Origin of the sequence: Pumilibacter intestinalis, from assembly GCF_943193005.1 — a bacterium.
Taxonomy (GTDB): Bacteria; Bacillota; Clostridia; order Christensenellales; family Pumilibacteraceae; genus Pumilibacter; species Pumilibacter intestinalis.
On sequence record NZ_CALPCH010000016.1, the window covers coordinates 1 to 55,016 of the forward strand.

The 55,016-nt window shown below is 46.7% G+C and carries 65 protein-coding genes and 1 tRNA gene; 64 read left to right on the forward strand and 2 right to left on the reverse strand.

Features of this window, described 5'->3' with window-relative positions:
- From NFR55_RS07965 to NFR55_RS07995, 7 genes are all read left to right on the forward strand, one after another.
- Positions 1-212: hypothetical protein (locus NFR55_RS07965; protein WP_251548070.1), on the forward strand; the 212-nt coding region annotated here is incomplete at its 5' end.
- Positions 213-254: 42 nt separating this feature from the next.
- Positions 255-1,088 (forward strand): UDP-N-acetylmuramate dehydrogenase, encoded by an 834-nt coding sequence (gene murB / locus NFR55_RS07970; protein WP_251548072.1) that lies wholly within the window; start codon positions 255-257, stop codon positions 1,086-1,088.
- Between the two features lie 11 nt (positions 1,089-1,099).
- A complete protein-coding gene (locus NFR55_RS07975; RefSeq protein WP_251548074.1) occupies positions 1,100-1,855 on the forward strand; it encodes a PHP domain-containing protein in 756 nt (251 codons plus the stop codon).
- A complete protein-coding gene (whiA, locus tag NFR55_RS07980; protein WP_251548076.1) occupies positions 1,852-2,757 on the forward strand; it encodes a DNA-binding protein WhiA in 906 nt (301 codons plus the stop codon). Before NFR55_RS07975 ends, whiA begins: the two co-directional genes overlap by 4 nt.
- Before the next feature lie 14 nt (positions 2,758-2,771).
- Complete coding sequence (locus NFR55_RS07985) at positions 2,772-3,020, forward strand: HPr family phosphocarrier protein (protein ID WP_251548078.1); 249 nt, start codon at positions 2,772-2,774, stop codon at positions 3,018-3,020.
- 260 nt (positions 3,021-3,280) lie between these two features.
- On the forward strand, positions 3,281-6,904 hold the full coding sequence (locus NFR55_RS07990) for a DNA polymerase III subunit alpha (RefSeq protein WP_251548080.1): 3,624 nt from the start codon (positions 3,281-3,283) through the stop codon (positions 6,902-6,904).
- Between the two features lie 262 nt (positions 6,905-7,166).
- Positions 7,167-7,580, forward strand: a complete 414-nt coding sequence (locus NFR55_RS07995) for a DUF3788 domain-containing protein (protein ID WP_251548082.1) — start codon at positions 7,167-7,169, stop codon at positions 7,578-7,580.
- Between the two features lie 167 nt (positions 7,581-7,747).
- Here the strand turns inward: NFR55_RS07995 and NFR55_RS08000 are convergent, their stop codons facing one another.
- Both NFR55_RS08000 and NFR55_RS08005 read right to left on the reverse strand, forming a co-directional pair.
- The gene (locus NFR55_RS08000) at positions 7,748-8,095 is read right to left on the reverse strand and encodes a hypothetical protein (protein ID WP_251548084.1); all 348 of its coding nucleotides are present in this window, start codon (positions 8,093-8,095) and stop codon (positions 7,748-7,750) included.
- A gap of 112 nt (positions 8,096-8,207) precedes the next feature.
- On the reverse strand, positions 8,208-8,555 hold the full coding sequence (locus tag NFR55_RS08005) for a hypothetical protein (RefSeq protein WP_251548086.1): 348 nt from the start codon (positions 8,553-8,555) through the stop codon (positions 8,208-8,210).
- Between the two features lie 150 nt (positions 8,556-8,705).
- Here NFR55_RS08005 and NFR55_RS08010 point away from each other — a divergent pair, with 150 nt between their 5' ends.
- The 57 genes from NFR55_RS08010 (at position 8,706) to NFR55_RS08280 (ending at position 54,673) form a co-directional block, all read left to right on the forward strand.
- Positions 8,706-9,224, forward strand: coding sequence for a peptidylprolyl isomerase (locus tag NFR55_RS08010; RefSeq protein WP_251548088.1), 519 nt, complete (start codon positions 8,706-8,708; stop codon positions 9,222-9,224).
- On the forward strand, positions 9,224-9,718 hold the full coding sequence (locus tag NFR55_RS08015) for a flavin reductase (protein ID WP_251548090.1): 495 nt from the start codon (positions 9,224-9,226) through the stop codon (positions 9,716-9,718). Before NFR55_RS08010 ends, NFR55_RS08015 begins: the two co-directional genes overlap by 1 nt.
- A gap of 41 nt (positions 9,719-9,759) precedes the next feature.
- Positions 9,760-9,848: transfer RNA gene (locus NFR55_RS08020), tRNA-Ser, on the forward strand.
- An 801-nt stretch (positions 9,849-10,649) separates the two neighbouring features.
- On the forward strand, positions 10,650-12,569 hold the full coding sequence (gene tet(32) / locus NFR55_RS08025; protein ID WP_251548093.1) for a tetracycline resistance ribosomal protection protein Tet(32): 1,920 nt from the start codon (positions 10,650-10,652) through the stop codon (positions 12,567-12,569).
- A 106-nt stretch (positions 12,570-12,675) separates the two neighbouring features.
- Positions 12,676-12,876 carry a hypothetical protein gene (locus NFR55_RS08030; protein ID WP_251548095.1) on the forward strand — a complete coding sequence of 67 codons (201 nt, stop codon included), beginning with the start codon at positions 12,676-12,678 and terminating at the stop codon, positions 12,874-12,876.
- Positions 12,877-13,010: 134 nt separating this feature from the next.
- On the forward strand, positions 13,011-13,367 hold the full coding sequence (locus NFR55_RS08035) for a nuclear transport factor 2 family protein (protein ID WP_251548097.1): 357 nt from the start codon (positions 13,011-13,013) through the stop codon (positions 13,365-13,367).
- 21 nt (positions 13,368-13,388) lie between these two features.
- The gene (locus tag NFR55_RS08040) at positions 13,389-14,252 is read left to right on the forward strand and encodes a GNAT family N-acetyltransferase (protein ID WP_251548099.1); all 864 of its coding nucleotides are present in this window, start codon (positions 13,389-13,391) and stop codon (positions 14,250-14,252) included.
- Positions 14,253-14,308: 56 nt separating this feature from the next.
- On the forward strand, positions 14,309-14,854 hold the full coding sequence (locus NFR55_RS08045) for a GNAT family N-acetyltransferase (protein ID WP_251548101.1): 546 nt from the start codon (positions 14,309-14,311) through the stop codon (positions 14,852-14,854).
- Between the two features lie 774 nt (positions 14,855-15,628).
- The gene (locus tag NFR55_RS08050; RefSeq protein WP_251548193.1) at positions 15,629-15,922 is read left to right on the forward strand and encodes an HTH domain-containing protein; all 294 of its coding nucleotides are present in this window, start codon (positions 15,629-15,631) and stop codon (positions 15,920-15,922) included.
- Positions 15,919-17,544, forward strand: a complete 1,626-nt coding sequence (locus NFR55_RS08055; RefSeq protein ID WP_251548103.1) for a DEAD/DEAH box helicase — start codon at positions 15,919-15,921, stop codon at positions 17,542-17,544. Before NFR55_RS08050 ends, NFR55_RS08055 begins: the two co-directional genes overlap by 4 nt.
- The gene (locus NFR55_RS08060; protein ID WP_251548105.1) at positions 17,537-18,094 is read left to right on the forward strand and encodes a gp33 family protein; all 558 of its coding nucleotides are present in this window, start codon (positions 17,537-17,539) and stop codon (positions 18,092-18,094) included. Before NFR55_RS08055 ends, NFR55_RS08060 begins: the two co-directional genes overlap by 8 nt.
- Before the next feature lie 19 nt (positions 18,095-18,113).
- Positions 18,114-18,812: a hypothetical protein gene (locus NFR55_RS08065; protein ID WP_251548107.1), complete on the forward strand. Its 699-nt coding sequence runs from the start codon at positions 18,114-18,116 to the stop codon at positions 18,810-18,812.
- Positions 18,813-18,871: 59 nt separating this feature from the next.
- Positions 18,872-19,201 carry a DUF7768 domain-containing protein gene (locus NFR55_RS08070; protein WP_251548109.1) on the forward strand — a complete coding sequence of 110 codons (330 nt, stop codon included), beginning with the start codon at positions 18,872-18,874 and terminating at the stop codon, positions 19,199-19,201.
- A complete protein-coding gene (locus NFR55_RS08075) occupies positions 19,198-21,153 on the forward strand; it encodes an AAA family ATPase (protein ID WP_251548111.1) in 1,956 nt (651 codons plus the stop codon). Before NFR55_RS08070 ends, NFR55_RS08075 begins: the two co-directional genes overlap by 4 nt.
- Before the next feature lie 272 nt (positions 21,154-21,425).
- Positions 21,426-21,713: a VRR-NUC domain-containing protein gene (locus NFR55_RS08080; protein WP_251548113.1), complete on the forward strand. Its 288-nt coding sequence runs from the start codon at positions 21,426-21,428 to the stop codon at positions 21,711-21,713.
- A gap of 8 nt (positions 21,714-21,721) precedes the next feature.
- Entirely contained in the window at positions 21,722-22,288 is a 567-nt protein-coding gene (locus tag NFR55_RS08085; protein WP_251548116.1) for a hypothetical protein, read from the forward strand.
- A gap of 153 nt (positions 22,289-22,441) precedes the next feature.
- On the forward strand, positions 22,442-22,603 hold the full coding sequence (locus NFR55_RS08090; RefSeq protein ID WP_251548117.1) for a hypothetical protein: 162 nt from the start codon (positions 22,442-22,444) through the stop codon (positions 22,601-22,603).
- Between the two features lie 18 nt (positions 22,604-22,621).
- On the forward strand, positions 22,622-22,993 hold the full coding sequence (locus tag NFR55_RS08095) for an HNH endonuclease (RefSeq protein WP_251548119.1): 372 nt from the start codon (positions 22,622-22,624) through the stop codon (positions 22,991-22,993).
- A gap of 110 nt (positions 22,994-23,103) precedes the next feature.
- Positions 23,104-23,370 carry a hypothetical protein gene (locus tag NFR55_RS08100; protein WP_251548121.1) on the forward strand — a complete coding sequence of 89 codons (267 nt, stop codon included), beginning with the start codon at positions 23,104-23,106 and terminating at the stop codon, positions 23,368-23,370.
- 266 nt (positions 23,371-23,636) lie between these two features.
- Entirely contained in the window at positions 23,637-24,134 is a 498-nt protein-coding gene (locus NFR55_RS08105; protein ID WP_251548123.1) for a P27 family phage terminase small subunit, read from the forward strand.
- Positions 24,134-25,990, forward strand: a complete 1,857-nt coding sequence (gene dcm, locus NFR55_RS08110; RefSeq protein ID WP_251548125.1) for a DNA (cytosine-5-)-methyltransferase — start codon at positions 24,134-24,136, stop codon at positions 25,988-25,990. The genes NFR55_RS08105 and dcm overlap by 1 nt, the downstream gene beginning before the upstream one ends.
- Before the next feature lie 12 nt (positions 25,991-26,002).
- A complete protein-coding gene (gene metK / locus NFR55_RS10570) occupies positions 26,003-27,877 on the forward strand; it encodes a methionine adenosyltransferase (protein ID WP_338052323.1) in 1,875 nt (624 codons plus the stop codon).
- 74 nt (positions 27,878-27,951) lie between these two features.
- Positions 27,952-28,311: a hypothetical protein gene (locus NFR55_RS08120; RefSeq protein ID WP_251548127.1), complete on the forward strand. Its 360-nt coding sequence runs from the start codon at positions 27,952-27,954 to the stop codon at positions 28,309-28,311.
- Positions 28,312-28,391: 80 nt separating this feature from the next.
- Positions 28,392-28,544: a hypothetical protein gene (locus NFR55_RS08125; RefSeq protein ID WP_251548129.1), complete on the forward strand. Its 153-nt coding sequence runs from the start codon at positions 28,392-28,394 to the stop codon at positions 28,542-28,544.
- Positions 28,545-28,666: 122 nt separating this feature from the next.
- Positions 28,667-29,548, forward strand: a complete 882-nt coding sequence (locus NFR55_RS08130) for an amidoligase family protein (RefSeq protein WP_251548131.1) — start codon at positions 28,667-28,669, stop codon at positions 29,546-29,548.
- 31 nt (positions 29,549-29,579) lie between these two features.
- Positions 29,580-30,014 carry a gamma-glutamylcyclotransferase family protein gene (locus tag NFR55_RS08135; RefSeq protein WP_251548133.1) on the forward strand — a complete coding sequence of 145 codons (435 nt, stop codon included), beginning with the start codon at positions 29,580-29,582 and terminating at the stop codon, positions 30,012-30,014.
- A gap of 71 nt (positions 30,015-30,085) precedes the next feature.
- Positions 30,086-31,636 carry a terminase large subunit gene (locus NFR55_RS08140; protein WP_251548135.1) on the forward strand — a complete coding sequence of 517 codons (1,551 nt, stop codon included), beginning with the start codon at positions 30,086-30,088 and terminating at the stop codon, positions 31,634-31,636.
- A 10-nt stretch (positions 31,637-31,646) separates the two neighbouring features.
- Positions 31,647-32,984, forward strand: a complete 1,338-nt coding sequence (locus NFR55_RS08145) for a site-specific DNA-methyltransferase (RefSeq protein WP_251548137.1) — start codon at positions 31,647-31,649, stop codon at positions 32,982-32,984.
- Between the two features lie 71 nt (positions 32,985-33,055).
- The gene (locus tag NFR55_RS08150) at positions 33,056-33,325 is read left to right on the forward strand and encodes a DUF6809 family protein (RefSeq protein WP_251548139.1); all 270 of its coding nucleotides are present in this window, start codon (positions 33,056-33,058) and stop codon (positions 33,323-33,325) included.
- 85 nt (positions 33,326-33,410) lie between these two features.
- The gene (locus NFR55_RS08155) at positions 33,411-33,899 is read left to right on the forward strand and encodes a hypothetical protein (RefSeq protein WP_251548141.1); all 489 of its coding nucleotides are present in this window, start codon (positions 33,411-33,413) and stop codon (positions 33,897-33,899) included.
- Between the two features lie 15 nt (positions 33,900-33,914).
- On the forward strand, positions 33,915-34,319 hold the full coding sequence (locus tag NFR55_RS08160) for a recombinase family protein (RefSeq protein WP_251548143.1): 405 nt from the start codon (positions 33,915-33,917) through the stop codon (positions 34,317-34,319).
- A gap of 162 nt (positions 34,320-34,481) precedes the next feature.
- Positions 34,482-34,733, forward strand: coding sequence for a DUF7678 domain-containing protein (locus tag NFR55_RS08165; RefSeq protein ID WP_251548145.1), 252 nt, complete (start codon positions 34,482-34,484; stop codon positions 34,731-34,733).
- A gap of 58 nt (positions 34,734-34,791) precedes the next feature.
- The gene (locus NFR55_RS08170) at positions 34,792-36,093 is read left to right on the forward strand and encodes a phage portal protein (RefSeq protein ID WP_251548147.1); all 1,302 of its coding nucleotides are present in this window, start codon (positions 34,792-34,794) and stop codon (positions 36,091-36,093) included.
- Complete coding sequence (locus NFR55_RS08175) at positions 36,029-36,658, forward strand: HK97 family phage prohead protease (RefSeq protein ID WP_251548149.1); 630 nt, start codon at positions 36,029-36,031, stop codon at positions 36,656-36,658. Before NFR55_RS08170 ends, NFR55_RS08175 begins: the two co-directional genes overlap by 65 nt.
- Before the next feature lie 18 nt (positions 36,659-36,676).
- Positions 36,677-37,966 (forward strand): phage major capsid protein, encoded by a 1,290-nt coding sequence (locus NFR55_RS08180; RefSeq protein WP_251548152.1) that lies wholly within the window; start codon positions 36,677-36,679, stop codon positions 37,964-37,966.
- 21 nt (positions 37,967-37,987) lie between these two features.
- The gene (locus NFR55_RS08185) at positions 37,988-38,278 is read left to right on the forward strand and encodes a head-tail connector protein (protein WP_251548154.1); all 291 of its coding nucleotides are present in this window, start codon (positions 37,988-37,990) and stop codon (positions 38,276-38,278) included.
- Positions 38,278-38,727, forward strand: a complete 450-nt coding sequence (locus NFR55_RS08190) for a phage head closure protein (RefSeq protein WP_251548156.1) — start codon at positions 38,278-38,280, stop codon at positions 38,725-38,727. The genes NFR55_RS08185 and NFR55_RS08190 overlap by 1 nt, the downstream gene beginning before the upstream one ends.
- A complete protein-coding gene (locus tag NFR55_RS08195) occupies positions 38,699-38,998 on the forward strand; it encodes an HK97-gp10 family putative phage morphogenesis protein (RefSeq protein ID WP_251548158.1) in 300 nt (99 codons plus the stop codon). Before NFR55_RS08190 ends, NFR55_RS08195 begins: the two co-directional genes overlap by 29 nt.
- Positions 38,995-39,405: a tail completion protein gp17 gene (gp17, locus tag NFR55_RS10600; protein WP_420851545.1), complete on the forward strand. Its 411-nt coding sequence runs from the start codon at positions 38,995-38,997 to the stop codon at positions 39,403-39,405. Before NFR55_RS08195 ends, gp17 begins: the two co-directional genes overlap by 4 nt.
- Positions 39,406-39,414: 9 nt before the next feature.
- A complete protein-coding gene (locus NFR55_RS08200) occupies positions 39,415-39,816 on the forward strand; it encodes a phage tail tube protein (RefSeq protein ID WP_251548160.1) in 402 nt (133 codons plus the stop codon).
- An 11-nt stretch (positions 39,817-39,827) separates the two neighbouring features.
- Positions 39,828-40,139 carry a hypothetical protein gene (locus NFR55_RS08205; RefSeq protein WP_251548162.1) on the forward strand — a complete coding sequence of 104 codons (312 nt, stop codon included), beginning with the start codon at positions 39,828-39,830 and terminating at the stop codon, positions 40,137-40,139.
- Between the two features lie 44 nt (positions 40,140-40,183).
- Positions 40,184-40,453, forward strand: a complete 270-nt coding sequence (locus NFR55_RS08210) for a hypothetical protein (protein ID WP_251548164.1) — start codon at positions 40,184-40,186, stop codon at positions 40,451-40,453.
- 12 nt (positions 40,454-40,465) lie between these two features.
- Positions 40,466-43,156: a phage tail tape measure protein gene (locus NFR55_RS08215; protein ID WP_251548166.1), complete on the forward strand. Its 2,691-nt coding sequence runs from the start codon at positions 40,466-40,468 to the stop codon at positions 43,154-43,156.
- 1 nt (position 43,157) lies between these two features.
- On the forward strand, positions 43,158-43,514 hold the full coding sequence (locus NFR55_RS08220) for a DUF6711 family protein (RefSeq protein ID WP_251548168.1): 357 nt from the start codon (positions 43,158-43,160) through the stop codon (positions 43,512-43,514).
- Between the two features lie 3 nt (positions 43,515-43,517).
- On the forward strand, positions 43,518-45,293 hold the full coding sequence (locus tag NFR55_RS08225; protein ID WP_251548170.1) for a hypothetical protein: 1,776 nt from the start codon (positions 43,518-43,520) through the stop codon (positions 45,291-45,293).
- A 10-nt stretch (positions 45,294-45,303) separates the two neighbouring features.
- A complete protein-coding gene (locus NFR55_RS08230; protein ID WP_251548172.1) occupies positions 45,304-46,647 on the forward strand; it encodes a hypothetical protein in 1,344 nt (447 codons plus the stop codon).
- A gap of 11 nt (positions 46,648-46,658) precedes the next feature.
- Complete coding sequence (locus NFR55_RS08235; RefSeq protein ID WP_251548174.1) at positions 46,659-46,994, forward strand: hypothetical protein; 336 nt, start codon at positions 46,659-46,661, stop codon at positions 46,992-46,994.
- Positions 46,991-47,341 carry a hypothetical protein gene (locus NFR55_RS08240; RefSeq protein ID WP_251548176.1) on the forward strand — a complete coding sequence of 117 codons (351 nt, stop codon included), beginning with the start codon at positions 46,991-46,993 and terminating at the stop codon, positions 47,339-47,341. Before NFR55_RS08235 ends, NFR55_RS08240 begins: the two co-directional genes overlap by 4 nt.
- A complete protein-coding gene (locus NFR55_RS08245; RefSeq protein ID WP_251548177.1) occupies positions 47,331-48,386 on the forward strand; it encodes a hyaluronate lyase N-terminal domain-containing protein in 1,056 nt (351 codons plus the stop codon). Before NFR55_RS08240 ends, NFR55_RS08245 begins: the two co-directional genes overlap by 11 nt.
- Positions 48,387-48,398: 12 nt before the next feature.
- Complete coding sequence (locus tag NFR55_RS08250; protein ID WP_251548179.1) at positions 48,399-48,731, forward strand: hyaluronate lyase N-terminal domain-containing protein; 333 nt, start codon at positions 48,399-48,401, stop codon at positions 48,729-48,731.
- Between the two features lie 9 nt (positions 48,732-48,740).
- Positions 48,741-49,037, forward strand: coding sequence for a hypothetical protein (locus tag NFR55_RS08255; RefSeq protein WP_251548181.1), 297 nt, complete (start codon positions 48,741-48,743; stop codon positions 49,035-49,037).
- Positions 49,038-49,049: 12 nt separating this feature from the next.
- A complete protein-coding gene (locus NFR55_RS08260; protein WP_251548183.1) occupies positions 49,050-49,349 on the forward strand; it encodes a phage holin family protein in 300 nt (99 codons plus the stop codon).
- The gene (locus NFR55_RS10550) at positions 49,336-49,467 is read left to right on the forward strand and encodes a hypothetical protein (protein ID WP_275556921.1); all 132 of its coding nucleotides are present in this window, start codon (positions 49,336-49,338) and stop codon (positions 49,465-49,467) included. The genes NFR55_RS08260 and NFR55_RS10550 overlap by 14 nt, the downstream gene beginning before the upstream one ends.
- Positions 49,468-49,611: 144 nt before the next feature.
- A complete protein-coding gene (locus NFR55_RS08265; protein ID WP_251548185.1) occupies positions 49,612-51,102 on the forward strand; it encodes a recombinase family protein in 1,491 nt (496 codons plus the stop codon).
- Complete coding sequence (locus NFR55_RS08270) at positions 51,095-52,711, forward strand: recombinase family protein (RefSeq protein ID WP_251548187.1); 1,617 nt, start codon at positions 51,095-51,097, stop codon at positions 52,709-52,711. Before NFR55_RS08265 ends, NFR55_RS08270 begins: the two co-directional genes overlap by 8 nt.
- Before the next feature lie 123 nt (positions 52,712-52,834).
- Positions 52,835-53,893: a TIR domain-containing protein gene (locus NFR55_RS08275; protein WP_251548189.1), complete on the forward strand. Its 1,059-nt coding sequence runs from the start codon at positions 52,835-52,837 to the stop codon at positions 53,891-53,893.
- Between the two features lie 42 nt (positions 53,894-53,935).
- Complete coding sequence (locus NFR55_RS08280) at positions 53,936-54,673, forward strand: HNH endonuclease (RefSeq protein ID WP_251548191.1); 738 nt, start codon at positions 53,936-53,938, stop codon at positions 54,671-54,673.
- The last annotated feature ends 343 nt before the right edge of the window (positions 54,674-55,016 follow it).

The window sequence follows — 55,016 nt, forward strand, 5'->3', positions numbered from 1 at the left end:
GTGCTTGTGCCCACGTGGTCACGTACCTCAAAGTACGCTCCCGTGCGGGCACTGCGCCTGTTGTGCGCATCTGCACCACTCTACGCCCGCCGCGGCTGGTTGGGGTTTCCCGTCATTGCGAGCGTAGCGAAGCAATCCCATACATAAGAAAACAAAAAAACTCCGCACACTTTGATTTTTTTCGGCATAATAAAGAATTGCGTAAAGAATAAGCAAAAGACTTGAAAAAAATCGGGATTTGGAGTAAAATATATATGATACGTTATCTTTCCGACGCGCCGCTCGGCAGATGTTGCACTTTTCTTACGGGCGGCAGAGCCAAGCGGTTGGCTTTCGCGTATAATGCGGACGAACTTGCGGAAGCGGCGGACTCGGGCGCGTTGGTGCTCGGGAGGGGCAGCAACGTGCTTATAGGCGACTGCGGATACGCGGGCGACGCGGTAATAAACCGCACAAACGAACGGGTGTTCGAAGGCGGCGTATGCGTTTGCGACAGCGGCGTGCTTATTTCTTCGCTTGCGAGGGAGTATATGGAGCGCGGGCTGTCGGGTCTTGAATGGGCGTACGGACTTCCCGGCACTGTAGGCGGCGCAACCGTGGGCAACGCGGGCGCGTTCGGCGGCTGTATGGCGGATAGCGTGATTTCGGCAGAGGTGCTCGCGGGCGGCAAAATCCGCACGTTGAGCGCGGACGAATGCGTTTTTGCCTACCGTTCGAGCGGCATATGCGGCACGGTAATAAGAGTTACGCTCAAAGCCGAAAGCGGAAACAAAGACTTAATCCGCGCCGAAAGCGAAAACAATCTCAAAACGCGGCGCGACAAGCAACCGCTCGGCGCGAGCGCGGGAAGCGTGTTCAAGGCGGCGGACGGAGTGCCCGCGGGCAAGCTGATAGAAGAGGCGGGATTAAAAGGTCTTACTTTCGGCGGCGCGGAAATATCCGAAAAACACGCAAATTTCATCATCAACCGCGGCGGAGCGGACAGCGGCGACGTTCTCGCTCTCGTAAACGTGGCTCGCGCGGCGGTGTACGATAAGTTCGGAATAAAACTCGAGCGAGAGATAAAACTTTACGGAGATTTTTTTTAAGGGAGAGGCGCATGGCGTTTTTGGGCGATTACCACACACACACCGTTTACAGTCACGGCAAAGGGCTTATAGAGCACAACGTGCTGTTTGCGGTGCGCCGCGCCCTTAAAGAGGTTGCGATTGCCGACCACGGGTTCTCGCATATGGCGTTCGGCGTAAAGAGGAGAAAACTGCCGCAAATGCGCCGCGAAATAGAGCTTCTCGAAATAAAATATCCGCAAGTGCGCGTTTATCTCGGAGTGGAAGCGAACATAATTTCCCGCAAGGGCAAAACGGACGTAAAGAGCGAGGACAAGCCCAAGCTGGATATAACGGTGTGCGGCTATCATAAATTCGTTGCGGGAATGAGTCCCGCGTTTGCCTGGAGCAACAACCTCGGATTTTCGGGCGCGAAAACCGTTGCCCGCAACACCGAAGCGTATGTAAACGCAATCGAGCGCAACGAAATAGATATCCTTTCGCACCCCGGCAACTTTTGCAAGTGCGACGTGCGCGAGGTTGCTCGGGCGTGCAAACATTTCGGCACGTATTTCGAACTCAACGGCAAGCGCATATTTTTGTCCGACGACGAACTTGCGGCGGCGGCGCAGGAGGGTTGCGAGTTTATTTGCAACTCCGACGCGCACACCCCCAAAGCCGTGGGAATGTTCGCCGTTCCGCTCGAGCGCATAGAGCGCGTGGGCATACCGTTTTCTCAAATAGCCAACTACGACAGGTTGCCGTCGTTTAGGAGCTCGACGCGAAAAGAGGGCGGAAAAGAAAAATGAACGACAGCGAAAACGCAAAGATAGGCAAGGCGAGCAAAGAGGAAATTGCCGAAAAGCCGCTCGCGGGCGCAAACGAAAAGTTGGCTTTCATGTCCGCGCTAATCATTTCGTCGGGCTCGCTCATAATCCACGGCGACTCGGTTGCGGTCACGGTATCCACCGAAAACGAACGACTCGAGCGCACCGTTCGCGCCATTGCTTCCGAGCTTGCGGGCGGCGAGTGCCGAGTTACCCGCAAGGGTAAGCGTAGCGAGATAGTTATGGAAAACGCCCTCGAAATGCTGTGCGCCTGCAAAATTCTCGACTCGTCGAACGGATTGAGCGTATGCGAGCGCATAGCCGACGAGTTCAAGAACGAGCGCGGAGCGGTGGCGTATATCCGCGGCGCGTATTTGGGGGCGGGAAGCCTGAGCGCGGGCAAGTACCATCTCGAATTTTCGTTCGGGCGCAGGAGCATAGCCGAGGACTTTGCCGAACTGCTCTCGCGCTACGGCATTGCCGCAAAGATAGCCGTGCGCGGCACTCGGGCGGTGGTGTATCTTAAAGAAAGCGAGGCGATTAGCGACTGTTTGGCTCTCATGGGTGCGGCAAAAGCGGTGCTTTCGCTCAATTCCATTATGGCGCAAAGGCAGATGAGCGAGCACATCAACCGCCAGCAAAACTGCGATATGCACAATATAGACAAGCAAATAAACACGGGAATAAGCCAGTGCGCGTATTTGCGGGAACTCGATATGAACGCGCTTTCGGGCACGCTCGAAGAAACGGCACGGGCGCGGCTCGAGCACCCCGACTACAGCTACGAACAACTCGGAGCGTTGCTCGGAGTGAGCAAGAGCGGACTCAAAAACAGGTTGCGCCGTCTTAAAGAAATTTACGACGACGCTCGCAATATAAGATAAGGAGAACAAAGAAAATGGTTTTCAAAGAAACTGCGGTGGGCAAAATGTTCGGTCATGCCGAAGCTCAAAAATTCGTGGGGCGTTGCATGCGTTTCGACAGCGACATAACGCTCGAAATGGGCACAAAAAAGGTTAACGCCAAAAGTCTAATGGGCGTGGTGAGCCTTGCCCTCAAGCGCGGCAACATTATAACGGTAATCACCAAAGGCGACGACCAAGAAGAGGCGCTCGAGGCGGTGGTGAAAATTTTGTCCGCCCAGTAGCGTTACGGCGGCGTATAAGGGCGCGTCTTGTCACTGCGTTGTGCGCGCCCACTTGGGGCAGTATTAGATATACAGCCCCGCGCGGGCACGCCCACAGCCGTGCCAATCCGCAATCCTTCTCCGCCGCCTTTCGGTTTATCAGTCATTGCGAGCGGCGTAGCCGCGCGGCAATCCCCTGTGGGTAACCATGTCATTGCGAGGCATGAAATGCCGAAGCAATCTCCTGCATGAGAAACAAAAATTACTTTCAAGGATAAAAAATGCAACAATTCGTACATTTGCACGTTCATACCGAATATAGCTTGCTCGACGGAGCAACCCGCATAAACAAACTCTTTTCCGCTTGCGACGAAATGAATATGCCGGCGGTGGCTATCACCGACCACGGCAACATGTACGGCGTTTTGGAGTTTGTGAAAGCCGCCGTTCGTCATACCGACCCCAAGGCGGATTTTTACGAGTTTATGGCGGAGAAACGCCCGTATAAAGTTAAGCCCATAATAGGTTGCGAACTGTACATGTGCAACGATATGTACGATAAAACGAGTCGCGGCGGCAAAATGCCCAAGTACAACCACCTCGTGCTTTTGGCAAAGAACGAAACGGGATACAAAAACCTCGTTAAGCTCGTTTCAATCGCCTACACCGAGGGACTTTATTACAAGCCGCGCATAGATATGGAGCACTTAAAGCCGTACACCGAAGGGCTTATTTGTCTTTCGGCGTGTATCGCGGGCGTAATTCCGCAGGCGATACTCGCGGGCGATATTCCCAAAGCGGACGGGTACGTAAAAGAATTCAAAAGTTTGTTCGGCGACGATTTCTACATAGAAATACAGGACCACAACATAAAGGAACAAAAAATCGTGTTGCCGCATCTGTTACGGCTCGCCCGCGACAACGGCGTAAAGGTTGTGGCAACCAACGACTGCCATTACCTAAAGAAAGAAGATGCCACGATGCAAAAGGTGTTGCAGTGCATTTCTTTCCGCACCACAATGGTGTATAACGAAGACGAGGTGCGCCAAAACGCGGTGGGCGACGGCGTAGCCGACGAGAGCATCAACGACGACGGCTACTTTCCCACCAAGGAGTTTTACTTTAAGAGTTACGACGAAATGTTGTCGCTCTTTCCCTCCGTGCCCGAAAGCCTCGAGAACACGCTCGAGATAGCCGAAAAGTGCGACGGCTGTTACTATTTCCGCAAAGAGCCGCTAATGCCCTCGTACAAGCCCGAGGACGGAAGCGAGCCTTTCGACTTTTTGCACAAGCTCACGTTCGACGGTCTTGCCGGCAAGTACGGAACGATAACCGAGGTGATAGAGAAACGCGCCGAGTACGAGCTGGGAGTAATAAACAAGCTCGGCTTTGTGGACTATTTCCTAATAGTTTGGGATTTCATTCACTGGTCGGAAACGCACGACGTTCCCGTAGGACCGGGGCGCGGCAGCGGCGCGGGCAGTATAGTGGCGTACGCTATAGGCATAACAAAGATTGACCCGCTCAAGTATCAACTCATATTCGAACGCTTTCTCAACGCCGAGCGCGTGTCGAACCCCGATTTCGATATAGACTTTTGCGTGGACAAGCGCGAACTCGTAATTCAGTACGTAACCGAAAAGTACGGCGCGCCCAACGTGTCGCAGATTGTCACGTTCGGCACGATGGCGGCGAAAGCGGCGGTAAAAGACGTGGGGCGGGTATACAACTATCCGTACTCCGAGGTGGAAAAGATAACCAAACTGATACCCGCAATGATGGGCAAAAAGCACCTGCCGCACATACTCGGGCTTCAAAAATGGAAGGATAACGAGCCCAGTCCGGTTATAGGCGAGCTTGCGGAAATGTACGAGAATAACGAAATGGCGCGGGTTATTCTCGATATGGCGATGAAGATTGAGGGTATGCCGCGGCAAACGGGCATGCACGCCGCGGGCGTAATAATCTGTCGCGACCCCATATCCGACCACGTTCCCATGGCAAAAACGGGCGACGGCAACATAACCACCGAGTTCAACATGATAGAGTGCGAGGAACTCGGGCTTCTCAAAATGGACTTTTTGGGACTTCGCACGCTCACCGATATCAAAAAAGCCCTCGATATAATCAAGGTAACGCAGGGCAAAGAAATAGACTTTTACCACATGGAATACGACGACGAGGGCGTGTACAAACTCATAGGCGAGGGCGACACCCACGCGGTGTTCCAGCTCGAAGGCGGCGGCATAAGAAAGTTCATGCGCGACCTAAAGCCGACCACGCTCGAAGATATAATAGCGGGCATTTCGCTTTACCGCCCCGGTCCTATGGACAAGATAGGCGAATACGTATTCAACAAGAAAAATCCCGATAAGATAAAGTACGACCACCCGCTCACCAAGCCCATACTCGAGGTAAGCTACGGCATAATGGTGTATCAAGAGCAGGTTATGCAAATGGTGCAGGCGCTCGGCGGCTACACGCTCGGCAGGGCGGACAACGTGCGCCGAATGATGAGCAAGAAGAAAGTGGACGCCATGGAAAAGGAACGCGAGGTGTTCCTCAACGGCACTGTGGACCACGGCACGGTTATACCCGGTTGCATCAAAAACGGCGTGCCCGAAAGCGTGGGCAACAAGATATACGACGATATGATAGCGTTTGCATCTTACGCCTTCAATAAGAGCCACGCGGCGGCTTATGCGTATTTAACCTATCAAACGGCGTACCTAAAGTGCTACTATCCCGTGGAATTCATAACCGCGGTGCTCAACAACCGCATAACGAGCATAGACGAAATTCGCAACTATCTCAGCTACTTGAAAGACCGCGGAGTTACGGTGCTTCCGCCCTCCATAAACAAATCCGTAGCCGAGTTCAGCGTGGAAAACGGCGCGGTGCGCACGGGACTCGCCGCGATTAAAAACGTGGGCATGGGCGTAATAGAAGAGCTCATTCGCGAGCGCGAAAAGGGCGGCGAATTCACCGATTTCGTGCAGTTCGTAAAGCGCACCGAAAATCTCAACAAGCGCATGCTCGAAAGCCTTATTTACGCGGGCGCGTTCGACTGCTTCGGCAAAACGCGCAGTCAGTATATCGCAGTTTACGAGAGCGTTATAGACCGCGTGAACAAAGACAAAGCCGCACGCCTCAAAGGGCAGTTTTCGTTCTTCGATATGAGCGAGGAGTGCGCCGAACTCGACGCGTTCGAGTATCCCGAAATGCGCGAGTACCCGCTCGGCGTAAAGCTCGCCAAAGAGAAAGAGGTTGCGGGCGTTTACCTTACCGGTCACCCGCTCGAGGAATTTACCGGTCATCTCAAAAAATTCGAATACAATTCGGTCAATATCCGCCCGTCGGAGTCGCAAGAAGACGGCGAGGGCGAGGAAAGCGGTCTTAAAGACGACACCGTGGTAAAATTGGGAGGCATGCTCGTAGAGGCGGAAAAGAAAATTACAAAGTCGGGCAAAGAGATAGCGGTGGGCAAACTCGAAGACCTGTACGGCACGGTGGACTTAATGCTTCCCGGATTTGTTTACAAGCGGCTCAGGAACGTGTTCGTAAAAGACACCATGGTAACGCTTACGGGCAAAATAAAGAACAGGGAAGACTCGGTGTCGGTATGGGTGGAGAGCATCGAGCCGTGGAAAGATATCAAACCCGAAACCCCGCCCAAGATGATATGCTTTTATCTCTCTTTTAACAACAGCGACCCCTCGGTTATGGACAACCTGCAAGAAATACTTTCGGCATATCCGGGGCGCGACGAAACCTACTGCAAAAATCTCGACGACGGCAAACTTTATCCGCTCGGCATAAACGTAGGCGTGGGCGAGAGTCTTATAAACGAAACGAAGGGCTTGCTCGGCGCCGACAACGTAAAAGTCGCCACTCGTCAATCCTGATAAAAAGTAAAAGCGCGCGCAATTATCGCAGTTTCCATAGGGAGTATTCGGTAAGCCGCAGGTTGTAGAGATTAAAGCGTGGCGTGGAGCCACGCTTTTTTGATATTTATATTGCGTGGACAAACGAGGCTACTTGTAGCCAAGTGAGATATAGATATGTTTTATATTTCCCGCAAAATTCAATCGGTTGTGTTCTTCCATTTTTCGTGATATAATGATTGTACGATAAACAGTAATTTAGCAGAGAAATCGGAGGTTTAATATGCTCAATTCGATACCCGATGCAGAAGAAATGACGGGTTTGGTCGGTAAACCATTATACGAAGTATGGAATGGTTTGTGCGCCTTAATAGACGATAATTACGATATGGAACGGTCGTGGAATCAAGGCGGTAAAGCGTGGAAGTACGAGTACAAATATCGTCGGGGCGGTAAAACGCTTTGTGCCTTGTATGCAAGACAAAATTGCATAGGATTTATGGTTGTCTTGGGTAAAGACGAACGGTTAAAGTTTGAAGCCGACAAAGAAAACTACGCAAAATCAGTTCAAGAGATATATGACAATACGCATACTTACCACGATGGGAAATGGATAATGTTTGAGCCGACGGACACTTCATTATTTAATGATTTTATTAGGCTATTGAGCATCAAAAGAAAGCCGAACAGAAAGTAGAAATAAATTTCAATTTATCTTTCTAATAAAGTTTAGCTAAAAGCACTCGAATAAAATGTTCGAGCGCTTTTTTCATAATTTGAAAGCGTATCAATAAAATATTTGGGGGGGGGTCAATTCCCTATGGAAGTGCGCAATTTCTCGCGCGCTTTTTCTTAAGTTGTCGGTCAAACAATATTTTCACCCAAAATTATTTTAGGCATTGTTGTTAAACATCTGTTCCAACGCTTATAAAATTTTTCCACACCGAGTTTGGATACTCTTGCATGCGCTTCTTCGTTCTCTAATACCCAATATAATACGTATGTAACTTTGCCTACGTTTTGTGTAAGACGAACGGGTAATTCTCCTTTTTTAACTGCATTAAAATCTTTTTGTCGGTGAGTGCGTTTTATGTAATGTACGTCAACAACTCCTTCTTGTTTCAAATAGAATTCCGCTACTTCCTTCATTAGTTCTTCGATTTCGTTAAGTTTGGTTAGTTTCGCCTCATATATACATATTTCATTAAACATATTACGTCTCCGCAACTTAATATTTTGTGTTTTGATTATATCATAAAAGGCAAGTAATTTTCAACTTAATTACTTGCCCTTCTTATTAGTGGCTACTTGTGCCGAGTCGTTTTTATATCAATAGAGCCGCGCCGACCGAAACGGGGAGTACGCCGGGGAAGAATATGAATATCACGGCGGCGGCTACGAGCACTGCGTATATTATGAATACCACAAAGCCGTGCTTGAGCGCGAACTCCAATCCCGCCAATACCACAACGAGCAAAATTGCTATTTCGCGCACGCTTTCGAGCACGCGGGTTACGTCGGCGGGCAAAAAGCCCGTGCCGTCGGCGGATTTATACGCCACAATGCGGTTTATGTACATAAACACAATGAGCGCAACGGTGAGAAACGCGAGTATCTCGCCGAGCAGGTCCACTGCTTTTTCCATTTTGCCGCCTAAAGAAAGAGGTTTCATTTTCGTTTTTTCTCCTTTTGTGTTTTATGGCATAATAATAGCACGCGAATTATAGATTATATTAAGAAAAAGATTAAAAACGCATTAAGTTATTTGCGCTAATCGAAAAATCGTGTTATACTGAATAAAAACGAAAAGGGGTGCGTGAAAATGCAAAACACCGTGAAAGTAAAAATTACAATGCAAGACGGCGGAGAAATGAACCTCGACTTATATCCGGACGTTGCGCCTATATCGGTGCAAAACTTTGCGTCGCTGGCTAAGAGCGGATTTTTCGACGGCTTGTGCTTCCACAGAGTTATAGAAAATTTTATGATACAGGGCGGGGGATTTACTCACTCGGGCAACGTGCTTGCGCCCAAGAACGGCGCGAAAACAATCAAGGGCGAATTTGCGTCCAACGGAGTAAATAACGCGCTCAAGCACACGGCGGGCACTATATCCATGGCTCGCACCAACGTGAAAGACTCCGCTTCGAGTCAGTTCTTCATCTGCGTGGCAGACACCCCGTTTTTGGACGGCGAGTATGCCGCGTTCGGGCGTTGCAGCGACCGCGCGAGCATAGACAAGGCGATTGCCATAAGCAAAGTGCTTACGCACAGCGTGGGTTATTACGACGACGTTCCCGTTCAGCCGGTGGTTATCAAGAGCGTGACGGTGACCGAATAATGTTTTTGTCTACGGACAGGCGAATAAAACTCAACACCGCCTTGCGCGACAGCGGGCTTTTCATTTCGTGCGGCAAAAATCCGCCCAACCTTATGTCTACCCACTGGGGTGCGCTCGGCAATATTTGGAACAGGCAAATATTTATACTGCCCGTGCGCAACGGCAAGCTCAGTCACGAAATAATCGAGAGGGATAAGAGCTTCGCCGTGTCCGTCCCCGTAACCGACATGAGCCGCGAAGTCATGCTTTGCGACCACATGAGCGGCTACGACGTGAACAAATTCGAAGAGCTTCATTTTCATCCCAAGCGGGCAAAAAAGATACCCACTTACGTGCTTGCCGACTGCGGGTTGATTCTCGAATGCAAAGTTTTATTTTCCGCGCCCGCCGACTGCGGCTACTTAGACGAAACTCTCAAGCAAGAGATGTACGGCAAAAAAGATTTTCACTCCATCTATTTCGGCGAGGTAATCGACTGCTACGAGTTTAATTGATTTGACATTTGCCGTGTTGTAATATATAATATCTAAGCTACGGAGGCGTATCGAAGCGGTCATAACGAGGCGGTCTTGAAAACCGTTTGCCTTAACGGGCACGGGGGTTCGAATCCCTCCGCCTCCGCCATATCGAAACTCTAATTTGTCTTAAACGAAAACAGCCAAAATAATGACTTTTTGGGGCAAAATAGGGGCGATAACCAAAAAAAAATAAGCACTTACAATCCATAACGGATGGTAGGTGCTTATTTTTTATAAATGCAAGAATTAAGACATTTTATATTTTTATGCTCGGCAAAAGACTACGAATAACAATGGTTTGCGGAAACATAGCATTTAGATATTTAGCAAATCAATCTACGAAAACAACACCGTGGTCGGTCTATTTTGTAATTTTTATTTATAAATAGATTGAGAGCAAGCTCAATTTGTGGTATAATGTTTTAGCTCAAATAGATCGACAAACAGTAATTTAGCTTATTCTGATTTATTCAACTGTTTATCTATTCTGAATGCCAAAAAGTCGGTACGATTGTTATATATAAGAGAAGGAAAAATTTATTTTAAGTACTTGCTTTTTTAAGGTTGATATGATATAATAGTTTCATTCCCGAAAAGGAGTAAAAAATATGCGGCAAGGTATTCTTAAATAAAACTATAATCAAATAGTGGGAACAAAGAATTATGATAGTCCCTTTCGTGGGGGGCTTAGTTTTTGTACCCAATTTAAGAATACTTTTGCCTTATCAATTTTGACATATCCAAAAAACAGCAATCATAAATAGGTGCATGCTGTAAGCGAAAATGTTTGCGCCCATAGTTTTTGCTTTTTTATGTGTATGTCCGCAAATTATAATCCCCAGTGGTAAAAGTATTTTACTGCCGGGGATTTTTATGCCCTTTAGGGCTGTAAAATGAGGACAATCACATGAAAATAATTAATATTGGCATTCTTGCCCATGTAGACGCAGGAAAAACAACATTGACGGAAAGCCTGCTATACACCAGTGGAGCGATTGCGGAACAAGGAAACGTGGATAAAGGAACTACAAGAACAGACACTATGATTTTGGAACGGCAACGGGGAATCACCATTCAGACAGCGGTTACTTCTTTTTGCTGGAATGGTTATAAAATCAATATCGTGGACACTCCCGGTCATATGGATTTTTTAACCGAAGCATACCGCTCTTTATCTGTCCTTGACGGAGCTGTTTTAGTCATTTCGGCAAAAGACGGCGTACAGGCACAGACCCGTATATTATTCCATGCACTTCAGAAGATGAACATCCCGACAATTATCTTCGTAAATAAGATAGACCAAAATGGAATCGACCTGCGGCGTGTTTACCAAAGCATCAAAGATAAACTTACCAGTGATATGATTGTCATGCAGGAGGTTGCCTTGTCGCCAAAGATAACCATAACCGATATTTCTGATTTGGACAAATGGGATATTATTATTTCAGGAAACGATGAACTATTAGAACGATATGTTGCAGAGGATTCTTTGGATATACAGGAATTACAATATGAAAAGTGCAAAAGAACCAGATGCTGCTCTTTGTTTCCTGTTTATCATGGGAGTGCAAAAGACAATTTAGGAACAGAAAAACTGATTGAAGCGATTACAGAAACTTTCATTACAGAAACAGACGATATTCAGTCTGAATTATGTGGATATGTTTTTAAGGTTGAGTATACAGAGCGGAAAAAACGGCTTTCTTATTTACGCCTGTATCATGGGACGCTCCATTTACGGGATACACTGCTGCTGTCAAAAAAGAAAAAAATAAAGATTACAGAAATGTGTATTCCGTCAAATGGTGAAATCGTCCCGGCTGACCATGCCTGTCCGGGAGAAATTGTTATTTTAGCTGATGATACTTTGAAACTGAACGACATTGTGGGAAATGAAAAACTCCTGCCTCACAAAACACGGATTGATAATCCCATGCCATTACTTCGTACAACTGTAGAGCCGCAAAAGCCAGAGCAAAGGGAAGCCCTGTTAAATGCCCTCGCAGAGATTGCTGATACAGACCCTCTTTTGCATTTTGACATTGATACGGTTACACATGAGATTATTTTATCTTTTTTGGGAAAATTACAGTTAGAAGTTATTTGTTCGCTATTAGAAGAAAAATATCATGTGAGCGTGGATATGAAAGAGCCTTCGATTATTTATATGGAAAGACCACAAAGAAAAGCAAGCCATACAATCCATATTGAAGTGCCGCCAAATCCATTTTGGGCATCTATTGGTTTGACTGTAACACCTCTTTCTGTCGGAAGCGGAACACAATATAAAAGCGAGGTATCTCTCGGCTATTTAAACCAAAGTTTTCAAAATGCCGTCATGGAGGGTGTGCGTTATGGAATGGAACAGGGCTTATATGGCTGGAGCGTGACAGATTGCCAAATTTGCTTTGATTATGGAGTTTATTACAGCCCTGTCAGTACACCCGCTGATTTTCGTTTTCTTGCACCTATTGTATTGGAGCAAGTATTGAAAAAAGCAGGAACACAGTTGTTGGAACCATATCTTTCTTTTACAATTTTTACACCGCAGGAATATCTTTCGCGGGCTTATAATGACGCACGAAAGTATTGCGCAATAATTGAATCAACCAGACTTGAAAAAGATGAAGTTATTTTTAAGGGGGAAATCCCTGCCCGTTGTATTGACGAATATAGGAATGATTTGAATTTTTATACAAATGGAAGAAGTGTTTGTATTACAGAATTAAAAGGGTATCAGGAAACTTCTGGCGAGCCTGTATTTCAGCCACGCCGCCCGAACAGCCGTTTAGATAAGGTTCGCCATATGTTTCAAAAGATAATGTAATGTTTTTCGCAATGCAAGCGTTCATTAATAAAAGCCTATACCATTTGGGAAAGAAAAGACAAATAGCAGTCAAGACGACAACAATCAGAAGTTATGGAGGGTAATAATGGAATATACTAAGGAAGATTTAATGGAAGCAAAAAGGCAAATTGATTCAACATTGCATAAATTACGGGAAACAATAATAACCTTTGAAGCAAAAGAAAATTCAGAGAGATATAAGTCACAAATCACTTTGGCGAAAAGACGAATAAAGGCTTTTGAAATAGCAAATTACTTTATAGGAAACGAAATTGAAAACAGTTAGTAAATTCAAAACTCTGGTTTCGCAGCAAGTGAAATCGTTAGGCAGTATAAATTAAATTTGCAAAGACAGCAGTGATAGTTAATAGCAAGATGAAAACCAATGGCATTTCTAATCAAAAAGGAGGATAACAATATATGCCAAGTCCGAAAGAAGTAGTAAATAAATGGGTAGACGCTTTTAATGTCGGTGATGTGGACATGATTATTAGTCTGTATGATAATAATGCAACAAACCATCAAGTTGCAAATGAACCTGTTGTAGGAGTTGTGGCTATTAGAGAAATGTTTGCAAATGAGTTTGCAACTGCAAAAATGGTTTGTATTGTGGAAAATATTTTTGAGGATGGGCAATGGGCAATCTTGGAATGGCGTGATCCATTGGGGTTACGGGGGTGTGGTTTTTTTCAGGTAGTGAATGGGAAAATTTTATTCCAACGAGGCTATTGGGATAAGCTTTCATTTTTGAAACAGCACAATCTTCCAATAGAGTAAATATAGCATTTAGGAGAAAATATGGAATATCGGACATTGGAAAATACAGATTCCGTTTGTATATACGAAGCGTTTACACAGGCATTTTCTGATTATCAGGTTTCAGTTGATATGTCTTTTAAGTCTTTTGAAACAATGCTGAAAAGAAATGGATTTATGCCTGCGGTTTCAGTTGGAGCCTTTGCAGATAGAACGCTTGTCGGTTTTATCTTGAATGGAGTGAGAGATTGGGATAACGAAAAGACAGTCTATGACCTCGGAACAGGAGTTATCCCCGATTTTCGGAGAACAGGAATTATGGGGGAATTATTGAATCTGGTTAGCACTATATGTATAAAAAATAAAATCAGTGTGTATCAACTGGAAGTGATTCAAGATAATGAGAAGGCGCTCACTTTATATAAAAAACAGGGATTTCGAATTAACAGAATATTGAATTGTTACCAACTGACGGGCAAGATAAAAGAACCGGGCGTACATAAAGTATGGAAACTGGAACATCCGGAAAAATTACAAGATGATCAATGGACAGCGGTCAAAGATTTTTGGACTTATCCACCTTCATGGCAAAACGCAAAAGATGCTGTTTGTGCAATCGCTGAATCCTTTTCTTATACGATTGTTAAATTTGATGGAAACTTGATTGGATATGGTATTGTGGACAAAATAAAAGGAGATATTGCGCAGTTAGCGGTACATCCCCAATATCGCAGAATGGGAGTTGCCACAGAGATTTTGTTAGATTTACTTAAACAAACAAAGAGTTTAGAGATGAGAGTAATAAATGTGGATGAACGGGATCAGGCATTGAACGCTTTTTTGAAGAAATTGAAATTTAGTGTATTTGTTAAACAATATGAAATGAGAAAACATTTTTCTGCTTAGGATATTGTATAGATGAAGAAGCTGACTTGAGGACAGTTGTCAGTAAAGGAGTAGTTATGAGATATAACAAAACAATAATATTAAGTAATGGCATGGAATGTTGTTTGAGGAATGGAACAGAGAGTGATGGTCAGCTTGTAGTGGATAATTTCAATCTGACACATAGTGAAACAGATTATTTGCTTACATATCCAGATGAAAACAGTTTTAATGTCGAACAGGAGAGCCAGTTTCTGAAAGAAAAAGCTGAGAGTGAAAGAGAGATTGAATTGCTTGCCATAGTTGACAGTGTTATTGTGGGAACAGCAGGAATTGAGGCAATCGGTACAAAATATAAGGTACGGCATCGAGCAGAATTTGGCATCAGTGTTGTGAAAAAGTATTGGGGACTTGGAATTGGTAAGGCTTTGCTGACTTCGTGTATCGAATGTGCTAAAACAGCGGGATATAACCAGCTTGAACTTAAAGTAGTTGCTGAAAATGAAAGAGCAGTTTCTATGTATGAACGGGCTGGATTTGTCGAGTATGGAAGAAATCCGAAAGGTTTTAATTCTCGTAAGACAGGGTTTCAAGAAGTTATTTATATGAGGTTAGAATTGTAATGGGCATACCGAAGCTTTGGCAAAATCCCTCTTGTGGCACTAAAAGTATGCTTTCTTCGTAAATGTACAGTTGAATAATATCTAGAATTGGTAATCATGGCTAACTGCATTTAAGTGGTAATTGGAAATTAAGGAGCTTCAAAAGAATGGCTACACCAAAAGAAGAACATAGAGGAGTAATAGAAGGATATTTTTATGCGGCTTGTCCGTTTTGCCGAACGACGCTAACGCAAGGGCAGAACGGCACAAATTGCTTTATAAAATGTCCGCAATGCGGTCGCTATATTCACATCATAATAAAGGATGATTCGGTGTTGACCAAACTCAAAGAAACATAAATAACTTAGCACCCGAAAGGGTGCTTTTTATTTTATTAGATAAAATTCGTCAAAACTTACAATTTTATTCTGTCATAAAAATGATAGTATGAGCATAGGCACTCGCGGGGTGATCGCATAAAGCGAGAAACGTGAAAGCAGCCGAATTTCATACTGTTACGAGCCCGAATCCGAAAAATGATTGCAAGCCGAGCAGAGCAATACTGCCTCCCAAAATTGGAAGGTTAATTTGCTTTGACTCGGCTTTTTAACTTTTCTGCCCGGTGGCGTGTTGCAACGCTGTCGGGCTTTTTTTATTTGCCTAAATTCACGAAAGAAAAATTTTCAATCCGACATCAGGTGTCGTATTGGCACGCCAAAATAGGCACGAAGACTTTGTGAAGGAGGTAAGGATATGCAATCGGCACTCGAAAGACGACAAGAACTATTCGAAGTGATGTGCGAACGCCGTCATGACACAATAGACAATCTTGCATTTCAGTTCGGCGTTGACCGTCGCACGATAGAAAGAGATATCGAACTATTGAGCCTATCCAGACCTATCTATACCACAAAGGGAACAGGGGGTGGCGTACATATAGTGGACGGATATAGATACGGAAATAAGTATTTAACGGAAGAAGAAACGGAATTTTTGGAAGGTGTGGCAACAAGGCTCACGGGTAGCGAATTCGTGCAGATGCAGAAAATTATCAATCGCTTTCGCACACCGAAGAGAGGTGGCAGATGAGAGCGGTAAGACAAGGCGATACGATCCGAATCTATGACAGTTATCTCTACCGAGAAAGCATCAAGGAAATAGACGGACGGTTCTATGACGCAAATGAGAAGTGTTGGGTAATACCGCTGAATTCGAAGAACGTCGCAACGCTCGGACTTCTCGGAGCGACACTCGACAAAGAACTCACGGAGATGGCTAAAACCGAACGTGGGGCGTTTGTGAGCGTTTGTACGCATCCTACGCCGAGAGTGAAAGCAAAGCTCTTCCGTCATCAGCAGGATGCATACGATTTCGCACTCGAAATATTCAAGCAAGGCAAGGCGGTCGCTTTGCTTGCGGATATGGGAACGGGCAAGTCGATGATGACGATAGCAATCACGGGAACGCTTGAGAAAGAGTGCAGCGTTAAGAAGATGCTCGTGCTTTGTCCGAAATCCATCGTCGGGGTGTGGGAGGAAGAGTTCCGTAAGTTTGCAGACTACAAATATGCACTCACGGTATTGGACGGAACGATGGAGAAAAAGAAAGCGGCGTTCGGATTTATGAACGGAGCCGCCTTGCAAGTGATCGTCGTCAACTATGAATCGTGTTGGCGGTTGGAAAAGGAAATCACAAAGTGGCATCCTGACTTAATCGTGTGCGATGAGAGCAGCAAGATAAAGACTCCGTCGGCATCGCAGTCGAAAGCATTGCATCGGTTGGGGCGAATTACAAAGTACAACATGATACTCACGGGAACGCCGATAACGGGCAGTCCGCTCGACGTTTTCTCGCAGTACAAGTTTTTGGACGATAGCATCTTCGGTTCGAGTTTTTATCTGTTCCGAAACCGCTACGCCATAATGGGCGGTTACCAAAACCGAATGATAATAGGATACCGACACTTGGACGAACTCGTGGAAAAGGTGCATAGCATAGCCTTTCGCATCAAGATCGAAGACGCCGTGGATTTGCCGCCGTTTATCGATAAAACGCAGATAGTTCCGCTCGAACCGAAAGCACAGACAACCTATCGCCAGATAGAAAAAGACTGCTACGCCGAACTCGCAAGCGGAGAAGTAACGGCAAGGAACGTGCTGACGCAGCTCTTGCGGTTGGCACAATGCACGGGCGGATTTATAAGGGACGATGCAACGGGAACTGCACAGCAAGTGAGCGGAGCGAAGCTCGAAGCCCTCGAAGATATTGTGGATACTTGCATAGCCGAAGGGAAAAAGGTTGTGGTGTTCGCTCGGTTCGTTCCAGAGATAGAAGCCATCGAGAAAATGCTCAAAGACAAGGGTATAGGATACTCGCTCATTTACGGAGCAACGAAAGACCGTGCAGAGCAGGTGTCAAAGTTCCAGACCGATGCCGACACAAAGGTATTCATCGGTCAGTTGCAGACCACGGGAATGGGACTGACGCTGACGGCGGCAAGCGTGGCGGTGTTTTATTCGTTGGACTTTTCATACGCCAACTACGAACAGAGCCGAGCGAGAATCCACCGAATCGGACAGAAGATGACGTGTTTGTATATCCATCTCGTATGCAAAGGAACGGTGGACGAAAAGATAATGCAAGCCTTAAAGCATAAAGGCGATATCGCCAACCTTATGGTGGATGATTGGAGGACACTCTTAAATGGCTAAAAAATATTTTTTATACGGCAAGGAATTTTCGCTTGCCGAACTCTGCAGACTCTACGGACAGCATCGCAGCACGGTAGAGGGCAGACTCAAAAAAGGCGTTCCCCTTGAAAGGGCGTTAATAGAAAACGGGAGGTATAAATTGAACACGCAACTACTAATCTTGTCCGACAAGCTCAAAGACCTAAAAGCCAAGAAGAGCGAGTTGGATGCACAAACGAAAAGCGTAAACGAAGAAATCGACGGAATCACGGTAGAGATGATCGAACTGATGACAAACGAAGAGCTGACGAGTTTCAAACGTGACGGCACGACGTTCTCGCTCGTAACGCAGGAATATCCTGCACCCGAACCCGACCGCAAACCCGAACTGTGGGAAGCGATGAAACAAAACGGATTCGAAGACCTGTTCACGATAAACAGTCAGACGCTGACCGCAACGGTTAAGGAACTCATAGCCGAGAACAACGGGGAATTGCCCGAATGGTTGTGCGGCTTAATCAAGGTAGCGGAGAAAAACAGTATCCGCATGACAAAGTCTAAAAAATATTAAATTTGGAGGCATAAAAATTATGGCAAACGAAGTGGCAAAAGTGGAAGAGAAGGCAGTAGCGGAGTACGGTGCGGGCGTGAACTTGGGGGACTTTTTCGCCGATGAACTCGACGGACTCACTCCCTCGTTCGAGAGAATCAAAATCCCGGCGGGCGGCGGTCTTGCGTTCGAAGTGCCGGGCAACGATCCCGAAAGTCCCGACAGCGTCAAGGAATTCAAAGCGGTAATCCTTTATCATCACCCGATTAACTGTTATTACAAAGAAGAGTACACGGGCGGCAACAATCCTCCCGACTGCGGCTCTATGGACGGACACGTCGGAATCGAGGCGGAAACGGGCGAAGTCAAGAACTGCGCCGAGTGTGAGTTCAGCAAGTTCGGCACTGGCAAAAACGGTGCAAAGGCTTGCAAACAAAAACGCAGAATTTATCTCTTGAGAGAGGGCGAAGCTCTCCCGATTATCCTTTCGCTGCCGACGGGGAGCCTCGGCGAATTGTCAAAGTACATCGTTCGTGTGAGAGCAAAATATGCGGGGACTTACTGCGTCGTAACGAAGTTTACTTTGAAGAAGGCACAGAACAGCGGCGGTATCAACTATTCGCAGGCGGTGTTCGCCATCGACAGGGCGCTCACCGAGGACGAACTCAAAAACATCGTTCCGATGTGCGAACAGGTCAAGGCGTTGTCGAAAAAGGTAACGCAGTTGGACGAAGAGTAAAAACGCAAAGGCAAGAGCGGCGGAGCGTCGCCGCCCGATACCTTTTTTATAGGTGCAGGATGAAAGCAAACAAAATCGTGTATATCTGCTCACCGCTCAAAGGCGACGTGCAGAAGAATATCGCAAAGGCAAACTACTATGCAAGATTTGCTTACGAAAAGGGATGCATCCCGCTTGCTCCGCACACGGTATTCACGCAATTTTTGAATGACGATAATCCCAAAGAGCGTGAAAGAGGAAAGGCGATGGGGCTCAAACTCCTTGACCTATGTGCCGAGCTGTGGGTGTTCGGGCCGACAATAAGCGACGGGATGAAAACCGAGATCGAGCGTGCGAGAAAGAGTGGAATCCGAACAAGGTATTTTTCGGAGAACTTGGAGGAAGGATGACGGACATATTTGAAAAGGTAAAAGACCAAGTCAATATCGCCGAGGCGGTTTCGCTGTTCGGCATACAACTGAATAGTAAAGACAAAGGTCTGTGTCCTTTTCATGCGGAGAAAACTCCGTCGTTTTCCGTTGATCGCAAGAAAAATATCTTCACTTGCTTCGGATGCGGAGAAACGGGCGACGTCATAGCCTTTGTGTCAAAGATGCGAGAGTGCGAACCGTTGGAGGCGGCAAAGTTTTTGGCGGAGTCGTTCCGTATCGACATAGACGACTGTCCGAAAAGGCAAAGCATAAAGGACTACCTGAAATCGTGCATCCGTGACGTCGGGCAGACGGATTATTTTACACGACGCGGACTGACCGCCGCAACCATAAAGAAATATTGTCTCGGTTATGACGTAAAGCACCGTTCAGTCGTGTTGCCGTATTCGTCGGAGCTGAAATACTACCAAACACGGAGTATCGCCGACAAGAAGTTTTATAAGCCGACCACCGAAGAGGCGGGAGCGGAGCCGCTCTTTAACCGAAAGGCGTTGTGGGGTGCAAGCCGAGAACCAGTCTTTATCGTGGAAAGTCCGTTGTGTGCCTTGTCGATATGTCAATGTGGCGGTTCGGCGGTGTCGCTTTGCGGAATCGGCGGGACGAACAAACTCGTCAAAGAAGTAAAGGCAAAGAAACCGAATGCACCGCTCGTGCTGTGCTTGGATAACGATGAGCCGGGGCAGAAAGCAACGCAAAGTCTGTCGGACGAATTGACGAAACTCAAAGTGCCGCACATTTTATACAACGTCGCAGGCGATAAGAAAGATCCGAACGAACTGCTGATGGCGGACGCAAAGGCACTCGCCGAAAACGTCAAGTCGGCAAAGCGGACGGTTCGCAAGCACTTCGCCACAGCGAAAGACAGCTTCGACGCTTTGGAATTGCAGAGTGAATACATAGAGCCGCCGACGTGGGTAGTGCAGGACGTTCTGCCGACGGGACTTGCAATATTGTGTGCGCCGTCGAAGATAGGCAAGTCTTGGATGATGTTGCAGCTCGGCTTGGCGGTAGCAGAGGGCAAAGAGTTTCTTGACTTTAAGACGGAGAAAAACGGCGTATTGTATTACGCACTCGAAGACAGTAAAAGCCGAATCAAAGACCGCCTCAACAAAATGCTCAAGGGCAAGAAAGCGCCGAGCGACTTACGGTTCGTAATTCAGGCGGACACCGTGGACAGCGGTCTGCTTGAAAAGATAAAGGAAGAACTCAAAGAGTTTCCGAACATTCGGCTCGTTATCATCGACACCTTGCAAAAGGTGCGTGGAAAGGTAGTAAAGAACGAGTCGGTGTACAGCGGCGACTACCGTGAAATGGGTGCTTTGAAAGAGTTTGCCGACAAGCAGAAAATATGCCTGCTGTTCGTGCATCACCTCCGCAAGCTCGCCGATGATTCGGATGTATTCAACATGATATCGGGAAGTACCGCTCTGATGGGTGCCGCCGACTCGATTTTTATCATCTCGAAGAAAAAGCGTATGGACGAAGACGCCATACTATCAATGACGGGACGTGACATTCAGCAAAGCGACCTTGTCATAGCGTTCAATAAATACGACTTCGTGTGGGAAGTGCGGGGAACTGCGGAAGAGATAGCGGCGAAGCGAGAACGGCAGGAATACGAAAACAGTCCTATCGTGATCACTATCAAAGAACTCATCAAGCGAAATCCGATGGGCGGATGGAAAGGCTCGGCGAACGACTTGATGAAAGCGGTGTTCGATATAACGGGCAAGCAGCTCTCGGAATCGCCGACGGGCGTGGGCAAGTTAATATCGAAATATGAATACCGACTGCATTGCGACGGCATCGACCATAAGGCAAGCAAAAGCGGTAGCAGAGCTCACACGTTCAGCCGTGTCGTGGTAAATACGCCGATGGGATATCAGCGGACGATTTACGATGATGACTGATCATCTAACAAAACTATGTGTCCAATGTGTCCAAGTGTCCAAAAACCGCCGAAACTCGGTAAAAACAGCCGATAAAGCCTAAAACACGGACGCTTTGCCCTAAAAAGTTGGACACTTAACCCTACAAACAGCAACATCAAGTGTCCAACAAAAAAGCACGAAAAACCCAGATAAAGTAAAAATCCACAAGACGAGGTTTGTGTCCTTTTAGAATATATGTCCTTTTGGACGCTTGGACACTTGGGACACTTGCGTTTGTGAAAGGAGCGGATATGAAAGAAAGCGATTTGATTCGCAAGATAAGCGAATACTTGAAAACCGTGCCGAACCTGTTCTTTTGGAAGGAACACGGCGGGATGTACGGAACGGCGGGAATACCCGATTTAATTGTCTGTTACAAGGGAAGATTTATCGCCTTTGAATGTAAAGTCGGGAAAAACAAACCGACCGTTTTGCAAGAGATGACGATAAAGCAGATCATAAAAGCAGACGGATACGCCGTGGCCGTGAGAACGGTTGAAGAGGTGCGGAGCATAATAACGGCATTTGAAAAAGAGTAGAGGTGGCAATGGAAACGGTAATCAACAAGGTTTTGATAACGGCGGAGGCTCGGTTCGACTACGAGAGCGAATTCAGCCGTCCGCTACCGACAGCAGATATCAAACGGGAAACCGAAGAGTACATAAACAATAAAACGGTTCGGTTTTACGGTTACTATTTCCGTGTCAAGTATTATGACGAGGCGACCGAACGGATGCTGATGCTGTTCTTTTACAAGGGCGAAAGGTTCGGTTGTATGCAGATGTGGGAGCTGTCGGGAGTCTGCCCGGCGGAGGAATGGACGGAGGAACTCGAACAAGACGGTCAAATCCGTAATTGGTTAAAAACGAAAGTAAACCCCGACGATAAAAGCGATTGGGTAATTGAATTAAGGGAAGCCCGAAGACGGGGCGAGATAGGACAGATGGCGGTTTTTTCTTTGGTGGGACTGCCGAAGGAGGTGGTAAATGCAATATACGACGGAACAGATAGCCAAATACTTGAAAGAGTTTCGCATCTACAAAGGAAAGGTGGAAAGTGGGTTGGCTACCGACAGTATATGCCAAGACGTCGAACGGCTCGAAAAAAGCATTAGCGTCTTGCCCGAAAACGACTACCACATAATCCGCCTGTTATTTTTCGAAAACAAGTCGTATGCGGAAGTCGCCAGACGGTTCGGCTACAGCAAGACGGGAATGTATAAAAGAGTGAAAGTTGTCGAAAAAGCGATTGCAAGTATTATGAGCGATTGAAAAAGAGAACGGCAGAGAACGAAATTCATACGAAAGAGAACGAAACCCGTGATATGATAATCTTGGGGAGAGCAAGAAAGGCACGGTTCACGGGGAAGCATCCCAAGCGAATAAAAGCGGTAGGAACGGCGGTTGCCTTTCTTGCGTTACCCGATTAAAAACGGAGGAATAAACAAATGCCGAATAAACCGAAACGTCCGTGCAGTTATCCCGGCTGTCCACGGCTTGTGGACGGGCAATACTGTGAAGAGCATAAGCGGTTGACGGATAAGCAATACAATCTCTACGGTAGGGATGACTTTACAAAGAATTTTTATAAGACACCCGAATGGAGATATGCGAGAAAGAAACAGTTGGAAGCTCATCCGTTTTGCGAGGAATGCCTGAAAGAAGGGAAACGAACAAAGGCAACTATGGTTGACCATATAGTGCCTATCAAGCAAGGCGGAGATAAGTTCGCACCGAGTAATTTGCAAAGCCTCTGTTGGAGTTGCCACAGCCGAAAGTCGGTTGAAGAAGGCAGCAGATTCGGCAAAAAAAATTATTGAAAAAGTGAGTTTTTTCTACGCAATTTCGCTGGGCTCTTACAAGCGATTACGGTATAGTTGACCATAACAAGGGGCAAGCAAGTACCCCAAAAAAATCTGGAGGGTTAATTATGACAGTAAAAGAACTTGCAAGCAAAATCGGAGTAGTGGATATCACCTCGAAAGACGGCGAAGTCCACAAAGGAACTAAAGACGGAAAAGACATTTATATCTTAACCGCCAGCGACGGGGAGAACGAACCGAAAGTGGTATGGATTATCTATGATGACCAGAGATGCGATTACTGCGATAAATGCGGAAACATTCGTCCGCTACATGAAATCGATTTTAATCCGCTGACAGGCAAAAGGTTTTGCCATGACTGCGGGGCGGATTAAGGAAACGAGGGAACGGCAAGGTCAGACCGAGCAAAGCGGTCTGACCTTTATCGTTTCGTAAGGGGTAGGGGGAGGTCAATCTCTACGAATTCAACCCCTAACAGCGGGGCCGCAGTCAAACGCGAATTTTCGCAAAATCAAAAATCAAACGAAAAAATCAAAATTGAAAAAGGCAATACGAAGTATTGGGGACGGGCAACCGCCCCTTTTTTATTTGCCTTGAAAATCAAAATAAATCAAACAATCAAAAAATCAAAGGGGGAAATATGGCAAGCGGAGGACGAAGAGTCGGAGCAGGCAGACCGAAAAAAGCCGCCGCCCAAAAGATATTGGAAGGCAATCCCGGCAGGCGTCCCGTCGAAGTCGTGAACTTTGCGGCGGAGGGTGTAGAACTGCCGAGCGAACCGCCGTCTTATTTATCGGCAAGGGCAAAGGAAATCTACCGCACGGTGTATGCGTGGCTGAAAGCAGTCGGTTGCACTACGGGAATACTGCCTTACAACCTTGAAGAGTATGCATTCTGCAAGGCTCGATGGTTGGAGTGCGAAGAGATGAACACAAAGCACGGCTTGCTCGTGAAAGATCCAACCAACGGCAAAGCAATGCCGTCGCCGTTCGTGGCTATGGCACAGCAATACCTAAAACAAACGAACGAGGTGTGGGGCAAGATTTATCTCGTTGTAAGGGAAAGTAAACTCACAAAGTGGGATGAGAAAAACCCGAATGACGACATCATGGAGAAATTATTGGGAGGTGGCGGTTAATGGAATACACGGAACAAAACCCGTTGCGACTCATTGAACTGTTCGCAGGCATCGGCAGTCAAACGCAAGCCTTAAAGAATATCGGAGTACCGCACAAAGTTGTTGCGATATCCGAAATCGACAAATACGCAATTCAAAGCTACGAGGCGATACACGGCAAGGTCAACAATCTCGGAGATATCCGTGCAATCGAAGCTCTCCCGGATGCCGACTTTTGGACATACTCTTTTCCGTGCCAAGACATATCGGTCGCAGGCAAAGGTGCGGGTATAAAGGAAGGGACTCGGAGCGGTTTGCTGTTCGAGGTTGAAAGACTATTGATACAGGCAGCCGAAGACGGAACATTGCCGAAATACCTATTGCTTGAAAACGTAAAGAACCTTGTGAGCAAGAAATTCAAAGCCGACTTTGACCGTTGGCTTTCTTTTTTGTCTTCGCTTGGGTACACGAATTATTGGCAGATACTCAACGCAAAGGACTACGGAATACCGCAGAACCGTGAGCGGGTATTCTGCGTTTCAATCCGTGGCGATCACACGCCTTTTGTGTTTCCCGAAAAGCAAGAACTCAAACTACGCTTACGGGATATGATTGACGAAGTAGTAGATGAAAAATACTATCTGAAAGAAAGCACGATCCGCAGTATTATCAATTCAACCTTTAACTCACGACGTGACAGCATCAAGTCCGGGGACGGAGTGGCTAACACGCTGATGGCGAGAGATTGGAAAGGTCCGCAATGCGTTCAAGTCGGAGAAGTGGTCGGCGAAAAGTGGGATAAGATGCACGACATCAGTCGCAGAGTTTATGAGCCGAGCGGAATATCTCCGACCGTGCATTGTCAGCAAGGCGGAAACACCGAACTCAAAATAGCGGAGAACTTTGTACTCGGCGGACTACAAGCACATCAAACGCCAAGAACGGACGGTATCAGCCCGGCACTCACCGAAGCGATGGGCAAGGGCGGCGGACAAACGCCAGTTATTATCGACACAAAGAAGACCGATGACGAGCGGTTTTTCAAGCAAGCTGTGGAAACGGTAATGGAAAACGAATGCGGAGTCGGCGACACCGTGGACGCATTCAATAAGAAGGTCAACCGCAGCGGAGTGTGTCCGACAATCACTACTCGCCCCGAAGGTTTCAAAACTGCGATACTACCGATAGTCGAAGACAAGTCGGATAATCCCGTCATCGTGGCGATGCGTGGACGCAACCCAGACAATCCGTCTGATCGCACGGCGGGCGCACCTTTGGAGCAAAGGCTCGAAGTCAACGGCAAAGGACTTTGCAATGCATTGACCTCGGTACAGAAAGATAATCTCGTGTTGGAGCAAGGCAAAGGCTCGAAAGAATACGTTGCCCGAAGATACAAGGAATTCATCGAAGAGAAAGGCTACATACCCGAAATGTTTGTTGCCTACAACAAAATGGAAGTCGATGATATAGCGCCGACGCTTACGGGACAATGTTCCAGTGCGTCGGGCAGTTCTGCTGTGCTTATGATGGAAGAACCCATACAAGTCAAGGTAGCGACAAAGCAAGGCTACGAAGAAGCGGAAAAGGGCGATTTTGTCAACATAACCTATCCCGGCAGTAAAACCAAACGCGGTCGTGTAGGCAAGGGTATCGCACAAACTCTCACGTGCGGCGACGGGAATGCGGTCATCACGGAGAACATCCGAATCCGCAAGCTCACGCCGAGAGAATGTCTGCGTCTTATGGGTTGGCACGACGAACAGATCGACAAAATACAAGCGGCGAAAATCAGCGGTACGCAGCAGTACCGACAAGCGGGCAACGGCATAGTAGTGCAAGTCTTGGAGTTTATTTTCAAGGCTTTATTTTTTTGTTAAACGGAGGCGGAGATGGAGCATATTGCAAGCATCAGTTACGGAAAAGACAGCCTTGCTATGCTCGAAGTGATAAAGCAAAACGGCTTGCCGTTAGACCGCATCGTAACGGTGGACATTATGGCGACGAAAGACGTCCCCGCCGACCTTCCGCCGATGGTGGAATTTAAGGCAAAAGCGGACGCCATTATCTTGGAAAAGTTCGGCATAGTCGTGGAGCATATTACTGCACCCAAGTCGTATGAAGATTATTTTTACTACAAATGCAACGGTAAGAAAAGCAAGAATGCAGGTAAGATATACGGCTTCCCGTTGCAGAAAGGGAATTGGTGCAACTCTCGGCTGAAAGTCGACGTGCTTGACAAAGTCCAAAAGGGTGCAGTCGTTTATATCGGCATTGCGGCAGACGAACCGTCAAGGTTTCATACGCTCTCCGAAACGAAACGCAGTCCGCTTGTGGAATACGATTGGACGGAGAGTATGTGCCGGGAATGGTGCAAGGCTAACGGCTTATTATCGCCGATTTATACGACAGCATTGCGGGGCGGTTGTTGGTTTTGTCATAACCAAGGCGTGAATCAACTCCGCAAGTTACGCAAAAATTATCCCGAATTATGGGCATTGCTTTTGAAATGGGATGCAGACAGTCTCGTAACTTTCAAAGGCGACGGGCATACGGTTCGGGACTTCGACAAGCGGTTCGAGATGGAATCGCAAGCAAAAGTGCCGATAGGCAGAACATTCAAATGGAGATTATTGGAGGATAAAATAATGACAACCAGAACGATAACGGCGGAGTCCGTAACGAGCGGACACCCCGACAAACTTGCCGATCTTATTGCGGACAGCATACTCGACGAGTGCTTCGAACAGGACGAAGACAGCAGAGTGGCTTGCGAAGTTATGCTTGCCCATAACAAGTGTTTTATAAGCGGCGAGATAACAACCGCAGCCGAGGTGGACTATGAATACATAGCTCGTTCGGTAATCGCACAAGTCGGCTACGATACAACCAACGTCGAAGTGGAAATAAGAGTCCACGCACAAAGCGAAGACATCTCGCAGGCAGTAAGCAAGGAAGAACAAGGGGCGGGCGACCAAGGAATCGTGTACGGTTACGCAACCGATGAAACGCTTGACTATATGCCACTTGCAACCGAGCTTGCACATAGGCTGACCGACAGACTCGAAGAGTGCAGAAAGGACGGACTGATTATAGGACTTCGCCCCGACGGGAAGAGTCAGGTGTCTATCAGATACAACGGCGAAAGGTTCGATAAAATCAAGTCGGTGGTAGTTTCGGCACAGCATACCGAATCGAAGAACCTTGACGAGCTGACAAAGGAAATAAGAGAAAAGGTCATCGGCAAGGTGCTTGCGAATTATGATCTTACGGAAACCGAGATACTCATCAATCCGTCGGGTAGGTTTGTGCTTGGCGGTTTCGAAGCAGACACGGGACTGACGGGACGCAAACTAATGGTCGATACCTACGGCGGAGTTGCACATAACGGCGGCGGAGCCTTGAGCGGTAAAGACGCAAGCAAGGTTGACCGCAGCGGAGCATACATGGCGAGATACATTGCAAAGAATATCGTTGCCGCAGGCTTGGCGGAAAAATGCGAGGTCGCACTCTCGTATGCAATCGGAGTACCCAAGCCGACGGCAATCGACGTAAACACTTTTTATACGGCATCGGTCAATGAGAACTTAATCGTCAAGGCGGTGGAGAAGGTATTCGACCTATCGGTCGCAGGCACAATTGAGAAACTCGACCTCCGCAGGGCGGTATTTGCACAAACGGCGGTCGGCGGACATTTCGGTAAAGATTACCTCGCTTGGGAGTTGACCGATAAGGCGGAAGCTCTGAAAAAAGCCGTCAAAATTTAATAGGTTTTTACGGCGTCTTTCTCTGGACTTCGGCGGACGGTTACGGTATTGTTTGAAGAAAATGGAGGTAGGTAATGACCGATAGCATAATTGAAAGGTTAGGATTAACCAAGATAAGCGATGAAACTGCAAAACGACTGCTTGATGCCTTATATAAGGTAGAGGACGAGCAAGACTACCTAAACGAATCGGTAACGACGCTTGTCAGTTATCTGCACTCAAGACAGGCGAATGAAGGAAAACCTACGGTCTACTTTGAGAGTAGACACGAAAGCGGAAACATATTTGCCCTGCTCGGCAAGGTTAATAGTGCATTACATGACAAGCAAGAGTTCGATGCTTTATGGTCGCAGATACAAAAAGGCTCGTATGAACAGGCAATAGTGCTAATAAAAGAAAAGGTAACGCTTATAGACCTTGACGGGATTTATTAAGGAGTAGAATGGATAAGTTTTTCAGTCAAAGGACTTGCGACCGCTGCGGTGGAGATTTATCGGGCGGGCGGATAATGTCTATGTATAACACGGAATGCATTTGCTTGGAATGCAAGCGAAAAGAAACGGAGAGAGCGGACTATAAAGCCGCAGCCGAAGCCGATAAAAAGGCAATCGAAAATGGCGATTTTAACTATAAAGGCATAGGTTTGGAAACCCCGAAAAATAGTTAAAAATTCTTTCAAATTCTTTCGGATTTCGACCGCGTTTCGCTGGGCTCTTGTGTGTTTTTACGGTATTGTTGTCTTGCAAAACGGGGGTGGGAAACACCCTCAAAGCAAAGGAGAACACGCAAATGAAAACTCAAACATTCGGCATCGAAATCGAACTCACAGGCATCAGCAGAAAGGATGCGGCAAAGGTAATCGCAGACTACTACGGAACGACATCCTACTACGCAGGTAGCGGATATGATACCTACGAGGCAACCGACAGACAAGGTCGCAAATGGAAAGCGATGAGCGACGGCAGCATCGACACGGAACACTACGGATCAAACTGCAGTTGCGAGATCGTAACACCAGTATGCAGATGGGAAGACATCGAAGACATACAGGAAATCGTAAGGCAACTGCGACACAAGGGTGCAAAGGCAAACAGTAGCTGCGGAATCCACGTACACGTCGGAGCGGAACAGCATACGGCAAAGACGCTACGGAACCTCGTAAACATTATGACGAGCAAAGAAGACCTGCTGTTCAAGGCGGTCGGGGTAAGCACAAGCCGAGCAAACAGATGGTGCAAAAAGACCGAGCAGAGGTTCGTAGAGAGTATGAACCGCACAAAGCCGACAACGAAAACGGCGGTCGAAAGATTATGGTACAACGGCAACTCGCATAGGAACACACACTACGACAGCAGTCGCTACCATGCACTCAACCTGCACAGCCTATGGCAAGGCAAGGGCATCGAGTTTAGATGCTTTAACGGAACGACGCACGCAGGCAAAATTAAAACTTACATACAACTGTGCCTCGCAATCAGCCATCAAGCCTTAACGCAGAACGGAGCAAGCGCAAAGAAAACGGTAACCGCAAACGAAAAATACACCTTCCGCACATGGCTGCTCCGCCTCGGAATGATCGGCGAAGAGTTCGATACGGCAAGAAAGTTTTTACTCGAAAACTTAAGCGGCGACATAGCATTTAAAAACGGTAGACCGAGGGCGGCGGCTTAACCGCCCCCTCACAAAAGAAGGAGATAAAAAAATGGCAAAACTTTATGTAGCATACGGTAGCAACCTCAACCTTGCACAAATGGCAAGACGGTGTCCAGACGCAAAGGTAGTGGGCATCGGCACACTCAAAAACTATCAGCTGACATTCCGTGGAGTGGCAACGATAGAGCCCGTCGATGGGGCGGAGACGCCTGTCGGCGTGTGGGAAATCACACCTCGTGACGAGTTGGCACTCGACAGATACGAAGGGTATCCGAGTTATTATCGAAAGGAAACGGTAACGGTAGATATGCCGAACGGAGCGGTCGAGGCAATGGTGTACATAATGAACGAAGGCAAGCCGAATATGCCGTCGGGATTTTATTACAACACAATTCACGAAGGATACAGGGATGTCGGACTCGATCCGAAATACCTGCAAGCGGCTCTCGACGATACGAAAAAGCGAATGAGAGCGAGAGCATAAAAACAAAATCAAATGCGTGTTCAAAGGGAGAGCTTCGGCTCTCCTTTTATTTATTGTAAACGGAGGGAGCAATGGCATACAACAAACAACTTGCAGACCGTGCCGTTGCTTTCATCAACTCGTTAAAACATACGAAAGGCACATGGCACGGAGTACCGTTCGAACTGTTGCCGTGGCAGGACAAAATCATAAGGGACATTTTCGGAACGGTAAAAGATAACGGTTATAGGCAGTACAATACCGCTTATGTCGAGATACCGAAAAAGCAAGGCAAGTCGGAAATAGCCGCCGCAATCGCATTATACCTTTTAGCGGGCGACGGCGAGTGGGGTGCGGAGGTTTACGGATGTGCAGCCGACCGCCAACAGGCAAGTATAGTGTTCGACGTGGCTTGCAACATGGTAGAACAATGCCCCGCCTTGAAGAAGAGAATCAAGCCTATAATGAGCCAGAAACGGCTCGTATATCAACCGCTTAATTCCTTTTATCAGGTGCTGTCGGCGGAGTCGTACACCAAGCACGGACTGAATGTTCACGGCGTTGTATTCGACGAACTCCATGCACAACCGAACCGAGCCTTATACGACGTAATGACGCACGGTTCGGGCGATGCAAGAAAGCAACCGCTGTTCTTTTTGATAACTACGGCAGGCACTGACCGCAACTCAATCTGTTGGGAAATCCACCAAAAGTCGAAAGACATACTCGAAGGACGCAAGCATGACCGCTCATTCTATCCCGTAATTTACGGAGCGGATGACGATGATGATTGGGGTAGCGAAAAGGTATGGGCGAAAGCAAACCCGTCGCTCGGCATCACGGTGGAAATAGATAAACTCCGTATCGCCTACGAGTCGGCGAAAGAGAACCCGGCGGAAGAGAACTTGTTCCGACAACTGCGACTCAATCAATGGGTAAAGCAAAGCGTCCGTTGGATGCCGATGGACGCTTGGGATAAATGCGATTTTCAAGTAGATGCGGAAAAGCTCAAGGGGCGTGAATGCTACGGCGGACTTGACCTTTCGTCAAGCACCGATATCACGGCATTCGTGCTTGTCTTTCCGCCATTGAACGAAGACGATAAATACATCGTTCTGCCGTTCTTTTGGATACCCGAAGACACAATAGATTTGCGAGTTAGACGCGATCACGTTCCATACGATGTGTGGAAAGCAAAGGGGCAAGTTATAACCACCGAGGGCAACGTAATCCACTACGGATACATCGAAAACTTTATAGAAGACCTCGGCACGAAATACAACATCAAGGAAATAGCCTTTGACCGATGGGGAGCCGTGCAGATGACGCAGAATCTCGAAGGAATGGGGTTCACGGTCGTACCGTTCGGGCAAGGGTTCAAGGATATGAGTCCGCCGACGAAAGAGCTGATGAAGCTCGTGCTTGAGCAGAAGATAGCGCACGGTGGAAACGTGCCGCTCCGTTGGATGATGGACAATGTGTTCGTTAGAACCGATCCTGCCGGGAACGTGAAGATGGACAAGGAAAAGTCCACCGAAAGAATAGACGGAGCGGTCGCACTCGTTATGGCTTTAGACCGTGCAATCCGCAATAAGGGAACAACGGACAGCGTCTATAACGATAGAGGAATTATCATTATTTAGGAGGAAATCAATGCAAATAGAAAAGAGAGCGGTGGAAGAATTAAAAGCTGCCGATTACAATCCCCGTAAGGACTTAAAGCCCGGCGATGCCGAATACGAAAAGCTCAAACGCAGCATCGAAGAATTTGGCTACGTCGAACCCGTTATATGGAATAAACGCACGGGCGTGGTTGTGGGCGGGCATCAACGCTTAAAAGTGATGAAAGACCTTGGGTTCACCGAAGTGGACTGCGTTGTGGTCGACCTTGACGAAAGCAAGGAAAAAGCATTGAACATCGCTCTGAACAAAATCAGCGGCGAGTGGGACAATGATCTCTTGGCAAGCCTTTTGAAAGACTTGGACGGGAGCGGATACGATATCACACTAACGGGTTTTGACCTTGCCGAAGCACAGGAACTGTTCGGGAGCGGTAGTATGGAGAATGTCCACGAAGACGACTTTGACGCTGAATCCGCTCTTGACGAAGTAACCGAGCCGAAGACGAAAACGGGCGATTTGTGGATACTCGGACAGCACCGACTGCTGTGCGGGGACAGTACGCAAGCCGATGACGTAAGCCGAGTGTTGGATGGTAAAATGGCAGACCTAATGGTAACCGATCCGCCTTACAATGTGGACTACGGTTCGGCGGTAAGGGGCAAGCATCAATCGCAGTCTCGGTCGAGCAGCACGATTGCAAACGACAACCTTTCGGACGATGAGTTCTATCAATTTCTTTTGGCATTCTATAAGGCGGCGGAAAAGAACTTGAAGAAAGGTGCGCCGATTTATGTGTTCCATAGCACAAAAGAAACCGTAAACTTTACGAAAGCGATGACGGATGCAGGGTTCAAGTATTCGCAGACGCTTATATGGTTGAAGAATCATTTCACGCTCGGTAGGCAGGACTACCAGTGGAAGCATGAGCCGATACTCTACGGATGGAAAGAAGGTGCGGGGCATTATTTTATTGACGATCGAACGCTTGCAACTGTGATGGAGGGACTGACGGAGAATCTGCGAAAGATGAACAAAGCCGAGCTCGTTGAGTTGGTAGAAAAAATACTCGGTTTGCCGAACTCGGTCATAGAGGATAACAAGCCGAACAAATCGCCAGACCATCCGACGATGAAACCCATCACGTTGTGTGCCAAGCTCATCTACAACAGCAGCCACGAAGATGATACGGTATATGAACCGTTCGGCGGTAGCGGCTCCACGCTTATAGCGTCCGAGCAACTGAACCGCAAGTGTCGGGCGATAGAACTCGAACCGAAATACTGCGACGTTATTGTCCGCAGATACAAAGAACTTTGCCCCGAAGCTGAAATCAAGCATATCCGAGACGGGGTGGAAATTTTCGATTAGTTGCCGATTTCCTCTGGACTTGTTGAAACCATTACGGTATTGTTTGGGTTACGACAAAGAAGGAGGCACAAATGGAAAGTATAATCGATTGGCTCTTTGACGGCGAAATCGACGAGCGGAATAGAGTACGCAAACCGAAAGATTTATCGAAGGACAAAGAGTATATAGCATACGAAAAATTCAAAAGTATGCTGACAGACGAACAAATGGATATGTTCGAAAAGTTCTTGGAAGAACAAGCAATACAAGAAGGAGTGAAACGAAAGGGCGTTTATAGCAGAGGATTCAAAATCGGTTTATTAATCGGTTTGGAAACCGCAAAATTCAGTCCCGAAGATTAATAAAATAATTGCCTTTCGGGACGCACTTTCACTGGGCTCTTTTGGCAATTTACGGTATTGTAAAAGAAAAAACGGAGGCAAGAAAATGGCAAGTATATTTGGGTTAAAGCTCAAGGGCAGACGCAGTTTTGAGGGCAGAGATTGGCAAGGCAATCAAGGCAATCTTTATCTCAACGAAAAGAAAATCGCATGGTACAACGACAGCGGGAACGGCGGCCCTGCGGACATAGATTTTTATGATATCAGCGGACGGAAAGAGAACGAAGCGAAGCTCGAAGAAATCGTTAAAATGTATTACAAAAAATATCCGCTCGAAGAGCAATACAAAAATCTTGAACCCGATGTGGAAATGCTGATTGGCAGACTCATCGAATTAATGGACGATGAAAAGCAGTATAAAAAGTATGCAAAGCAAGGCTATCCAGTAATGATAGCCTATCGAAAAAATGTAAATGGCGTATCGTACTTTGGTGCATATAAGACTAAAGAGTTTGCAGATGCAGACATTAAAAAGGAAAATCTCATAGTCTTACAGCGGTACGAGAGCCTTGAAGATTTTGACATAAGCCAATAATAGGAAAGAGCAAATATGGTTAAAATAGCAGTTTATATACGAATAAGAAAAGAAGACGCACTCGTTATTGAGTGCCAAAAACAATATTTTAACGAATTAATAAAAAGCAAAAACAATTGCGAGATCGTCGAATTCTATATCGATGTCAGCAAGTATGAAAGAGCCGAAAATCTACCTGAATACAACCGAATGATAAAGGATGCTGAAACTCATAAATTCGATTACATAATAATCAAAGGGTTTAGACAGTTCGGATGCTTAACAGCACAGAAAATAGAAATGATCCAAAAACTCAAAGAGAAAGGCATCGGCGTGTATTCCATTGCCGAGGGAATGGACACGTTGAGTAGCCGATGGTCGAGTTTTATGATGGAGCTATACTTGTCGATGGAAAACGAATTGAAACGGATAAGAAAATAATGATATAACCGTCCCAAAGGGCGGTTTTTCGTTTCAAAAAAAGTTTGATTTTCTCGAAAAAAGTTGTGTGTTTCTGCACGATTTCACTGGGCTCTTTCGGTTGTTTACGGTATTGTTGTGTTACAAAAAGGAAAGGGCAAAAGGTCCGAAAGGAGCGAAAAAATGGCAACGATTAAAGTAACGAGAACGGACGGACAATGGAAAATAGGCACGATAGACGGCATAAAATTCAACGCAAAAGTGTACGAAGAGCCGAGCGAGTTCGGAATTAACGGTGGCAACGTAAGCAAATTATGGATAGACGGCATAGCTAACTACGACAGGGGTTGGGACTTAAGGGCAAAGACCGTCGAGGGGAAAGCGATGGTCAAGGAATTAATCAAATACTTTAAGAACCCTGAAAACTGCAAATAAAACAAACAACACAAACCGTCCGCAAGGGCGGTTTTATTATTTCAAAACGGAGGTATGAATGGGAATATTCGGACGCAGTAGGGATGCACCAAAGCGTGAAAGACGCAATAAGCCGAGCAAGGAAATGCAAGATTTTATACGCGGTGTAGACATGGACTTTATCGGCAACAGCAACAGCGGAGTGCAAGTGGATGAACTCCGTGCCTTGCAGACCTCGGCGGTATATGCGTGTGTGAAAATCCTTGCCGAAACGGTAGCAAGTCTGCCGTTGCATCTGTTCAAAAAGGGCAAAGGCGGTAAGAGTGAAATGGCGGAGCAACATCCGCTTTTTTCTTGCCTTTACGAAATGCCCAACGACGAAATGACGAGTTTCGAGTTTCGGGAAATGATGATGACATCGCTCCTTTTATGGGGCAACGCTTATGCGAGGAAAATCCGCAAAAATGGACACGTAACCGAACTGTGGTACTTAAAGCCGCAGCTCATGACGGTAGAACGAGATACGCAAACGGGCAGGATAAAATACACCTATTCGGACGATATCACCAATCAAACCTACGAGTACAAACCCGAACAAATCTTTCACATAAAAGGTTTGTCGCTTGACGGGGTAACGGGTTTGAGTCCGATATCTCAAGCAAGGGAAGCTGTCGGGCTGTCGCTTGCCACGGAAGAGTACGGTGCAAAGTTTTTCGGCAACGGAGCAAGACCGGGCGGTGTGTTGGAACACCCCGGCATACTGAAAGATCCCGAAAAGTTAAGGGAAAGTTGGAACAAGGTATATCAGGGTACGAGAAACAGCCATAAGGTGGCGGTGCTTGAAGAGGGGATGAAATATCACACAATCGGCATTGCACCCGAAGATGCACAATTCCTTGAAACCCGAAAGTATCAAGTCAACGAAATCTGCCGAATATTCCGTGTTCCGCCGCACCTTGTCGGCGACTTGGAAAGAGCGACGTTCAGCAACATAGAACACCAATCGATCGAATTCGTACAGCACACAATCCGCCCGTGGTTAGTCAGGTGGGAGCAAGCGATAAGCCGTTCACTCTTGGATGAGAAAGAACGGCTTTTGTATTTCAGCAGATTCAACGTGGACGGGTTGATGCGTGGCGATTACAAGTCGAGAATGGAAGGCTACGCAATAGGTCGGCAAAACGGTTGGCTGTCGGCAAACGACATCCGACACTTGGAAGACCTACCGCCGATACCGAAAGAACAAGGCGGCGACGCTTACCTTGTGAACGGAAACATGACAGCGGTAAGCAAAGAAAACAAAGAAGGAGGTAGCGATGGAGAAGGGCAAAAAGGAATTGCGAATGCTCCCGATGGCGGAACTGCGAATAGCGGACAGTGACGGCGGTTCGGTAATCGAAGGACACGCAGCGGTGTTCGACTCATGGTCGGAAACGCTCGGCGGAATCTTTCCGTTTAAGGAAATCGTCCGCAAAGGTGCATTCAACGAAAGCATCGGTAAAGACGATATCCGTGCATTGTTCAACCACGATCCGAACTATGTGCTTGGGCGTAACCGTGCAGGAACGCTCGAACTCGTGGAAGACGAAGTCGGCTTGCGTGTGCGGATAACACCGCCCGATACAAGTTGGGCAAGGGATTTGCAGGCAAGTATTAGACGCGGAGATATCACGCAGATGTCCATAGGTTTCATAGTCGAAGAAGACAAATGGTCGACAGAAAACGGAATGGATACGAGAGAAATCCGTAAGGTTCAACTGTTCGACGTGAGTCCCGTAACGTTCCCCGCATATACCGCCACGGACGTTGGTGTGAGAGCGATGGAAGAATACAACGGCTACAAGGCTGAACAGCGGAGCAAGGCGGAGGCGGAAGAAAAAACCGCCGAGAAAGCAAAACAGCAAGCGAAACTCAAAGGCTTGCAGACCAAATTCAAAAATTATTAATCGGAGGATATCAAGGATATGACTATGAAGAAAGTGCTTGAAATGAAAGCAAAAAGAGAAGACGCCAGACTCAAAGCAATGGCGGTTCTCAATAAAGCGGAAGCAGAGGACAGGTTCCTCACCGAAGACGAACAAAAGGAAATCGACGGATATGAGTCGGAAATCCGTTCGTGGGACGAGAGCATCAGCCGTGCGGAAAAGATGCTTGCAATCGAACCCGAAGACAGGTCGGTAACCGAGAAACCCGAAGTCAAGCCTATGCCGAATAAAGGCGAAGAGAAGAGATTCGCCACCTTTGGCGAACAGTTGCTTGCGGCATACAGGGCGGCGGCTCCCGGCGGAAAGGTGGATGAAAGACTGACTACGAGGGCGGCAAGCGGACTCAACGAAAGCACTCCCTCGGACGGCGGGTTCCTCGTACAGCAGGACTTCGTAACCGAACTGTTAAAACGCACCTATGAAACGGGAATTCTTGCAAGCCGTGCGAAGAAAATCCCTATCAGCACCAATGCCAACGGCATGAAGATAAACGCCGTGGACGAAGACAGCCGTGCCAACGGTTCGAGATGGGGCGGAGTTCAAACCTATTGGGAAGGCGAGGCGGACGAACTTACGGGCAGCAAGCCGAAGTTTCGTCAGTTGGAACTTTCGCTCAAGAAACTCACGGGCTTATGCTATGCGACGGATGAACTGTTGCAGGATGCTGCGGCATTGGAGGCGGTCATCCGTCAGGCGTTTGCGGAAGAGTTCGGGTTCAAAATCGACGATGCAATTCTTGACGGAAGCGGCGAGGGCGAACCTCTCGGCATCCTTAAAAGCGGTGCGATCGTTAAGGTCGAAAAGGAAAAAGACCAGACCGATATCATCACGGTCGAAAACCTCATCAAGATGTGGAATCGCCTTTGGGCAAGGTCGAGAGCAAATGCTGTTTGGTACATTAATCAGGAACTTGAGCCGTACCTTTACACTTTGAAACTCGGCGATAAACCCGTGTACATCCCGGCGGGCGGACTTTCGGAAAAACCTTACGGAACGCTGTTCGGTCGTCCCGTTATTCCTTTGGAACAGTGCAGTGCCGCAGGCGATATCGGGGACATCGTTCTCGCAGATATCGGACAATACTTGCTCATTGACAAGGGCGGAGTAAAAGCGGCAAGTTCCATCCACGTCCGCTTTTTGTACGATGAGTCGGTGTTCCGCTTTATCTACCGTGTGGACGGCAAACCTATCTGGAACAAACCGCTCACTCCTTACAAGGGCAGTTCGAGCGTGTCGCCGTTCGTTACTCTCGCAAAGAGAGGTTCGTAAAACAAAAGGGGGTGATCGAGCGTGTTGACGTTACAGGAAACAAAAGACTTTCTCCGCTTGGACGGGGATGACGAAGATGCGCTCATTTCCTCGCTCATCATTACGGCGAAAGGCTTGACCGAAGAAGTGTTGCGACGGCAGCTCTCGGAGTTCGAGGAAATCCCCGAACCCGTGCATCAGGCAATGCTCATCGTTACGGCAACCTTATATGAAGAACGGCAAGTGGCGAAAGACAAGTCGGGCGTGGACATCAAGGAAACGCTCGATCTTGTCCGCCGAATGCTGTTTGCGTATAGACGGGAGGCGTTCTGATGGATATTGGCAGACTTAACCGCCGGGTGGAAATTTTGCAGTTTTTCAAAGACCGAGATGAATACGGCGGAGAAACGGGCAAGTGGAAAAGCGTGGCAAAGGTATGGGCGGCAATCGTCCCTATAAGCGGAACGGAGCAGATGTTCGCACAGCAAGTGACAGCCGAGAAAGTGGTGCGAATCACCATGCGGTATTGTCATTGGCTGACGGTCTTGCACCGTATCCGATACGGGAATAAGTTGTACGAGATCGTAGGCGAACTCGACAATGAAACTGCCCATACCGCCACGATACTGAATGCGAAGGAGTTGGTAAGCGATGGGTTACAGTGCAAAGCAAAGGAAAGTCAAAACAACGGTCGAGGGGGCGAGTGTGCTTGTCAAAGACCTAAAAGCAATGGAGGATGCGGCGGCAAGCGTGATGATGGCGGGAGCAAAGGCGGGCGGTAAAATCGCACTTGAAGACGCCAAGCGGAATTGCCCCGTGGATACGGGAGCATTAAAGCAAAGTCTGCATCTGACCGAAGGCAAGGCAACGGCAACGAAAGCGACCGTGCAAGTTGATTATGACAAGTCGCTCAAATACGGAACGCACGTCGAACTCGGAGCAAGGGGCAGACCTGCGAATCCGTTTTTGCGGAATGCCGTGGATGATAACCAAAATCAAATCAATGCCGCAATCGTGTCGGAGATATCGAGAGCGGTCGGGAGGAAAATATGAAAGATATATGCCAAGCCGTGTATGAGAAGTTGTGTTCGGATTTGAACATCTCCCGATATGTATGCGGCCGTATATATCCCATAGTCTTGCCCGAAGACGCACCGTTGCCCGCTATTGTTTACACTCCCGTATTGGCGAATTATGACTCGGCTTTGCAAGGGGATACAGGCTTTGTACGGCAAACGATGCAGCTTGTATGCCACGATACGACATACAAAAAAGCACGGGAACTATCCCGTAAAGTCAAGTGTGTATTTCAAGATTATAGCGGAGATATGTGCGGGCTAAATATACAAGCCGTATTCATCAAATCGGACTATGAGTATAACGGGAATACGGCACTTAAATTCGATACGAACGAGTATATGTCGAGCATCGAATTTGAATTTCATTTTAACGAAAAATAGGAGGCAAATATGGCTGTAGCAGGAAAGAACGGCAAAGTGGTCGTCGGAGCATCTGCAAGCAAGAAAGTGGTAGGCATCAAGAATTGGTCGCTCGAACTTTCGCTTGATACTTTGGAAACAACTGCACTCGGCGACGATTGGAAGAACTATATCACGGGACTCAAAGAGTGGTCGGCATCGAGCGAGGGCGACTACGAAGTACCCGTGGATACCGAGGGGCAGAAAGCATTGCAAGATGCATTTCTCAACGGTACGACGGTAACGGTAAAACTTTACGTTGACGGAACGAACTACTATCAGGGCGAGGCTTATATAAACAGCCTTTCCATTGAAGATCCCGTTGACGACGTTGTGTCTATCAGCATCGAATTCACGGGAACGGGTGCGCTGACCTTTGAAACGGCGGAATAAACGGAGGAACTATGAAGAACGGAATCACTATCAATTTGGATAAACCGAGAACCTTGCGATACGGTATGAATGCACTTGCCAAAATCGAAGATTTAACGGGCAAATCCATTCTTTCGCTCGACCTTAATAAGTTGGGCATTAAAGACTTACTTGCCATCGTGTACGGCGGTCTTTATCACGAAGACAAAACGCTGACAATACAAAAGGTCGGCGACTTAATCGACGAATATTCCAACCTCAACGAAGTGGCGGAGAAACTCGGCGAGGCATTGACCGCAGCATTCGGCGGAGAGAATACGGAGCAAACGCCGGGGGAAAAGTAACCGCCGTTTTTGATTTATTCGCATTGTCCGAACAAGCGGTGGTAATGTGGGGCGTCGATCCGTTAAAGGTCGGCGATTATACGCCGTATGAACTCACGCTCATAGCCAAGCAGAAACGGAATGCCGAGCAGACCGAGTTTGAGAACTTGCTGTGTCTTGCATGGCACACCGAAGCTCTTGCACGGCAAAGAAAGTTGCCACGGTTTGAAAAACTGCTGAAAGAGGCGAGGAAGAAACCGAGCAAAAAAGCAAGCAGTAAAAGCGATGCGATCTTAAAAGCAATGGCGGCGGCAAAAGGCGTAACAATCAAATAAAGGGGGCGAGATATGGCTGTAATTAGAAACCTTGTCGTGAAGATTGCGGCGGATATATCCTCGCTGTCGAAAGGACTACAAACCGCACAAAAGAAAATACAAAAGGTGTCGGCGTCTTTCACAAAAGCAGGAACAAAGCTCACGGCAAGCATAACCGCACCGCTCGTAGCACTCGGAACGGCGGCAGTCAACGTGTCGCAAGGGTTCGAGCAGAGTATGGCAAATGCGGCATCGGTCGCAGGGGCAACGGGCGAAGAGCTTGCAAGAATGACAGCGATCGCCAGAGATATGGGCAGTAAAACGGTGTTCTCCGCATCGGATGCGGCGGATGCTTTATACTACATGGCATCGGCAGGTTACAAGGTAGACCAAATGGCAGACTCCATAGAGGCAACCTTGAACCTTGCATCGGCAACGCAGAGCGACCTCGCATTCACTACCGATACGGTAATATCTACGTTGAATCAGTTCGGCTTGGAAGCGAACCAAGCGGAAAGGGTAACAAACGTATTCGCCGCCGCAATCGGCAACTCAATGGCGAGTATGGATAAACTCTCGAACTCAATGGGTTATGTCGGGCCTGTGGCAAACAGCCTCGGCTATGAAATCGAAGAAGTTACGGGTGCATTGTCCGTGCTGTACAATGCAGGCTATGACGGCTCGACCGCAGGAACGGCACTCCGTCAATCGCTTGTATCGCTGATGAATCCGTCGGCTGCGGCACTCGGAGTGTTCGAGGAATTGGGGTTGACTTTTGACGACGTGAATCCTGCAACGAATGACCTTGCCACAATTATAGACAGGCTCGGCGGAGCGGGTATGGACACCGCCCAAGCAATGAAAGTGTTCGGAGCAAGGGCAGGCCCCGGTATGCTTGCCTTAATGTCGGCGGGCGGAGATGCGGTCAGAGATATGACTGCGTCAATCACGGGAACAAACAAAGCATCCGAGATGGCGGCAACGCAGCTCAACACTTTGCAAGGTCAAGTCAAGATATTAAAATCCGAGCTTGAAGAAATCGCCATATCGTTCGGCGACGTGTTAATTCCTATTATAAGACAGTTCATCCAAAAGTATATTTCGCCTTTGACGGCGAAGCTGATGGGGCTGTCGATGGGAACGAAAAAGAACATCGTAACCATAGCGTTATTGGCGGCGGCAATCGGGCCGCTTTTATTAGTTGTCGGCAAACTCATCGGTAGCATCGGTACAATACTCAAAGTCGGAAAATTGCTGTTCAGCAAAGTCGGCTTGATCATAGCGGCAATCGCAGCGGTGGTCGGAGTCGTTACTTATTTGTGGAAGAACAACGAGGACTTCCGAAACGCCGTAACCAAGATATGGGAAAAGATAAAGGCAAAGATACTCGGTGCAGTCGAGGCAATCAAGCAATGGTGGGCGAAGAACGGACAGAAACTCATAAACAGAGTGGTGTCCGCACTCAAAGCGATATGGAAGACCGTGAAGACGATATTCGGCAAGATAAAGCCGTATGCGGAAAAGGTTTGGAATTTTGTAAAAGACGTGGTAATCGACGTCGTAACGGCAATCCGCAAATTTTGGGAAACCAACGGTGCAAAGATTTGGAATACGGTCAAGACCATATTCACGAATATTTGGACTTGCGTAAAATCGGCATTCAGCATCATAGGCGACGCCTTAAACAAATTCTTTTCTTACGTAAGACCGATATGGGAAAAACTCAAAGCCTTGTTCGCCTCGCTGTGGGATACATTGGTTGAACTGTACGAAACGCTGAAACCCGTCTTCGATTTAATAGGCGGACTTGTCATGACGCTTTGGGGCGTGGTGTCGAGCGTACTCGGAGCAATCATCGAAGCACTCGGCCCGTTTCTTGAAGCGATAATCGACGTGGTCAGCGCAATCCTTGACATCATCAAAGTGGTGTGTGCGGTGTTGCGTGGCGACTGGTCGTCTGCATGGGAATATATGCAGAGTTTCGCAAGCAATATTTGGTCGGGAATCAAAAACTTATTCCTCGGCATCTGGGAGTTTATCAAAGGCTTCGGAGAGAATATTGTGTCTTTCTTCGGGAACTGCGGCGAAACTATCGGCAATATCTTCAAAAAGGTATGGGACGGCGTAAGCGGCTTTTTCTCGAATATTTGGAGCGGAATCAAATCGATGTGCGGAAATATTTGGGACGGCATCACGGGGCTGTTCGGGAAGGTCGGAGATTTCTTCAAAAACCTCTTCTCGGACGGGTTCAGTTGGGGCAAGAACCTTATATCGAATATCGGCGACGGAATAAAGAAGGGTTGGAATTGGGTGGTTGACGGCGTGAAGTCTGTCGGCAAATCAATCAAAGACTTTCTCGGTTTCGGATCGCCTACAAAGAAAGGTCCCGGTCATACCGCAGACGAGTGGATACCGAATCTAATGGACATGATGGCAAACGATATGTACGCCAACATTCCTATGATGCAGAGAGCGGCAATTGAAGTGGCGAACACGCTCGGCTTGACAACTTCGCCGAACAGGGCAATGGTTGGAACGGGCTCAAGTCCGAACGGCGACCTCTTAAACGGATTGTTGCAAGGAATGGCAGCGATGAACGGAATGGGTGGAGCGGAGGAAAAAGAACTCGTCTTGCAAGTAGACGGACAGACTTTCGCAAGGCTTATGATGCCGAAGCTGTCGAGAGAGTATAGGCGAAACGGCGTAAATTTGCAGGAGGTGTGATATGGACTTTTTCAAAGTAAACGGAAAGAAAATAAAAGCGCCTACCGAATTGACCGTGTCGCCAGAGATACTCGACAAAGCCGAACGCACCGTTGACGGAACGATGGTCGTGGACATAATCGGCACGAAACGAAAAGTGGACGTGAGTTGGGAGTATCTTTCAAAAGAAGATATGACCACGCTGACGAAAGCTATCGGCGGAGATAAGTTCGCCGAGATAACCTATCACGATAACGCCACGGGCAGTCTTGTAACAATGACGGGACGGTCGGAGGGGCTGACCTACCAACCGCACTATGATTGGGCAAAAGGCAAGATTATGTGGAAAAGCGTGTCGGTCAGTTTTACGGAGAGGTAGCCTATGAAATATTCGGATAATCCCCGTAAGGTTTACGGCAAAGTGGAAATCGTCTATGCGGACGAAGAGTTGAGCCGTGATATAAAAGTGGCGGTAAGCGGTAATTCGCAAATCAGCCATCCGAACGAAGTATTCCGTCTGCCGAGCGAGCCGACTATCAAGGCTTGCACGATGGACGGAAACTCTACGATGGACGGGACTTTTCAAATGATGGGCGATGACTTGATCGTCGGATGGTGGAGTAACACGGGAGCGGACGGCAACGGTGTATATGCAAGCAAGCCGTATATAGAATTGACGTTTATGATGCGTCCCATAATTTATTGGCGAATCATCGGCGACAAGAAGCTCAACCAATACCCCGTGGACTTTACGCTACAGTATAAACGAAACGGGACAATAGTGAAAACCGATACCGTCAAAGACAACACCGAGGTGGAAATAGTCGTAGTGCCGAAAGTTGAAGACATCACGGCGGTAAGGCTGACCATAGAAAAATGGAGTCATCCGAACGCCGTGGCTAAAATTCTGCGGTGCTTCGAACGTGTATATGAAACCTACGAGGGCGACTCGCTTTTGTCCTTCGAAGTCGGAGAAGAGCTGTGTTCGAGCGAGGGAAACTACAACATCAATTCGGACTCGATGACCGTAAGCATTTATAACGAAGACCGCAAATTCGACAAAGGATACTTGCGGACGCTTATGCTCCTTGACCGTAAGCTGTACCCCTTTATAGGGATAGAGCAAAACGGCGAGATCAAATATAAACCGCTCGGCGTTTTTTACTCTGATGAATGGGACATACCGCAGGACAGCCAATGGGTAAAATGCACTGCAACCGACCGCATGATGCGATTGCAGATTAAAACATACGTCGGCTTTCCGCTCATTGAAAACGTGTCGCTGTACGAGATTGCCGAAGACGTGCTGACGAAGATGGGGTTGAGTTCGGCGGAGTTCGTAATCACGGAAAGGTTGAAAGATTTTGTGGTAGATACGGCGTTGTTGCCGAAGACCACGGGGTGGGATGCTTTGCAAGAAATCGCAAATGCGGGGCTATGCAAGGTATTCGTGGATAGGGAAAACAGAATCGTTATCAAGTGCGAAGAAGATACTCCCGAATACAATCCAACGGAAATCAATCCCGGCAATATGTTCTCTTATAAATCAAACATCACGCTGACGGACTTTTCTAACAGCGTGTCGGTGGACTACTGCGAGATTAGCATAAAGGATGACATGATCGAAGTAGCCGAGCCAGAGATACGGCTTGAGCCGAACGAAACGAAGACGCTGACAATCGACTATACGTCGGAGGTGGCGTATCCGAATGCGACAAGCAACAATGCATCGGTGCGGATTATTTCGTATGAAAGCGGAGTCAATTCCTGCACTTGCGTCGTAAAGAACAACACGGGTACGGCACAGACTGCAGTCATTACGATTACGGGAAACGCCATTGAAATCAATACCCGAACGGTAACGGTAAGGGATGAAGAAAGCATCCTGCTTTATGGGATCGTAGAATATTCGCACCCTACGAGCGAACTTGTACAAAGCTATGAGCAAGCGGAGTACATGGCAACTCTGCTCCTTAATCGTATGAAAGCGGGAGAGGGCAGTATAACGGTCGTGTGGCGAGGAAACCCCGAACTCGAAGTAGGACTCGCCTACGACTGCATTGACCGCTTTGGGGACAAAGAAAGGCTTTTGTGCGAGTACAACAAATTCACCTACGACGGGGGACTGAAACAAGAAACCCGTGGCAGAAAGAAATAGGGAGGCAACTATGGCTAATTGGAAAGAGCCTAAAAACGATTATAAAAAGGAAGACCAAGTCGTCCCCGAAATATTCAATACCCTTGCCGAGAACGAACGGTATCTGCAAGAAAAGAAAATAACCACGGAGCAAGTGCAGGATGCGGAAGTAAACAGCAAGCAAAGTGCAACCCGTGAGAATGTGGGGGACAAGGAAACAGTGAAAGGATTTTTCGGTAAAGTAAGAAAGTGGTTTGCTGACCTTAAAGCATTGGCGTTCAAGGGAACGGTAGGCACGGCAGACATTGACAGCTCGGCGGTAACGTCCGCCAAGATTGCAAGCAATGCAGTAACTTCGGCGAAGATAGCATCGAACGCCGTAACAACCGCAAAGATTAACGCAAAGGCGGTAACCGATGAAAAGATAAACTCGGTGTCGGCAAGCAAAGTAACAGGACTGCATAAGGTCGCTACGAGCGGAAGCTATAACGATTTAACTGATAAGCCGACAATACCAAGCGGTGGCGGCGGAACTGCCACCGTTGTGTTTAACGGTAATGCTAATCATTACGATTATGATCTCGGATTCAAAATTAAAGGCGGTTACCGTTATGCTGTAGAATTATCAAACGCCGTTGGGGAAGGGATAGCAATTGGAGAAGGCGAAGATACCACGTTGCGTGTTTGTATTCCCGGTTACTGCTATGCTGCCGATAGCGTCATGAATTTGTATATTCTATGTTTTACAACAAATTATAATGGCAATGCGAATTATGAAGGTGGCGGAACATTCTATGTGGAAGGTAGTGCCGATATAGAAGATGGAAGAGTTAGCGGAAACGGTTATTTAAGTATAAACGGGCATTCATGTCCTGCTATTAAAAGGGTAATCGAACTTGGTAAGGTTTACGATGTCGATAGTAATTCAAAGCCTGATAAAACATGGCAATACTTGGATGTCGATGCCGCATACGTTTACGGGGATATGAGTATGAAGAGTGTCGAAGTTCCCGTTGACGGTTTGAAAGTCGGCGATACAATCAGAGCAACGGCGATGTCGCTCAAAGTCAATATGGATTATACGAGCGAGAGTTACTTTTTTAATACGGGCAATATTCTCTACGGTTGGGTGTTTGACGGTTCGGGATGGTATCAGTTACAAGACGAATACGACTATGGCTATATGGGAGAAAAAGAGCTATCAAGCGAGTCGCCATTTGTTTCCGAATGCGGTTTATTCGATTACGAAACACCGAATAAATTGACGATTAAAATATCCTGCAAACGAAACGGTTACTTGACCGTCGAGTGGTCTGACCAAGCAGGGGGTTACATTGAGATGATGCCGCTTTACAATTTCCAAGTATTGAGATAACGGAGGCGGTAATGGAAAGACAAATCATAGTAAAAGGCGAGGCTCGTGGCTTCGCCTTTTTGAATGTCAAAATCCCGTTGAACGATGACGAACGCTATAAGATAACCGAAAGGGACAAAGTGATTTTTTCGATAGGCAGAAAGAACCGAAAACCCGTGATCGTCAAGGAATATCTGAAAGACTTCGATAAAGAATGGGGCAACACATTCGTAATTCATTTGACAGCAGAGGAAACGGCAAGATTGCCCTGCTTACTTTATCAGATGCAACTGACGATAGACGTCGAGTCGTTGGGCGAGGAAATATATACGCTTGTTAATCAAGAATTGGAGGTGGTAGCAAAGTGAACGATTGCAATGACAGACATGGACACGGACACGGCGGCGGATGCGACGGATGTGTGTCGGTGGAGGCGTTAAGGTCTATCTCGCAGAAATATCAAGGGATAGAAAACGACGCAACGGAAACAGTGGTAAGAAACAAATCCCGAACCATTGAAGTAAAACTCAAACCACAGCAGTATCCAAGCAAATACGCCTTTCCGAATCAAGGCAACCCGGCGGTAGTTTATATCGATATACACGATAACGAATCATACCGTTGGGACGAAGCAACAGGGAGTTATATCTGCATCGGAGCAGATTGGCATCAAATAAAAATTATTAATGGAGGAACAGCAAACAATGGCAAATGAAAGAGTATTGGAGAGTAAAATCCAACTGCGTAACGACACGGCGGCGAATTGGAAAGCCGCCAACCCCGTCTTATTGAAAGGCGAAATCGGCATCGAGATTGATACACGCAAACTCAAGATCGGCGACGGAATCAGTGCATGGACGGGACTCAAGTATGTCAGCGATGACCTCATCGTTGCAAACACGAATCCTACAACTGCAGACACCGACCACGATGTAGGCGAACTTTGGGTTAACCAGTCCGACAAGGCGGTGTTCATCCTTATTGCTACGAGCGATTCGTCCGCTGTGTGGAAGAAGCTCGTCAGTGCAGACGAAGTCGAGGTTGTGGCTGAAGCACAAGTAGCGCAGAAACTTAAAACGGCAAGAGCAATCTCGCTGACGGGCGATGCAACGGGTGCGACTACCTTTGACGGCAGCGAAGACGCAACCATCACGGTGGTGCTGAAGAACACGGGTGCGACCGAGGGAACTTTCACGAAAGTAACGGTAAACGAAAAGGGACTCATCACGAAGACCGAACTGCTTACACCCGAAGATATCCCCGAATTAACGCTTGCCAAGATTACCGATGCAGGCACGGCGGCGGCAAGGAACGTCGGTACGGCGGAGGGCAATCTTGTAGAGATTAGTGCAGACGGAAAAATCAGCGAAACGCTGTTGCCGAAAATTGCAATCACGGATACGCACGTTGTGGCTGACGAAACCGAGATGCTTGCACTTACCGCCGAGAAAGGCGACGTGGCAATCCGCACCGACCTCAACCGCTCGTTCATCTTAAAGCAATCGCCTGCGGACAACTTGGCGAATTGGCTTGAACTCAAATCGCCCGAATGCACGGTGTTCTCTGTAAACGGCAAGCAAGGCGACGTCGTGCTTTCGACCACGGACATCGGAGAGGGCAGTAACCTCTATTACACCGAGGAAAGGGACAATGCGAACTTCGAGAAAAACTTCGAGAAGAAGACCGCAAAGGACTTGTCGGGCGGAGAAGATGTTCTGCTTGCAACGGACGCCTATGTGATTAACGGCGGCAACGCTTAAAGGACGGTGGCTATGGCAGAGAGAGAAATAAATTCAAAGCTCTGTCTTCGCACGGATAGTTCGGGGAATTGGCATACAGCCAACCCCGTACTGCTCCGTGGGGAATTCGGAGTCGAAGAAGACACGGGTAGAATTAAAATCGGGGACGGGAAAACCGAGTGGTCGGCTATGCCGTATTTTATAGTGGGGATGACCAAAGAACAAATCCTTGATGCGTTCTTCCCGATTAACACCGTGCGGATTACGGTCGGGGAAATCAACCCGGCGGAAACACTCGGCGGAGAATGGCAACAGGCGGTAGGAACGCAGAAAACCGAATTCAAATATTGGGTTCGAATGAAATAGGAGAGAAAAATGGTAGCAATCATTATAAGCGTTGCATCAAGCATCATCAGCGGGATGGTGCTTTTTTTCTTGCAGCGGTTTTTCAAAAAGAAAACAAAAAAGGACGAGGAAAGGGATGCGGCGAAAGCAAAGGAAAACATCCTTATTCTCAAAAGCATCGACGCCGTGGGCAAACTTACCTACGCCAACGCAATCGCCATAAGGGACGGGAAGACTAACGGCGAAATGCACGAAGCGATGGAATGCTACAGCGAATCGAAACAGGAGATGTACGATTATCTCCTCGAACAAAATTCCAAAAAGTAACGGAGGGCAGAAATGGAATATTTGGAACTCATCAGCGTACCTGCCATTGTCACGGTTGTGTACGCATTAATTGAAATAATCAAAAAGTGCGTGGGCGAGAACGAGAAGTTCAAACGATTTATTCCGCTGATCGCAACGGCAATCGGCGTGATATGCGGAGTGGTTTGTTTCTTTGCCTTGCCGAGCATAATTCCTGCAAGCAACGTCGTGGTGGCAATAGTCATAGGCGGAGCAAGCGGTCTGACTGCAACAGGTACAAACCAGATTATAAAGCAACTCGGCAAAAAGGATGGTGGCGATGGAGAGAAGTAATAAACTCAAGTGCGAAATCGCCAATGCGATTGTGATGCAACTTTGGGTAAAAAACCTTATTTCCACCGAAGAAAAAGATAAAATTATAGAAAAAAACAAATCAAGTTTTAATTGCTGATTTCGGAGCGTTTCGCTGGACTATTTGAAATGAGCACGGTATTGTTTGTCCTGCCCGCAATGGGTGGGACAAATTTTTTTACGCAAATCAAGTCCTCTCATAAGGGTAAATCAAGAAAATTAAAAGTCTAAAAAGGAGGTAAAAATGGACAAGAAAAAAGCCGCTGCTTATGCACGAGTTTCGACGAATGGTAAAATGCAGGCGCATAGTTATGAGTTCCAAAGCAGATATTGGAACGAACGACTGTCGAATGATGAAACCTATGAATATGTCGGATTATTTGCGGATAAGGGTATCAGCGGTAAATTTGCAAATCGAAGACCACAATTCATGGCACTTATGGATGCTTGCAAGAAAGGCGAAGTGGATGTGGTATTCACAAAGTCGGTTCAGCGATTTGCCCGTAATACGGAGGAAATGCTGACGATAGTAAGGGAACTGCGAGAAATCGGCATAGCGGTTATTTTTGAGAAAGAAAACATCAATACGCTTAATCCCGACAGCGAAATATTCCTTACGATAGCCGCAGCAGTAGCCGAAGACGATCTTGTAAGATACAGCGACAACGTATCGTGGTCAATACAAGATAGATTCCAAAGAGGCGAATGCATTATCGGACCACGGTTATACGGTTACGAGGTGGCAAAGGCTACGATTACAACCATTAATCCCGAAGAGGCAAAAGTGGTTAAAGAAATTTTTGAGAGATATGCTACGGGCAAGAGCAGTTCAAGGGAAATAGCGGCTTGGCTAAATGAACGAGGTATCCCTGCGGCTTTAGGAGGTAAATGGGCAGATAACCAAATTCGCGCCATGTTACGAAATGAAAAGTACAAGGGCGATATGCTGTTGCAAAAAACCTTTCTTGAAAACGGGATGAAGAAAACCAACCGAGGCGAGAAAGACTGCTACTATGTAGAAAACAGCCATGAGCCGATAGTGGACAGAGAACTGTGGGAGAAAGTGCAGACGATAATGGATGCACGGACGAACAAAAAATTACAAGGGCAGGTCACAAAGTTATATCCGTTTACGGGAATGATTATATGTGGCGAGTGCGGACATAAATATACGCATAAGGTTAATAACAGCGGTTTGATATGGCAGGCAAATTTTTGGAAATGCCATAATTCGATAACACACGGTGTCAAGGTCTGCGGAAATTCGGGGATTAAAGAGTCTGTCATTAACGACTTATTTGTAGAGTGCTACAACGAATTTATAAAAGGCGGATACAAAACCAACGAAGGCGAAGAGGGGCGATTGCAAGCAACCCTCGATAACCTTTATAAAGAAGAAAACGAACTGACGATGCTGTCGATTCGTGGGCTTATAAATCAAAGGCAATACGAAAATGAAAGGCAAGCACTATTGAGCGAAATCCGTGCGACGCAACAAAAACTGCAAGATATCCGATACTGTCACTTGCAAGCAACCGATTTCAAAGCAATAGAAACATTCGATGAAGAAAAACTGCATAGGTTTGTCCGAAAGGTCATCATCCATAGGTGGGTGGTGACCTTTGAATTTTATAACGGAGTGCAGATATCACGAACCTACACTAACGGACAGCCCGGCAATATCAAAGATTGGAAACTAAAACAAAAAGCAAGGAGGGAACTCGCAAATGGCTGAAACGCAAAAACAAAGGGTAGTACGAACGATACCTGCATCGTTTATACGGACAACTGCGGCTAATCTGTTACTTTTAATAAAGGTCGCCGCTTATGCTCGTGTCAGCACAAAGAAGGATGAGCAAGAAGACAGTTACGAAAGGCAGGTCGCACACTATACGAAATACATTAAAAATCACGAAGGGTGGCAATTCGTAGATGTTTATGCCGACGAAGGTATAACGGGAACGAGAGCCGATAAAAGAGCAGATTTTCAGCGTATGATGGAAGACTGCCGAAAAGGGTTGATCAATAAAATTTTAGTCAAGTCGATAGCGAGGTTTGCACGAAACACCGTTGATGCATTAAACTCGATACGGGAACTCAAGGAACTCGGAATCAGCGTGTACTTTGAAAACGAAAACATTGATACGCTGTCGCCCGGCGGCGAAGTTTTAATAACGATACTTGCGGCTATGGCAGAGCAAGAGTCGAGAACAATATCGACAAACATCAAATGGGCATATCAAAAGAAATTCCAAAACGGCGACATACAAGTAAACTACAAACGATTCCTCGGCTACACACGGGACAAAGAACATAACTTTGTTATAGTCCCTGAACAAGCGGTAACCGTGCAAAGAATTTATAGAGAATACTTATACGGTTATTCGTCAGCAACCATAGCAAAGCACTTGACGGAAGAAGGGATACCGTCGCCATCGAATAAGCCGAAATGGTATCCATCGGTTATATTAAGCATACTGCGAAACGAAAAATACTACGGTGGCTTAATATGCGGAAAGACGTTCAAACCCGATGTATTAAGCAAAAAGCGCTATAAGAACGAGGGGCAAGTAGAACGATACTACATTGAAAACAGTCACCCTGCAATCGTCAGCAAAGAAGAGTTCGATATGGTGCAAGCTGAAATGCAGAGACGCGGAGATATCAGAGGACATTCGGAGAGCAATCAAGGGCGATACAGTAGCAAATATCCATTCAGCAAAAAGATAGTATGCGGTGTCTGCGGTACATTTTATCGCCGACACGCACAATACATAAGAGGGGAATATGCGCCGACATGGGTGTGTGCAACGCATAAACTTGAAGGGAGCGAAAAGTGCAGTCAAACCTACTTGAAAGAGAGTGAGATAGAGGGAGCGTTCCTTGAAATGATAAAAACCCTTGTGGGCGATTTTCAAGCGGTTAAAACGGTCTTACGAGAGAATATAATAACATCACTCGACGACTCGGTTGCCGAGGAGCTTGACGCAACTCTGGGAGTCATAGAGCAATGTCAAGAAGAGATGCTTGCCGTCGTAAGAGCAAAGCGAGCAGGCGAGCTGACAGACGCAGAATACAACAAGCGTGGCGGAGAAATTGAAATAAGAATAAACGAGCTGACTCGGATACGAGAAGGACTTGAGCAAAAGTCGCACGCAGCAAAAATGACAAGAAAACGAGTGGATGAGATAATCGAACTAATAGAGAGCATGGACATCGCAAACAAGTTCGACGGAGAGATATTCAAAAACATAGTAGACACGGTAGTGGTCAGAAATAATTATACATTAGACTTCCATCTCAAGGTAGGAGTGACGGAAAGCGTGACGATAGTACGCCATTAAGGAAAAGCGCTGACTGCGGAGTAAAATCCGTGGTCGGCTTTTTTTATTTGGGTTATAGAATGGTTGAAAAAACTTGTGCGAAGTGTTATAATATCTATAAAATAAAAATATTTTGGACAAACAATGATAAATCCTTTAGAAGAGAAAATCCTTCGGTATCTTATTGAGAATCATAAAGAAGGTAAATATACAGGTATAAGATTTGAAGATGAAAGCCTTGCGGATATTTGCATGGCGGTTAAATCATTGTCGAGAAAAGGCTTGGTAAAGGAGTATTGTACTACATTATCGGCATCTGCACTTTTAACGCCTGATGGTAGATATTATTTTGAGATGAAAGAAAATAATAAAACAAAGAACAACAATGAAGGGTTTTATCAAGTTCTTATAATTACAAATAAAAATGAAAAGGTAACGGAAGTTGACATAAATGATAGCAATGAAGTTTTCGAAAGAATCCTTATACCATATTTATCGGAACAGGAATTTTATGTTAATGGATTTGTGTTGCGTAAAGATAAAATTAGTAGACTGAAAATAGGAATAACTGAAAAATCCGCTGACAAATTAGCTGCACATGAAAATGAAACAATGCCTCAAGGTATTTTGATGTTTGTCTCGGCAAGCGATATTGTAGAATATAACAAATACACTAAAGATGTAACGTCTTCTATGATTGCAAAAGCAAAGCAAATCATTTTAGAGAATAATAAAAATTTGGGGAAGAATAAAAAAATGGATTATACGCAGGTATTTATTGTTCATGGCAGAGATAATGAATTAAAACAAGAGGTTGCACGATTTGTCGAGCGGTTTGGTATTAAACCAATTATTCTACATGAACAACCGAGTCAAGGAATGACTATAATTGAAAAGATTGAAGCGTATTCCAATGTTGGTTTTGGTATCGTTTTATATACTCCTTGTGATGTAGGATATAAAAAAAATCATGAATGCGACAAAATGGGGCGTGCCAGACAAAACGTTGTTTTCGAACACGGATTTTTAATAGGTAAGTTAGGAAGAAGTCATGTTTGTGCTTTAGTGAAAGAAGAAGTTGAAAAGCCCAATGATATTTCTGGTGTTGTTTATGTCAATTACGATGAGGCGGGGGCATGGAAATATGAGCTCGCAAAAGAATTGCGCAGTGCTGGATATGATGTGGATATGAATAAAATATAAAAGACTTTTGTGGTTGTGCGCTATGGCTTTGAGGAATCACTGATGAAAAACATAATAAGGTTTGACGAACACGGCGATACCGTTTCATTTTATAAAGAAGGATGGAATAGCATCGCTCAAATAGATAATATCCCAGAAATAGTCACTGTCGTAAAAGAAAATATGTGGAGTGATAATAATGGTTATCTTTATTGCGCCAAGCTGAAAAAATATTTACATAGATTAGTTGTTGAGTTTAAAGTCGGTGCGGAAAGGTTGCAAGAATTAACGAATAATGGCTTTGTTGTGGACCATTTAAACAACGACGAAAAGTATAATTGTTGCTTGGATAATTTGCATATTATCTCTTCCGATTTAAATATAGCAAAGGGACATACAGTAGATAAAGATATAGATGCATTGTGGCAGAAAGCAGGGATTGGCATTTATTTGTTAAAGAATAATGAATATCAAATAGCTGTTGGATTTAATGTGTCAGCTACTGTTCGATTAGGTAATTGCGAAAAAATCATAAGTGATTTGTATTGGAATTTTGATAATTTCGATAAGTGTTATTTGGCTATTCAAACAATAATTTCAGCACTAAAAGGTCAATGCAATTTATATGCAGATCGTTTGCAAGCAACAAAATGGTGGTATAGAGAAGCAATAATTATGCCGCCAGAATATGCAAAGTTAGAGGGCCCACTAATAAAAATAGGCGATAATTATGTGCTTAAAATAAATAATAAGCCGGGGCCGAAAATGGCGATAATTGATAAGCCTGCAAAGATTGAGTAGTTAAGACTTTTCGTAGTGGCACACTATGATTTTTGAGCGATATATATACCTTTCGTAGTCTTGTGCCAAGTGAAACCTAAATCGAACATCTCGGTTTAGGTTTTTTCTATGCTCTTTTGCTCGTGGAAATATATCGCATATAATGCCGTAAAATACGCTGTACGGCACGAAAACGGTTTTGGCGTGAGTTCATACAAAGTAAGCAAAGCGGACGGTTTATGCCGCGAAAGCCGCTTGACGTGAGAAAGGGGCGTGTTAGGCTATCGCGCCAAAGGCAAACCAAAACCCGACAGATTTTCAATCGGTCGGGTTGCGCGTTTCGCCCTTATTTGCCTATACACAC

Excerpts from the sequence above, each read along its gene's own strand:
- murB (WP_251548072.1), top strand. The coding sequence starts at position 255 with ATGATACGTTATCTTTCCGACGCGCCGCTCGGCAGATGTTGCACTTTT.
- NFR55_RS07975 (WP_251548074.1), top strand. The coding sequence starts at position 1,100 with ATGGCGTTTTTGGGCGATTACCACACACACACCGTTTACAGTCACGGC.
- whiA (WP_251548076.1), top strand. The coding sequence starts at position 1,852 with ATGAACGACAGCGAAAACGCAAAGATAGGCAAGGCGAGCAAAGAGGAA.
- NFR55_RS07985 (WP_251548078.1), top strand. The coding sequence starts at position 2,772 with ATGGTTTTCAAAGAAACTGCGGTGGGCAAAATGTTCGGTCATGCCGAA.
- NFR55_RS07990 (WP_251548080.1), top strand. The coding sequence starts at position 3,281 with ATGCAACAATTCGTACATTTGCACGTTCATACCGAATATAGCTTGCTC.
- NFR55_RS07995 (WP_251548082.1), top strand. The coding sequence starts at position 7,167 with ATGCTCAATTCGATACCCGATGCAGAAGAAATGACGGGTTTGGTCGGT.
- NFR55_RS08000 (WP_251548084.1), bottom strand. The coding sequence starts at position 8,095 with ATGTTTAATGAAATATGTATATATGAGGCGAAACTAACCAAACTTAAC.
- NFR55_RS08005 (WP_251548086.1), bottom strand. The coding sequence starts at position 8,555 with ATGAAACCTCTTTCTTTAGGCGGCAAAATGGAAAAAGCAGTGGACCTG.
- NFR55_RS08010 (WP_251548088.1), top strand. The coding sequence starts at position 8,706 with ATGCAAAACACCGTGAAAGTAAAAATTACAATGCAAGACGGCGGAGAA.
- NFR55_RS08015 (WP_251548090.1), top strand. The coding sequence starts at position 9,224 with ATGTTTTTGTCTACGGACAGGCGAATAAAACTCAACACCGCCTTGCGC.
- NFR55_RS08030 (WP_251548095.1), top strand. The coding sequence starts at position 12,676 with ATGGAATATACTAAGGAAGATTTAATGGAAGCAAAAAGGCAAATTGAT.
- NFR55_RS08035 (WP_251548097.1), top strand. The coding sequence starts at position 13,011 with ATGCCAAGTCCGAAAGAAGTAGTAAATAAATGGGTAGACGCTTTTAAT.
- NFR55_RS08040 (WP_251548099.1), top strand. The coding sequence starts at position 13,389 with ATGGAATATCGGACATTGGAAAATACAGATTCCGTTTGTATATACGAA.
- NFR55_RS08045 (WP_251548101.1), top strand. The coding sequence starts at position 14,309 with ATGAGATATAACAAAACAATAATATTAAGTAATGGCATGGAATGTTGT.
- NFR55_RS08050 (WP_251548193.1), top strand. The coding sequence starts at position 15,629 with ATGTGCGAACGCCGTCATGACACAATAGACAATCTTGCATTTCAGTTC.
- NFR55_RS08055 (WP_251548103.1), top strand. The coding sequence starts at position 15,919 with ATGAGAGCGGTAAGACAAGGCGATACGATCCGAATCTATGACAGTTAT.
- NFR55_RS08060 (WP_251548105.1), top strand. The coding sequence starts at position 17,537 with ATGGCTAAAAAATATTTTTTATACGGCAAGGAATTTTCGCTTGCCGAA.
- NFR55_RS08065 (WP_251548107.1), top strand. The coding sequence starts at position 18,114 with ATGGCAAACGAAGTGGCAAAAGTGGAAGAGAAGGCAGTAGCGGAGTAC.
- NFR55_RS08070 (WP_251548109.1), top strand. The coding sequence starts at position 18,872 with ATGAAAGCAAACAAAATCGTGTATATCTGCTCACCGCTCAAAGGCGAC.
- NFR55_RS08075 (WP_251548111.1), top strand. The coding sequence starts at position 19,198 with ATGACGGACATATTTGAAAAGGTAAAAGACCAAGTCAATATCGCCGAG.
- NFR55_RS08080 (WP_251548113.1), top strand. The coding sequence starts at position 21,426 with ATGAAAGAAAGCGATTTGATTCGCAAGATAAGCGAATACTTGAAAACC.
- NFR55_RS08085 (WP_251548116.1), top strand. The coding sequence starts at position 21,722 with ATGGAAACGGTAATCAACAAGGTTTTGATAACGGCGGAGGCTCGGTTC.
- NFR55_RS08095 (WP_251548119.1), top strand. The coding sequence starts at position 22,622 with ATGCCGAATAAACCGAAACGTCCGTGCAGTTATCCCGGCTGTCCACGG.
- NFR55_RS08100 (WP_251548121.1), top strand. The coding sequence starts at position 23,104 with ATGACAGTAAAAGAACTTGCAAGCAAAATCGGAGTAGTGGATATCACC.
- NFR55_RS08105 (WP_251548123.1), top strand. The coding sequence starts at position 23,637 with ATGGCAAGCGGAGGACGAAGAGTCGGAGCAGGCAGACCGAAAAAAGCC.
- dcm (WP_251548125.1), top strand. The coding sequence starts at position 24,134 with ATGGAATACACGGAACAAAACCCGTTGCGACTCATTGAACTGTTCGCA.
- metK (WP_338052323.1), top strand. The coding sequence starts at position 26,003 with ATGGAGCATATTGCAAGCATCAGTTACGGAAAAGACAGCCTTGCTATG.
- NFR55_RS08120 (WP_251548127.1), top strand. The coding sequence starts at position 27,952 with ATGACCGATAGCATAATTGAAAGGTTAGGATTAACCAAGATAAGCGAT.
- NFR55_RS08125 (WP_251548129.1), top strand. The coding sequence starts at position 28,392 with ATGTATAACACGGAATGCATTTGCTTGGAATGCAAGCGAAAAGAAACG.
- NFR55_RS08130 (WP_251548131.1), top strand. The coding sequence starts at position 28,667 with ATGAAAACTCAAACATTCGGCATCGAAATCGAACTCACAGGCATCAGC.
- NFR55_RS08135 (WP_251548133.1), top strand. The coding sequence starts at position 29,580 with ATGGCAAAACTTTATGTAGCATACGGTAGCAACCTCAACCTTGCACAA.
- NFR55_RS08140 (WP_251548135.1), top strand. The coding sequence starts at position 30,086 with ATGGCATACAACAAACAACTTGCAGACCGTGCCGTTGCTTTCATCAAC.
- NFR55_RS08145 (WP_251548137.1), top strand. The coding sequence starts at position 31,647 with ATGCAAATAGAAAAGAGAGCGGTGGAAGAATTAAAAGCTGCCGATTAC.
- NFR55_RS08150 (WP_251548139.1), top strand. The coding sequence starts at position 33,056 with ATGGAAAGTATAATCGATTGGCTCTTTGACGGCGAAATCGACGAGCGG.
- NFR55_RS08155 (WP_251548141.1), top strand. The coding sequence starts at position 33,411 with ATGGCAAGTATATTTGGGTTAAAGCTCAAGGGCAGACGCAGTTTTGAG.
- NFR55_RS08160 (WP_251548143.1), top strand. The coding sequence starts at position 33,915 with ATGGTTAAAATAGCAGTTTATATACGAATAAGAAAAGAAGACGCACTC.
- NFR55_RS08165 (WP_251548145.1), top strand. The coding sequence starts at position 34,482 with ATGGCAACGATTAAAGTAACGAGAACGGACGGACAATGGAAAATAGGC.
- NFR55_RS08170 (WP_251548147.1), top strand. The coding sequence starts at position 34,792 with ATGGGAATATTCGGACGCAGTAGGGATGCACCAAAGCGTGAAAGACGC.
- NFR55_RS08175 (WP_251548149.1), top strand. The coding sequence starts at position 36,029 with ATGGAGAAGGGCAAAAAGGAATTGCGAATGCTCCCGATGGCGGAACTG.
- NFR55_RS08180 (WP_251548152.1), top strand. The coding sequence starts at position 36,677 with ATGACTATGAAGAAAGTGCTTGAAATGAAAGCAAAAAGAGAAGACGCC.
- NFR55_RS08190 (WP_251548156.1), top strand. The coding sequence starts at position 38,278 with ATGGATATTGGCAGACTTAACCGCCGGGTGGAAATTTTGCAGTTTTTC.
- NFR55_RS08195 (WP_251548158.1), top strand. The coding sequence starts at position 38,699 with ATGATGGCGGGAGCAAAGGCGGGCGGTAAAATCGCACTTGAAGACGCC.
- gp17 (WP_420851545.1), top strand. The coding sequence starts at position 38,995 with ATGAAAGATATATGCCAAGCCGTGTATGAGAAGTTGTGTTCGGATTTG.
- NFR55_RS08200 (WP_251548160.1), top strand. The coding sequence starts at position 39,415 with ATGGCTGTAGCAGGAAAGAACGGCAAAGTGGTCGTCGGAGCATCTGCA.
- NFR55_RS08205 (WP_251548162.1), top strand. The coding sequence starts at position 39,828 with ATGAAGAACGGAATCACTATCAATTTGGATAAACCGAGAACCTTGCGA.
- NFR55_RS08210 (WP_251548164.1), top strand. The coding sequence starts at position 40,184 with ATGTGGGGCGTCGATCCGTTAAAGGTCGGCGATTATACGCCGTATGAA.
- NFR55_RS08215 (WP_251548166.1), top strand. The coding sequence starts at position 40,466 with ATGGCTGTAATTAGAAACCTTGTCGTGAAGATTGCGGCGGATATATCC.
- NFR55_RS08220 (WP_251548168.1), top strand. The coding sequence starts at position 43,158 with ATGGACTTTTTCAAAGTAAACGGAAAGAAAATAAAAGCGCCTACCGAA.
- NFR55_RS08225 (WP_251548170.1), top strand. The coding sequence starts at position 43,518 with ATGAAATATTCGGATAATCCCCGTAAGGTTTACGGCAAAGTGGAAATC.
- NFR55_RS08230 (WP_251548172.1), top strand. The coding sequence starts at position 45,304 with ATGGCTAATTGGAAAGAGCCTAAAAACGATTATAAAAAGGAAGACCAA.
- NFR55_RS08235 (WP_251548174.1), top strand. The coding sequence starts at position 46,659 with ATGGAAAGACAAATCATAGTAAAAGGCGAGGCTCGTGGCTTCGCCTTT.
- NFR55_RS08245 (WP_251548177.1), top strand. The coding sequence starts at position 47,331 with ATGGCAAATGAAAGAGTATTGGAGAGTAAAATCCAACTGCGTAACGAC.
- NFR55_RS08250 (WP_251548179.1), top strand. The coding sequence starts at position 48,399 with ATGGCAGAGAGAGAAATAAATTCAAAGCTCTGTCTTCGCACGGATAGT.
- NFR55_RS08255 (WP_251548181.1), top strand. The coding sequence starts at position 48,741 with ATGGTAGCAATCATTATAAGCGTTGCATCAAGCATCATCAGCGGGATG.
- NFR55_RS08260 (WP_251548183.1), top strand. The coding sequence starts at position 49,050 with ATGGAATATTTGGAACTCATCAGCGTACCTGCCATTGTCACGGTTGTG.
- NFR55_RS10550 (WP_275556921.1), top strand. The coding sequence starts at position 49,336 with ATGGAGAGAAGTAATAAACTCAAGTGCGAAATCGCCAATGCGATTGTG.
- NFR55_RS08265 (WP_251548185.1), top strand. The coding sequence starts at position 49,612 with ATGGACAAGAAAAAAGCCGCTGCTTATGCACGAGTTTCGACGAATGGT.
- NFR55_RS08270 (WP_251548187.1), top strand. The coding sequence starts at position 51,095 with ATGGCTGAAACGCAAAAACAAAGGGTAGTACGAACGATACCTGCATCG.
- NFR55_RS08275 (WP_251548189.1), top strand. The coding sequence starts at position 52,835 with ATGATAAATCCTTTAGAAGAGAAAATCCTTCGGTATCTTATTGAGAAT.
- NFR55_RS08280 (WP_251548191.1), top strand. The coding sequence starts at position 53,936 with ATGAAAAACATAATAAGGTTTGACGAACACGGCGATACCGTTTCATTT.